Origin of the sequence: Hoeflea sp. YIM 152468 (assembly GCF_029210485.1) — a bacterium.
Lineage (GTDB): Bacteria > Pseudomonadota > Alphaproteobacteria > Rhizobiales > Rhizobiaceae > Hoeflea.
Genome location: NZ_JARGET010000006.1, coordinates 1 through 42,819 on the forward strand (window position 1 = coordinate 1; position 42,819 = coordinate 42,819).

The 42,819-nt window shown below is 62.3% G+C and carries 40 protein-coding genes and 1 pseudogene; 28 read left to right on the forward strand and 13 right to left on the reverse strand.

Annotated elements, in window-relative coordinates:
- Both PZ897_RS03920 and PZ897_RS03925 read left to right on the forward strand, forming a co-directional pair.
- Positions 1-198 (forward strand): annotated as a pseudogene (locus tag PZ897_RS03920) (hypothetical protein); the annotation flags it as partial.
- Positions 199-267: 69 nt separating this feature from the next.
- On the forward strand, positions 268-1,305 hold the full coding sequence (locus PZ897_RS03925; protein ID WP_275750138.1) for a hypothetical protein: 1,038 nt from the start codon (positions 268-270) through the stop codon (positions 1,303-1,305).
- A gap of 100 nt (positions 1,306-1,405) precedes the next feature.
- Here PZ897_RS03925 and PZ897_RS03930 read toward each other — a convergent pair whose 3' ends face one another.
- The 4 genes from PZ897_RS03930 to PZ897_RS03945 all read right to left on the reverse strand — a co-directional run bounded on the left by PZ897_RS03930 (position 1,406) and on the right by PZ897_RS03945 (position 4,443).
- On the reverse strand, positions 1,406-1,831 hold the full coding sequence (locus PZ897_RS03930) for an HIT family protein (protein WP_275750140.1): 426 nt from the start codon (positions 1,829-1,831) through the stop codon (positions 1,406-1,408).
- A gap of 96 nt (positions 1,832-1,927) precedes the next feature.
- The gene (locus PZ897_RS03935) at positions 1,928-3,142 is read right to left on the reverse strand and encodes a GNAT family N-acetyltransferase (RefSeq protein WP_275750142.1); all 1,215 of its coding nucleotides are present in this window, start codon (positions 3,140-3,142) and stop codon (positions 1,928-1,930) included.
- A gap of 88 nt (positions 3,143-3,230) precedes the next feature.
- A complete protein-coding gene (locus PZ897_RS03940) occupies positions 3,231-3,968 on the reverse strand; it encodes a glycerophosphodiester phosphodiesterase family protein (RefSeq protein ID WP_275750144.1) in 738 nt (245 codons plus the stop codon).
- 7 nt (positions 3,969-3,975) lie between these two features.
- Positions 3,976-4,443 (reverse strand): RidA family protein, encoded by a 468-nt coding sequence (locus tag PZ897_RS03945; protein WP_275750146.1) that lies wholly within the window; start codon positions 4,441-4,443, stop codon positions 3,976-3,978.
- Between the two features lie 127 nt (positions 4,444-4,570).
- Here PZ897_RS03945 and PZ897_RS03950 point away from each other — a divergent pair, with 127 nt between their 5' ends.
- The 18 genes from PZ897_RS03950 to lpxB all read left to right on the forward strand — a co-directional run bounded on the left by PZ897_RS03950 (position 4,571) and on the right by lpxB (position 22,232).
- On the forward strand, positions 4,571-5,392 hold the full coding sequence (locus PZ897_RS03950) for a cell envelope integrity EipB family protein (protein WP_275750148.1): 822 nt from the start codon (positions 4,571-4,573) through the stop codon (positions 5,390-5,392).
- Between the two features lie 193 nt (positions 5,393-5,585).
- Entirely contained in the window at positions 5,586-6,884 is a 1,299-nt protein-coding gene (locus tag PZ897_RS03955) for an Hsp70 family protein (RefSeq protein WP_275750150.1), read from the forward strand.
- Positions 6,885-7,032: 148 nt separating this feature from the next.
- A complete protein-coding gene (locus tag PZ897_RS03960; RefSeq protein ID WP_275750151.1) occupies positions 7,033-8,040 on the forward strand; it encodes an HEXXH motif-containing putative peptide modification protein in 1,008 nt (335 codons plus the stop codon).
- A gap of 143 nt (positions 8,041-8,183) precedes the next feature.
- Positions 8,184-8,561, forward strand: coding sequence for a hypothetical protein (locus PZ897_RS03965; RefSeq protein WP_275750153.1), 378 nt, complete (start codon positions 8,184-8,186; stop codon positions 8,559-8,561).
- Positions 8,562-8,574: 13 nt separating this feature from the next.
- Positions 8,575-8,805: a hypothetical protein gene (locus PZ897_RS03970; RefSeq protein ID WP_275750154.1), complete on the forward strand. Its 231-nt coding sequence runs from the start codon at positions 8,575-8,577 to the stop codon at positions 8,803-8,805.
- Positions 8,806-9,020: 215 nt separating this feature from the next.
- Positions 9,021-9,851, forward strand: a complete 831-nt coding sequence (rpsB, locus tag PZ897_RS03975; protein ID WP_275750157.1) for a 30S ribosomal protein S2 — start codon at positions 9,021-9,023, stop codon at positions 9,849-9,851.
- A 148-nt stretch (positions 9,852-9,999) separates the two neighbouring features.
- On the forward strand, positions 10,000-10,923 hold the full coding sequence (tsf, locus tag PZ897_RS03980) for a translation elongation factor Ts (RefSeq protein ID WP_275750159.1): 924 nt from the start codon (positions 10,000-10,002) through the stop codon (positions 10,921-10,923).
- A 107-nt stretch (positions 10,924-11,030) separates the two neighbouring features.
- On the forward strand, positions 11,031-11,753 hold the full coding sequence (pyrH, locus tag PZ897_RS03985; RefSeq protein WP_275750161.1) for a UMP kinase: 723 nt from the start codon (positions 11,031-11,033) through the stop codon (positions 11,751-11,753).
- Between the two features lie 62 nt (positions 11,754-11,815).
- Positions 11,816-12,376 (forward strand): ribosome recycling factor, encoded by a 561-nt coding sequence (gene frr, locus PZ897_RS03990; RefSeq protein ID WP_275750163.1) that lies wholly within the window; start codon positions 11,816-11,818, stop codon positions 12,374-12,376.
- A gap of 38 nt (positions 12,377-12,414) precedes the next feature.
- Entirely contained in the window at positions 12,415-13,158 is a 744-nt protein-coding gene (locus PZ897_RS03995) for an isoprenyl transferase (RefSeq protein ID WP_275750164.1), read from the forward strand.
- Positions 13,158-13,991 carry a phosphatidate cytidylyltransferase gene (locus tag PZ897_RS04000; RefSeq protein ID WP_275750166.1) on the forward strand — a complete coding sequence of 278 codons (834 nt, stop codon included), beginning with the start codon at positions 13,158-13,160 and terminating at the stop codon, positions 13,989-13,991. Before PZ897_RS03995 ends, PZ897_RS04000 begins: the two co-directional genes overlap by 1 nt.
- A gap of 75 nt (positions 13,992-14,066) precedes the next feature.
- Complete coding sequence (gene rseP / locus PZ897_RS04005; protein ID WP_275750168.1) at positions 14,067-15,197, forward strand: RIP metalloprotease RseP; 1,131 nt, start codon at positions 14,067-14,069, stop codon at positions 15,195-15,197.
- 207 nt (positions 15,198-15,404) lie between these two features.
- Positions 15,405-17,777: an outer membrane protein assembly factor BamA gene (gene bamA, locus PZ897_RS04010; protein WP_275750170.1), complete on the forward strand. Its 2,373-nt coding sequence runs from the start codon at positions 15,405-15,407 to the stop codon at positions 17,775-17,777.
- A gap of 50 nt (positions 17,778-17,827) precedes the next feature.
- Complete coding sequence (lpxD, locus tag PZ897_RS04015) at positions 17,828-18,892, forward strand: UDP-3-O-(3-hydroxymyristoyl)glucosamine N-acyltransferase (protein ID WP_275750172.1); 1,065 nt, start codon at positions 17,828-17,830, stop codon at positions 18,890-18,892.
- Entirely contained in the window at positions 18,892-19,359 is a 468-nt protein-coding gene (gene fabZ, locus PZ897_RS04020) for a 3-hydroxyacyl-ACP dehydratase FabZ (protein WP_275750173.1), read from the forward strand. Before lpxD ends, fabZ begins: the two co-directional genes overlap by 1 nt.
- Complete coding sequence (gene lpxA / locus PZ897_RS04025; RefSeq protein ID WP_275750175.1) at positions 19,359-20,189, forward strand: acyl-ACP--UDP-N-acetylglucosamine O-acyltransferase; 831 nt, start codon at positions 19,359-19,361, stop codon at positions 20,187-20,189. Before fabZ ends, lpxA begins: the two co-directional genes overlap by 1 nt.
- A 22-nt stretch (positions 20,190-20,211) precedes the next feature.
- A complete protein-coding gene (gene lpxI, locus PZ897_RS04030) occupies positions 20,212-21,084 on the forward strand; it encodes a UDP-2,3-diacylglucosamine diphosphatase LpxI (protein ID WP_275750177.1) in 873 nt (290 codons plus the stop codon).
- Entirely contained in the window at positions 21,072-22,232 is a 1,161-nt protein-coding gene (gene lpxB / locus PZ897_RS04035) for a lipid-A-disaccharide synthase (RefSeq protein ID WP_275750179.1), read from the forward strand. Before lpxI ends, lpxB begins: the two co-directional genes overlap by 13 nt.
- 222 nt (positions 22,233-22,454) lie before the next feature.
- On the opposite strand, the gene gltA is transcribed toward lpxB, so the two are convergent.
- Positions 22,455-23,744: a citrate synthase gene (gene gltA / locus PZ897_RS04040; RefSeq protein ID WP_275750180.1), complete on the reverse strand. Its 1,290-nt coding sequence runs from the start codon at positions 23,742-23,744 to the stop codon at positions 22,455-22,457.
- A 315-nt stretch (positions 23,745-24,059) separates the two neighbouring features.
- Between gltA and PZ897_RS04045 the strand changes: the two genes are divergently transcribed.
- Positions 24,060-26,564 (forward strand): ComEC/Rec2 family competence protein, encoded by a 2,505-nt coding sequence (locus PZ897_RS04045; RefSeq protein ID WP_275750182.1) that lies wholly within the window; start codon positions 24,060-24,062, stop codon positions 26,562-26,564.
- Positions 26,565-26,611: 47 nt separating this feature from the next.
- Here the strand turns inward: PZ897_RS04045 and lexA are convergent, their stop codons facing one another.
- From lexA to PZ897_RS04075, 6 genes are all read right to left on the reverse strand, one after another.
- A complete protein-coding gene (gene lexA / locus PZ897_RS04050) occupies positions 26,612-27,328 on the reverse strand; it encodes a transcriptional repressor LexA (RefSeq protein ID WP_275750184.1) in 717 nt (238 codons plus the stop codon).
- Between the two features lie 110 nt (positions 27,329-27,438).
- A complete protein-coding gene (glp, locus tag PZ897_RS04055; protein WP_275750186.1) occupies positions 27,439-28,650 on the reverse strand; it encodes a gephyrin-like molybdotransferase Glp in 1,212 nt (403 codons plus the stop codon).
- Positions 28,651-28,662: 12 nt separating this feature from the next.
- Positions 28,663-29,157 (reverse strand): cyclic pyranopterin monophosphate synthase MoaC, encoded by a 495-nt coding sequence (gene moaC, locus PZ897_RS04060; protein ID WP_275750188.1) that lies wholly within the window; start codon positions 29,155-29,157, stop codon positions 28,663-28,665.
- A gap of 1 nt (position 29,158) precedes the next feature.
- A complete protein-coding gene (gene trpC, locus PZ897_RS04065; RefSeq protein WP_275750189.1) occupies positions 29,159-29,974 on the reverse strand; it encodes an indole-3-glycerol phosphate synthase TrpC in 816 nt (271 codons plus the stop codon).
- A gap of 4 nt (positions 29,975-29,978) precedes the next feature.
- Entirely contained in the window at positions 29,979-31,013 is a 1,035-nt protein-coding gene (trpD, locus tag PZ897_RS04070) for an anthranilate phosphoribosyltransferase (RefSeq protein WP_275750190.1), read from the reverse strand.
- A gap of 30 nt (positions 31,014-31,043) precedes the next feature.
- Positions 31,044-32,933 carry a peptidylprolyl isomerase gene (locus tag PZ897_RS04075; RefSeq protein ID WP_275750192.1) on the reverse strand — a complete coding sequence of 630 codons (1,890 nt, stop codon included), beginning with the start codon at positions 32,931-32,933 and terminating at the stop codon, positions 31,044-31,046.
- Between the two features lie 297 nt (positions 32,934-33,230).
- On the opposite strand from PZ897_RS04075, the gene PZ897_RS04080 reads away from it, so the two are divergent.
- From PZ897_RS04080 to PZ897_RS04105, 6 genes are all read left to right on the forward strand, one after another.
- Entirely contained in the window at positions 33,231-33,590 is a 360-nt protein-coding gene (locus PZ897_RS04080) for a hypothetical protein (protein ID WP_275750194.1), read from the forward strand.
- A gap of 296 nt (positions 33,591-33,886) precedes the next feature.
- Positions 33,887-35,131: a cation:proton antiporter gene (locus PZ897_RS04085; RefSeq protein ID WP_275750195.1), complete on the forward strand. Its 1,245-nt coding sequence runs from the start codon at positions 33,887-33,889 to the stop codon at positions 35,129-35,131.
- Positions 35,132-35,371: 240 nt separating this feature from the next.
- Entirely contained in the window at positions 35,372-35,833 is a 462-nt protein-coding gene (locus tag PZ897_RS04090) for a hypothetical protein (protein WP_275750197.1), read from the forward strand.
- A gap of 239 nt (positions 35,834-36,072) precedes the next feature.
- Positions 36,073-36,843, forward strand: a complete 771-nt coding sequence (gene tpiA / locus PZ897_RS04095; RefSeq protein ID WP_275750199.1) for a triose-phosphate isomerase — start codon at positions 36,073-36,075, stop codon at positions 36,841-36,843.
- 130 nt (positions 36,844-36,973) lie between these two features.
- Complete coding sequence (secG, locus tag PZ897_RS04100; protein ID WP_275750200.1) at positions 36,974-37,348, forward strand: preprotein translocase subunit SecG; 375 nt, start codon at positions 36,974-36,976, stop codon at positions 37,346-37,348.
- A 156-nt stretch (positions 37,349-37,504) separates the two neighbouring features.
- Positions 37,505-39,142, forward strand: coding sequence for a CTP synthase (locus tag PZ897_RS04105; protein ID WP_275750201.1), 1,638 nt, complete (start codon positions 37,505-37,507; stop codon positions 39,140-39,142).
- A 176-nt stretch (positions 39,143-39,318) separates the two neighbouring features.
- On the opposite strand, the gene PZ897_RS04110 is transcribed toward PZ897_RS04105, so the two are convergent.
- On the reverse strand, positions 39,319-39,627 hold the full coding sequence (locus PZ897_RS04110) for a YdeI/OmpD-associated family protein (RefSeq protein ID WP_275750203.1): 309 nt from the start codon (positions 39,625-39,627) through the stop codon (positions 39,319-39,321).
- 300 nt (positions 39,628-39,927) lie between these two features.
- The gene (locus PZ897_RS04115) at positions 39,928-40,305 is read right to left on the reverse strand and encodes a hypothetical protein (RefSeq protein WP_275750205.1); all 378 of its coding nucleotides are present in this window, start codon (positions 40,303-40,305) and stop codon (positions 39,928-39,930) included.
- A gap of 361 nt (positions 40,306-40,666) precedes the next feature.
- Here PZ897_RS04115 and PZ897_RS04120 point away from each other — a divergent pair, with 361 nt between their 5' ends.
- Positions 40,667-42,160, forward strand: a complete 1,494-nt coding sequence (locus tag PZ897_RS04120) for a mechanosensitive ion channel domain-containing protein (protein WP_275750207.1) — start codon at positions 40,667-40,669, stop codon at positions 42,158-42,160.
- Positions 42,161-42,819: the final 659 nt, after the last annotated feature.

Here is a 42,819-nt window from a genome sequence, read left to right on the forward strand (position 1 = left end):
AAGGCGCAGTCGCATCTGAAAATCGGGTCGCCACACAAGAAGGCGCAGTCGCACCTGAAGATCGGTTCACCGCACAAGAAGGCGCAGTCGCATCAGAAGATCGGGTCACCGCACAACAAGCTCCAGTCCCATCGGAAGTCTGGTTCCTTGATCCTCAAGCAGCCTGTGCTCCAGCAGCCTGCAATCAAACGCCCGTAATTGCGGCAAGGGCGGCCATCGCATCGCGCTTGCCGCCCACTCCCACGACACGAAGCATCGGAGAGCCCCATGTCGCGCGCATTCTCGACGTCCCGCACTGTCGCCACCGCTTTGTGGGGCAGTGCCATGGTGGTCTTCATGGTGGGTTTCCTGTCGGCGGCCACGGCGCTCGCCAGCGAGATCAAGACCAACCAATCCTACATCAGGGATGTGCTTGCCCCGGCTTCATTCGACATCAACCGTATCGACGACGTGTTCGATCACATCTTTTCCAGCCTGGACGGCGAGGTAACCGTCTATCCGACGGAGAACTATTATTATTTCAAGTTCCTGCATGAGGGCGTGCCCTATGCCGGCAACTTCCGGCTCGATATTGCCGACCGGGACCAGGGCATCATCCATTTTGCCTATTTTTCGGAGAACAACCCGTTCACCGAGCAGGCGATTTCTCATCACCGGGCCTACAATTCCGAGTTCGGCGTCACCGTCGAGAAGAACGGCGAGCTCGTCTACGCAGTGACGCGCAACGGCCGCACCGTGGTGTTTGAGCTCAACGATCTGCGCGGTGTTGAGCCGGCAGAACAGCAGATCGGGCCGGGAGAGGTCTATCTCGGACCGGTGTTTGACGAGTCCGGTGTGCAGATGTTCTTGCTGTGGAACCCGGATTTGAAGATGTTCCTGTACATACTCGACGAGACCGTGGCCTCGGAACAGCATTTCCAGTCGGATGTCTCAAGCCAGATCAAGATCGGTTATCGGTCCAGCTTTGCCTATTACGCCGACCGCTATCTCGATCGCTGGATCCTGGTTGGGGTCCGGGCTGCCGAAACCATGCTCAACACCTATTTCGACGGCCCCTTCGACCAGCTTCCCGACAATTTCATCAAGGGCAACGCACTGGGTGAGGCGCTGGTGGCGCTCAGTCCCGAGGTCGAGGGACAGATCGACCGCCTTGGCAATTCCGAGGATTTGACGGGGCGGATGCTGGTTGACCCTTATGTGCTGTACGAGGAGGAGGCTGATCTTGCGCTGTTTGACGACTGTGCCGCAGCGGCGGTCGACACCGAGACCTACTATCCCTGTTTTGCAATCGGGCAGACCAAATAGGCTGCCCCATAGGCTGCCCTGAGCCGGGTCGGGCCATGCAGGCCGATGGCGACCGGCGACCGGGCGGAAAGCGCCCATCCCGTCAGACCGTCAGCGCCGCTCAGAGCGCAGCGCGAATCTTGTCCGCATTGGCTTTCAGCACCGCGCCGTCTTCCATGGTTCCGGTGTGCGGCTTCATCGCCACGCCGTCAAAGCGCGGGATCACGTGCACATGCAGGTGGAACACCACCTGACCGCCCGCGGACTCGTTGAACTGCTGAACCGTCACCCCGTCGGCGCCGAACGCCTTGATCACCGCCCGTGCCAGTCTTTGCGTGGTCTCCATCACCCGTGCCAGGCTGTCAGCCTCGACATCGAGAATATTGCGCGCCGGAGCCTTTGGGATCACCAGGCAGTGGCCGTCGCCACGCGGCATGATATCCATGATGGCCAGCGTGTGATCGTCCTCGTAAAGACGCTCTGCCGGCAGTTCGCCGCGCAGGATTTTCGCAAACACATTGCTGTCGTCATAATGGGGTGCGGACATCGACGGGCCTCCGGTTGTTTGTCTGCAGTCGTTGTATCGTGCACACCACGCGGGTCAAGCGTCCGGCGCAGGTCAGTCTGTGATTGCGTCCGGGCTTCAATCGCCCTTGCGAAACGGACCGTGTTCGCTCAGCACCTGGCCGATATGGGCCACGTCGCGCCGTTCCCGGTCGAGGTAGTCGGCCACCGCGCGCCGCAGTCCCGGGTGCTCGATATAATGGGCGGAATGGGTGGTGGCGGGCAGATAGCCGCGCGCCAGCTTGTGTTCGCCCTGTGCGCCGGCCTCGACCCGGGCCAGCCCCCTGGCGATGGCGAAATCGATCGCCTGATGATAGCAGACCTCGAAATGCAGGAACGGGTGGTCTTCGATGCACCCCCAATGCCGGCCATAGAGGCAGTCGCCGCCGATGAAATTGATCGCGCCGGCAATGAACCGGCCGTCGCGCTCTGCCATCACCAGAAGCACGTCGTCAGCCATGCGTTCGCCGATCAACGAGAAGAAGGCGCGGGTGAGGTAGGGCCGTCCCCATTTGCGCCCGCCGGTGTCGATGTAGAACTGATAAAAGATGTCCCAGACACTCTCGGTCAGCTCCGAGCCCGTCAGCCAGACGATCTCGATGCCGTTTTCCAGCGCGGTCCGGCGCTCCTTCTTGAGCTGCTTGCGCTTGCGCGACGCCAGCGTGACGAGAAAATCCTCATAGCTGCGATAGTTTTCGTTGCGGAAATGGAACTGCTGGTCGGTGCGGTGCAGATAGCCCTCCGCCTCAAAGGCGGGGATCTCGGCTTCGGGCACGAAGGTGGCGTGCACCGATGACAGGCCCAATTGCGTGCACAGGGCCCGCCCGCCTGCGGCCAGGGCGCGCTGGCGGCTTGCCGCCCCCGCACCCGGCCTGACCATCAGCCGCGGACCTGTCGCCGGTGTGAACGGCGCGGCGCATTGCAGTTTCGGATAATAGCGCCCGCCAGCCCGTTCATAGGCATCTGCCCAGGCATGGTCGAACACATACTCCCCCATCGAATGGCTCTTGATGTAGGCCGGCATCGCCCCTTCAAGCGCGCCGTCCGGCGCCCGCAACACGATATGCCGTGGCAGCCAGCCGGTCTGTGCCGAGACCGAACCTGACTCCTCAAGCGAGGACAGAAAAGCGTGGCTTACAAAGGGGTTGTAGACAGGTGCGGATTCGGCTTCCGAACCCCTTGATTCCGCCTGGCAAGCGCGGGAAGCCCCGCCTAGTCCGCCCCATTCGCGTTCTGTAACCGCCGATAGGCCGTCGATCGTCGACAGCGTGTGATCTGTAGTTTCAAACGTCATGAAGCTCCGTTTCCGACAGCCCGCGGCCGGTCTGTCTTCCAACGTATGATCGCCCCGCCGATTGGCAAGGGCAGGTCTGCGTGGGTGGTCACTCGTCGGTGATTGCGTCCGGATCAAATCCCTCGAAGGTCATCTGGTCGGCATGGGCGCGCGTCTGGGCGCGGGCCTGGCCATCCCGCACGGTCCAGGTGAGCACCGGAACGCCCTGCGCCCGCTGCGCCTCGATGAAGGCATTGGGCAGGTGATGCACGCAGTAGGAGATGAAATTCAATCCCAGCTGCATGGCTTCCTCATGCACGAAGAAGGATTCCGGCTTGACCCCTTCGGCGGTCAGGCCCAGCGGGCAGGTGGCGCCGCAGGCCTTCAGGTCGCGCAACAGGGCGTGATCGAAACTCATCAGCGCAACCTCGCCGTCATAGTCTTCCAGGCATTCGACCACGGCGTCGGCGAAACCGGCATCGTCGCCGGGTCTGGCCTTGAGCTCGATGACCAGCGGCACTTGGCCCGCAATCTGCTTCAACAGCGCCGGCAGCGAGGGAACCCCATCTTTGGTTCCGCCGACCCTAAGTTGCGCCAGCTCCTGCGAGGTCCGTGCCCGCACATCGCCGGGCAGGCCGCACAGCCGTTCCAGATCATCATCGTGAAACACCACCGGAACGCTGTCGGTGGCGATATGAAGGTCGCATTCAATGCCATAACCGGCCTCGACCGCCCGGGCGAAGGCGCTGGCGGTGTTTTCCCAGATGCTCTGGTTCATGTCGTGATAGCCGCGATGGGCGATGGGACGGGCTGAGAGCCAGCTCAGATCTGCGGGTTCCTTGGTCATTTGAAGATCACCGGATTTCGATCACGGCGTCGATCTCGACCGCCGCGTTGAGAGGCAGACAGGCCATGCCGACAGCGGCGCGGGCATGCTTGCCGGCATCGCCAAGCATGTCGGCGATCAGGTTGGACGCGCCGTTGATGACCAGATGCTGCTCGGTGAAGGAGGGCTCGGAGGCGACAAACCCGCTGAGCTTGACCACCCGGACAATGCGCTCGAGATCGCCGCCCAGCGCGGCCTTGGCCTGGGCCAGGATGTTGATGGCACACAGCTCTGCGGCGCGCTGCCCTTCGGCGACATCGACATCGCGCCCGAGCAGCCCCTTGACCGCAAGAGCGCCGTCTTCCATCGGCAGCTGGCCCGAGATGAACAGCAGCGAACCGGTGATGACATAGGGCAGGTAATTTGCGGCCGGGGCGGCGGCTTGCGGAAGCACGATGTTGCGGGCGGCCAGGCGGGATTGGACAGTGTCGGTCATGAGAGGCTCCAAAATTCGTCTCTGTTAAGGCTGCGCAAGCGTTTTGCCAGATCCTGCAGATTCTGCCTCGCTTTTGCCTTCTCCGGTCATATAACATTGGCTTTGGATTCGACAGGAGAAAACCTTGATGCGCATGCTTGCTATCGCGTCGCTCGCCACATTGGCCCTTTCCACGGCAGCCACCCAGGCTCTGGCCGGACCGGCGACCCTGGCCTCGCACCGGGCGGTCTACGACCTGTCGCTCAAGGATGCGTCCGAACGCTCGGGCATTTCCGGCATGGTCGGGCGCATGGTCTACGAGTTCGGCGGCTCGGCCTGCGACGGCTACACGGTGAGCTTCCGCTTTGTCACCGAAATCGCTTCAGGGGAGGTTTCGCGGGTCACCGATCAGCAGACCACCACATTCGAGGACATCCGCAACAAGACCTTTCGCTTTGTGACCCGCTCCTTTGTCGATCAGAAGCTTGACCATGAGGTGCGCGGCTCGGCGCAAAAACACGGCGACGAGCTTGCGCTCGACATCGAGCAGCCGGAGAAAGTGACGCTCGACATCGCACCGGCCTATTTCCCCACCGAACATATGATCGAATTGATCGGCAAGGCGCTTGAAGGCGAGCGGTTTTACCAGTCGCGCATCTATGACGGGTCGGATGCAGGCGACAAGGCGATGCTCACCACCACCATCGTGGGTGACAAGCAGCCGGTCGAAACCGGCGACGCGGAAGCCGGAAACGCCGGTGAGCTGGCCGATGACGCCTTCTGGCCGGTGTCGATGTCCTATTTCGAGGAAGCCGCCGAAGGCGACGGTCTGCCGGTCTACTCCATTGCCTTCAAGCTCTACGAGAATGGCGTCACCCGCGACCTGACCATGGATTATGGGGACTTCGTGCTCGAAGGCCGGCTGGCGCAGCTCGACATCTACGAACCGGCCCCGTGCGACGGGCCATGAAGCCGGTCGCCTCCGGTTTGCGGCGCGGGTTCAGGGGCGGTTTCGGGCCGCCGCTGCGGTAACCGGAAACGCTGCAACGCTGCGGCAATGGATGGACTGGGACGCCGGGGTGTGGCATCAGGCCCGCTTCCTGGCCGTCGGCGCCTATCGGCGAGCCTCATATTTCACCAGCAAACATAGTGGAGCAAACGCCATGGCGGATGCGCTCGGGCTTGATTTCGGCACGACAAACACGGTGCTGGCGCAAGTGGCGCACGGCTCGGAGACCACGTCGATCGCCTTCGATTCTGCCGCAGGCCGCAGCGACAGCATGCGCACGGCGCTGTCCTTCATCAAGGACCCGCAGCTCGGCGCCAGTGCGCTGCAGGTGGAAGCCGGAGCGGCTGCCATCGGCGCCTTCATCGACAATCCCGGCGAGTGCCGGTTTCTCCAATCGATCAAGACCTTCGCTGCCTCTTCGCTGTTCCAGGGCACGCTGGTGCATGCACGCCGGTTCCAGTTCGAGGATCTGATGGAGGTCTTCCTCAAGCGGCTTGAGGCCTATGCGGGCGCTAACTGGCCGGCGTCGGTCAAGCGCATCGTCACCGGGCGGCCGGTGCATTTCGCCGGCGCCAACCCGGATCCGGCGCTGGCCATGCGGCGCTACAACGAAGCCTTGAGCCGCTTCGGCTTTCCGGAATTGCATTATGTCTATGAACCTGTGGCCGCGGCCTTCTACTTTGCCTGCAATCTTGACCGCGATGCGACCGTGCTGGTGGCCGATTTCGGCGGCGGCACCAGCGACTTTTCGCTGATCCGCTTCGCGCGCCAGGCTGGCCGCATCAGCGCCATTCCTGTCGGCCAGTCCGGCGTCGGTGTCGCCGGCGACCAGTTTGACGCGCGTCTGATCGATCATCTGGTCGCGCCGGAAATCGGCAAGGGCAGCCAGTTCAGGAGCTTCGGCAAGCGGCTTGATGTTCCGGCAAGCTACTACCGCAATTTCGCGCGCTGGAACCAGCTTTCAATTTTCAAGACCACCAGGGAATATGCCGACCTGAAGGCTTTGGTGCGGCAGGCGGTGGAGCCGGACAAGCTCGAACTGTTCATCGACCTGATCGAGCATGATGAAGGCTATCAGCTGCACCAGGCCGTCTCGGCAACGAAAATGGCGCTCTCCGGGCAGGACGAGGCGGAGTTCCGGTTTGCCCCGCTCGGCGCGGCCGGGGAGAAAACCGTCAGGCGGCAGGATTTCGAAAGCTGGATCCAGGCCGATCTCGCCCGCATCACCGGCGCACTCGACGACGTGCTCGACGAGGCCGGAACCAGCGCCGGTTCGGTGGACAAGGTCTTTCTCACCGGCGGCACCTCATTTGTGCCGGCAGTGCGCCGCATCTTCACCGAGCGCTTTGCCGCAGATCGCATCGAAACCGGCGGCGAACTGATCTCGATTGCCCATGGCCTGGCGCTGATTGGCGAGCGCGACGACATCGGCCAGTGGACTGTTCCGGAATGAGGGTGTCATCAACAAAGGCATAAAACAGCGCGAAATCAAAATGCTACTGTACCCAAGGTAGAATTGCTGGACGTCAGTCATGAAGTATTGTACTATATTAGCATCTTCGAAATAGAAATTGCATGAATAGGCTCGCCTGGAGTGTGTCGTGTTTTTGCCATTTACTACATTGCACGAAGTCATCGCGCTGGTTGATCGCACCATCGACAAGCGCCGGACACGTGCGGAGATGCTGCTCACCGAAATGTCATTCCGCGCTCACCCGGCTCTCCCCGCGCACGGCTATCTCGATCAGCTCGAAAGACTGCTCTTCTACCCAGCGGAGCTGGGCGACGGTCTGATCGGCTCGACATGGTTCGGCATCTGGCTCGATACGCTGGGACGCTGGCACCAGACCCTGTCCGCGGCGCAAGGCGGGGCGTCGATGCTTCCGCCGCCGCTCGATCTTGATGCGCTGGAAGATCTGGCCGGCCGTTTCACCTTGCGTGAGGAGGCGGTGCCGGATTTCATCCGTGCGGTGGTTCCGCCCTCCCACAGCTTCCGCTGCCCAGTGAGGACCGGCGCGCCCCAAAGGCCCGGCGACAGGGGATGGGAAACCGCTTTGCATACCGCGATCGCCAGTGCCGATAACAAGGTGCCGGGGCTTGCCCGGGTCATCAACCGCTGCATCACCCATTTTCTCATCCTTGATGATGTCGCGTTCCGCTCCTGCTCAGCCGACCGCTACCTTGGTCTGGTTCTCTTGTCGACCAGTGACCAGAGCCTGATCGACATTGAGGAGTCGATCATCCACGAGTTGGGCCATCAGGTGCTCTACCGGATTGAGTCCGATACCCCCTTGTTCAAGAGCAAGGACGGTGAGGAGACCTTGGTTCTGCCATGGTCCGGCAGCAAGAGAAACTATTTCGGCTTCCTTCATGCCTGCTATATCTATCTGATTTTGATGGAATATTATGAGAAGGCCGTGCAAATGCATCCGTTTGATCGGGACTTTTGCCGCGAACGGCTTGCTTTCATCAAGAGCGGATTGGCGGGCGCCAGACCGATCTTGCTGGAGAGCGCGGATGTGCTGACCAGAGACGGTGTCGCGTTGCGCGACGCCATGGCCGGGCAGATGTCCGATGCGCTCGTTCGCGGGGAGGTCGAAACCGCCTGAGGCATGTCGCGCTGAAATCGCTTCATTGGAACGGCGACGGACAGGCATTGGGTCAAACAGATGCAGCGGGGTTTGCGCCGGTCGTTGGATGCGTGGCGCTGCAATCGCCGGCCTGCATCACTAACCAGGCAGGGAGTTGATTCATGAACCCACCAAATCCTCCTTCACCGCCCCGTTCACCCGGGGCCGAGCTTGGCGGTCATCCCGCGGCTCCCGACGTGCCGGTTCCCGGCGCATCGGAAGATCCGCTTGATCCAGGCAATTTCCGGCATGCCAAAATCCGGCGACAAGCGGCAATTTATACCAAGAAGATTGGCGATCACTACATTCTCTATGATCCGCTGGAAAATCACTATCTGCGCTTGAATGAGAGCGCGCACGCTCTTTGGACCACCGTTGCTGACCACGAACGCATTGCGGTGTCTGAAGTCATTGGCCAGGTTGGCTGCGATCCCGACGAAGGATTGGCGGCGCTCATTGCCATGGCCGAAAGAAACTTCCTTGTCATCGTCTCACTCTAGGAAAGGAATGAACATGGCCGATAAGAAAATCGAAACCCCTGTCGTCACCGACCTTGGCGAAATGACAGGTTTTCTCAATCCTGAACTTGCCCACCAGCAACAGCAGCAACAGCAGCAGCAGCAGGCACAATCGCGCCGGCGGGTGATGAATTTGGAAACCATGCTTCCGGAAGAAGAAATCTCCACCAAGCTGGCGTCAGAGATCAAGACATTCAACCAGTTGGTGCCTCGCGGCAAGAAGTGACGGGTCAGGCCGGCTTTGCGGCGGTCGGGCTGGCCTGCATCGAAATTGGCCAGCCTTTCCGTCCTTCGCCCTTGCATAATCGCTTTTTTGTCTGTAAGCGACGCCTATTCCACACGTGGGGCATGGGGTGATCCGGGAGAAATCCGGATTGGTCCGCCGGTGGCGCTTTGCGCTCACGCCCTGCGGAGGTTCAACCGGAAACAGGAGTACCAGGCATGGCATTGCCGGAATTTTCCATGCGCCAGCTGCTTGAAGCAGGCGTACACTTCGGACACCAGACACACCGCTGGAACCCGAAAATGAAGCCGTACATCTTTGGTGCGCGCAGCAATCTTCACATTCTCGATCTCGGCCAGACCGTGCCGATGATGAACCAGGCTCTCAAGCTTGTGTCAGACACCGTGTCCAAGGGCGGTCGCGTGCTGTTCGTCGGCACCAAGCGTCAGGCTTCCGAGATCGTTGCCGATGCGGCGTCGCGGTCGGCTCAGTACTATGTCAACGCCCGTTGGCTCGGCGGCATGCTGACCAACTGGAAGACCATCTCGCATTCGATCCAGCGTCTGCGCAAGCTTGACCAGATCCTTTCGGCTGAAGCCTCGGGCTTCACCAAGAAGGAACGCCTCAACCTTGAGCGCGAGCGTGAAAAGCTCAACCGTGCGCTGGGCGGTATCCGTGACATGGGCGGCACGCCTGACCTGATGTTTGTCATCGACACCAACAAGGAATCCATTGCCATCCAGGAAGCCAAGCGTCTTGGCATTCCTGTCGTTGCGATCATCGATTCCAATTGTGATCCGGACGTTGTCGATTACCCGATCCCGGGCAATGACGATGCCAGCCGCGCCATTGCGCTCTATTGCGATCTGATCAGCCGCGCCTGCATCGACGGCATCGCCCGTCAGCAGGGGTCTTCTGGCGTTGATCTTGGCGCCATGGAAGCCCCCGTCGAGCCTGCGCTTGAAGCGGCACCTGCCGAAGCCGAAGCTGCTGCCGAAGCCGCGCCTGCAGCTGAAGCTGCGCCGGCAGAAGAAGCCGCAAAGGCTTAAATCCGGGTTTCGGACAAAACCGGCCCGGCCAAGCCATCGCGCTTTGCCGGGCTGTCACATTTCAATGGCATGGTTGATGTGCCGAATGCGATTCCGGGTCTGTTGGCCGAAATGGCCGGACCGGACGCCAAAGTATGAAGAGGCTGTTATGAGCATTACCGCTGCAATGGTGAAAGAGCTGCGCGACAAGACCGGCGCCGGCATGATGGACTGCAAGAAGGCGCTCGCCGAAAACAATGGCGACATGGAAGCTGCGGTCGATTGGCTGCGCGCCAAGGGCATCGCCAAGGCCGACAAGAAGTCGGGCCGTACCGCCGCCGAAGGCCTGGTTGCTGTTGCCTCGGAAGGCAAGTCGGCCATCGTCGTTGAAGTCAATTCCGAGACCGACTTCGTCGCCCGCAATGACGGCTTCCAGGATCTGGCCCGCTCGGTCGCCGCCGTTGCGCTGTCCACGGACGGGTCCGCCGACGCCGTCAGCGCCGCCACAGTACCTTCCACCGGCAAGTCGGTCACTGACACGATCAAGGATGCGATCGCCCATATCGGCGAGAACATGAGCTTCCGCCGGTCCGCCAAGCTGTCTGTCGACGACGGCGTGGTCGCCACCTATGTGCACAATGCGGTCGCCGATGGCCTCGGCAAGCTGGGCGTGCTCGTCGCTGTCAAGTCGACCGGCAAGACGGATGCCTTGAATGCAATCGGCCGTCAGGTCGCCATGCACATCGCCGCCACAAATCCGCTGGCGCTGACGTCTGACGATGTGGATGCCGCAATCGCCGACCGCGAGCGCCATGTGTTCACCGAACAGGCGCGCGAATCGGGCAAGCCGGAAGCGATCATCGAAAAGATGGTCGAAGGCCGCATGCGCAAGTTCTACGAGGAAGTAGCCCTTCTCTCGCAGGCTTTCGTCATCAATCCGGACCAGACTGTCGGAGAGGCCGTCGAGGCTGCTGCGGCCGATGCCGGTGCGCCGGTCGAGATTGCCGGCTTTGTCCGCTTCCAGCTTGGCGAAGGCATCGAGAAGGAAGAGAGCGACTTCGCAGCAGAAGTCGCCGCTGCCGTCAAAGGCTGAGATGCTGCGCCTTTGACGGCGCATCGCTGCAAAAACCGCAAGGGCATCGCGTGACAACGTGGTGCCCTTCGTGTATCCGGGCCTGAGATAGAAATGCGGACCATTCCATGACAACCAAACCCCTCTTCAAGCGTGTTCTCCTCAAAGCATCCGGCGAAGCCCTGATGGGCAGCCAGGGATTTGGCATTGACGTTGCCGTGGTTGACCGCATTGCTGAAGATATTGCCGAGGTTCGCGGCATGGGAGTCGAGGTCGGCGTCGTGGTTGGCGGCGGCAATATTTTCCGCGGTGTCGCGGTTGCGTCCAAGGGCGGCGATCGTGTCACCGGCGACCACATGGGCATGCTGGCAACCGTGATCAACGCGCTGGCGCTTGCCACGTCGCTGCGCAAGCTTGGTATCGATACCGAAGTGCTCTCGGCGATTTCCATGCCTGAAATCTGCCAGAGCTTTTCCCAGCGCGCCGCCCTGCATCACCTTCAAAAGGGCCGGGTGGTGATCTTCGCCGGCGGCACCGGAAATCCCTTCTTCACCACCGATTCCGCTGCCGCGTTGCGGGCGGCGGAAATGGGCGCGGAAGCCATTCTCAAGGGCACCCAGGTCGACGGCATCTATTCTGCCGATCCGAAGAAGCATCCCGATGCCATCCGGTTCGAGACCATCACCCATGATGAAGTGCTCAACAAGGGGCTGGCGGTCATGGATGTCGCTGCCGTCGCTTTGGCGCGGGAGAATTTAATTCCGATTGTAGTCTTTTCGATCCACGAAAAGGGTGCTTTCGCAAAGATCATGGTCGGCGAAGGCCGGGCAACCATCGTTCGCGATCATTAGGTGTGGCCGGCGCGTGCCGGTCTGGTATACGACAACAGGGTCACCTGCAGGAGGAATTGGCGATGAGTGAAGGCGCTGACTTGAAAGAACTCAAACGTCGCATGGAGGGCGCCATTGCGGCCTTCAAGAGCGATATCTCATCCTTGCGCACCGGCCGTGCGTCTCCCAATGTGCTCGACCCGGTGATGGTCGAAGCTTACGGCTCCCGCGTGCCGCTCAACCAGGTCGCCAACGTCACCGTGCCGGAATCGCGCATGCTGGGCGTGTCGGTCTGGGACAAGCAGATGGTCGGCGCCGTCGATCGCGGCATTCGCGAGGCCAATCTCGGGCTCAACCCGATCATTGACGGCCAGAACCTGCGAATTCCGCTGCCCGATCTCAACGAGGAGCGTCGCAAGCAATTGGTCAAGGTCTCCCATACCTACGCCGAGAATGCCCGGGTCGCTATCCGTAACGTCCGCCGCGACGGCATGGATACGCTCAAGAAGGCGGAAAAGGACGGTGACATCAGTCAGGACGACAGCCGTCGCGAGGCCGATGTGGTGCAAAAGCTGACGGACGAGACCATCGCCGAAGTCGACCACTTGCTGGCCGAGAAGGAAAAGGAAATCATGCAGGTATAGGCGCGAGTCGCGTTACACCTCGGGAAATGATCAATACCATGCGCTCCGAAGAACCAGTCTCAATGCCACGGCATGTCGCCATCATCATGGATGGAAATGGCCGCTGGGCCAATGCGCGCGGACTGCCGCGGACTGCTGGCCATCGGGCCGGTGTGGAGCGGGTGCGCGAGACCGTGCGTACCGCCGCCGAGGCGGGCGTCAAATACCTGACGCTGTTTGCGTTTTCCTCGGAAAACTGGAACCGCCCGAAGGAAGAGGTGTCCGACCTCATGGGTCTGCTGCGCTACTTCATCCGCAGGGATCTGGCCGAACTGCACCGCGAAAACGTCCGCGTACGGGTCATCGGCTGCCGCGCGTCGGTACAGCCCGATATCCGGGCCCTGCTCACCGAGGCCGAGGATCGAACCCGTGACAATACCGGCCTGTCCCTTGTGATCGCGTTCAATTACGGCTCCCGCAATGAATTGGCGCGCGCGGCGAGATCGATCGCCGAGCAAGTCAAGTCCGGTGCGCTCGATCCCGCATCTATCGATGAAACCACACTGGCGAGCTATGTCGATACCGTCGGTATCCCGGATCCGGATCTGGTGATCCGCACCAGCGGTGAACAGCGGCTGTCGAATTTTCTGCTCTGGCAGACCGCCTATTCGGAGTTTGTGTTCATGCCCTGCCTGTGGCCGGATTTCGACCGTCAAGCCTTCCATGAGGCGCTGGCGGAATACTGCCGGCGCGACCGCCGCTTCGGCGCGGTGTCCGCGCCCGAACTCGCGGTCGGCTCCTGATGTCGCGCGAACTGCGGTTGAGGATCGTTTCCGGGGTTGTCCTGGGAATTGTTGTCTTGGTCTTGACCTGGGCCGGCGGCGTCTGGTTCCGGGCGCTGGCGGTGAGCATCATGGTGCTGATGCATTATGAGTTTTCCTCGATGATCAACGCGCCGGCCAAGGCGCCGCTTGCCAACGCCATCGGCTGGCTGGCGATCCTGGCCACATCAGCTTTCATTCTGACCTCTCAGCCGTCCATGGCGCTGGCCGCCATTGTCATCGGCAGCTGTGGCGCCGTGCTGGCCGGCCTGGCGCGCGGCGGGGTGTGGTCGGCCACGGCGGTGCTCTATGCCGGCATGGCCGGCCTGGCGCTGGCGGAAATTCGCGGCGAGGGCGTTTTCGGTCTGTTTGCCATGATGTTTCTTATCGCCATTGTCTGGGCAACCGACATTCTGGCCTATTTTTGCGGCCGGGCATTGGGCGGCCCCAAGCTTGCGCCGCGCATTTCGCCGGGCAAGACCTGGTCGGGCGCCATTTTTGGCACCGCTGCAGGCGTGGGGGCGGGCCTTGGCGTTGCTCTGGCTGTGCGCCATGGCGGTGGCTGGATGATTCCGGCAGTCGCTCTGGTGCTGTCGGTTGCCTCTCAAATCGGCGATCTGTTCGAGTCCTGGGTCAAGCGCCGTTTTGGCGCCAAGGATTCAAGCCAGCTGATTCCCGGCCATGGCGGCGTCATGGATCGGGTCGATGGTCTTGTCTTTGCCGCATTTGCAGCTTTTCTGTTGGGCAGCCTGCTGCCGCTTGCCGACCATGCGGGCGTGGCTGACGAGCTTGCCGCAAGGTTGCTTGGACTATAATTCGCACAGGCGATTCTGATCGCCGCAAAGGCAATGGACACCTGCACCCATGCGTCACGATAAGGAAACGACCTCATGGAATTTCTGACTTCGTCGGCGGGAAGCATCCTCAGCGCCCTGCCGCCGTTCCTGCTGGTGCTGACGATTGTGGTATTCTTTCACGAGCTGGGACATTACCTGGTCGGCCGCTGGTGCGGTATCCGGGCGGATGCCTTCTCGGTCGGCTTCGGCCCCGAACTCATCGGCCGCACCGACAGGCACGGCACCAGGTGGAAGCTGTCGCTCATTCCACTGGGCGGATATGTCAAGTTTCGCGGTGACGAGAACGCCGCCAGCCTGCCCACCGGTGGAGAGGCTGCGCTGAGCGGGGCCGACCGCGCCGGTTCTTTTGCCGCTGCCGCCTTGTGGCGCCGCGCCGCAACCGTGGCTGCCGGTCCGATCGCCAATTTCATCCTGGCAATCGCCATTTTTGCGGTCATGTTCGGCCTCAATGGCCGTATGATTGCCGATCCGGTGGTTGCCCAGGTGCAGCCGGCCAGCGCCGCTGAAGCCGCAGGCATTCTGCCGGGTGACCGCTTCGTTGCCATCGACGGCGTCCAGATCGAGATCTTCGACGACGTGCAGCGCTATGTCAGCGTCCGCCCCGAGACCGTCATCACCATAACCATGGAGCGTCAGGGCAAGCTGGTTGATCTGAGCGTCACACCGACGCGAACGGAAATCTCCGACAATTTCGGCAACAGGATGGAGGTCGGCCGGATTGGCGTGGTCACCAACAATGATGCCGGCAATTTCCGGGTTCGGGAATACGGCCCGCTCGAGGCTGTGGGCGAGGGGGCGGCGCAGAGCTGGTACATTGTCACCCGCACCATCGGCTATATCGGCAATATCGTCACCGGACGCGAAAAGGCCGACCAGCTGGGTGGCCCGATCCGCGTGGCCAAATACTCCAAGGACATGTCGACACTGGGTCTTGCCGCGCTGATCCAGCTCGCAGCCGTGCTCTCGGTGTCGATCGGACTGCTCAATCTGATGCCGGTCCCGATGCTCGATGGTGGTCATCTGGTGTTTTATGCCATTGAGGCGGTGCGCGGACGCCCGCCGGGTGAGGCGGTGCAGGAATGGGCCTACCGGTTTGGTTTGACCATCGTTCTGGCGCTGATGGTGTTTGCCACCTGGAACGATGTCTCCATGCTGATCGGTTGATAAGCGGTGCTTGGGCGTGCTAACGATTTGTTAATCTTGAATTTGCACAGACGTGGCCAATTCGTCACGCTTGAGAAGGAAGTAAACAGATTTTAACTCCGTCCCTTGCTTGTATGGTAAAAGCGGGTAAAACGGGCACAAGTCATGACTCACGACGCGTGCCTCCGTATCGGGGCATTCGAAAGTAAGAAAAAGGTAATAAGTTCAATGAAGGCCGGTTCAAACCTTTTGAACGCTGTGTCAGCTGTAGCGCTGACGGCGGGTATCGTGGTGACAGGCGCGGGGGCAGTGACCCTTGCCGGAGTTGCAATTGCAGAGGCAGCGGTGATCAGTCGTGTGGATGTGCGGGGCAATTCCCGCGTTGACGCATCGACAGTGCGTGGCAATCTGACGATTTCGCCGGGTGCAAGCTTCAACAACAACGACATTGATGAATCGGTGAAGCGGCTGTTTGCCACCGGCTTGTTTTCCGATGTCCAGATCAGCGTTTCCGGCTCGACCCTGATTGTGACCGTCGCAGAGAACCAGATCATCAACCAGGTCGTCTTCAACGGCAACAAGAAGATCAAGGACGCCAATCTCAAGCAGGTCGTCCAGAGCCGCCAGCTTGGCGCTTACAATGATCTCATTCTTCAGGCCGACGTTCAGGCCATTCGCGATGCCTATGCGGCCATCGGGCGCAGCGATGCGACCGTGACCACGCGTCTGGTCCCGGTTGACGGCGGTCGCGTCAATCTGGCGTTTGAAATCAACGAAGGTGACCGCACCAAGATTTCCACCATCAATTTTGTCGGCAACCAGGCGTTTGGCGACGGTCGTCTGGCAGATGTCATCACCACCAAACGGTCTGGCTTGCTGTCGTTCCTGTCCCGCAAGGACGTGTTCGACGAAGACAAGTTGCGCGCCGACGAGGAGCTGTTGCGCCGGTTTTACTACAACCGCGGATACGCCGACTTCCGGGTGATTTCTTCCTTTGCCGAACTGGATGAGACCAACAACGAATATGTGGTCACCATCACCGTGGAAGAGGGCGAGCGCTATGTCTTCGGCGATGTCAGCATCGAAAGCACCGTTCCCGGTATTGATGGCGAATCCCTCAAGGGCCTGATCGAAACCCGCAGCGGCTCGGTCTACAGCGCCAAGGATGTCGAGGACACGATCCTCGCGATTTCTGATCGCGTTGCCACCCAGGGCTATCCCTTTGCCGAAATCACGCCGCGTGGCGATCGGGACTACACCAACCGCACCATCTCGGTGGTCTATCTGGTTGACGAGGGCACCCGCGCCTATGTCGAGCGGATCGAAATCCGCGGCAATACCCGCACACGCGATTATGTCATCCGTCGCGAATTTGACCTGTCCGAAGGCGACGCCTTCAACCAGGTTCTGGTGCGCCGTGCCAAGAAGCGTCTCGAAGACCTCAAGTTCTTCTCCTCTGTCGATATCTCCACCCAGCCGGGCTCGCAGCCTGATCGGGTCGTGCTGATTGTCGACGTGAAGGACCAGTCAACCGGTGAATTCGGCGTTGGCGGCGGCTATTCCAACTCGGATGGTTTCACCGCGACAGTGGATATCAGCGAGCGCAACTTCCTCGGTCGCGGCCAGTACATCCGCGCCTCGGTCGGCGGCGGCACCGACTCGCGCGAATATTCGGTCTCCTTCACCGAGCCCTATTTCCTCGGCTACCGTCTTGCCGCAGGGTTTGATCTCTTCAAGACCACCGACTCGAGCTACAACGGCTTTGAGGAAGACGTTCAGGGGATCAATTTGCGCATTGGTGCGCCGATCACCGAGAACCTTTATCTGACCACTGCTTTCAAGTATTCTGAGACCAAGTACACCGGCATCTCGACCGTCACGTCCTATCCGGAACTGAATGCGATCACGCGCACCATCGCCAATGGCGGCCATGATACCGGGGCCTTGTCCTATACGCTGTCCTACAGCACGCTCGACGACCGGATGCTGCCGCGCGAAGGTATTTCCGCACGGATCACCCAGGAATATGCAGGGCTCGGGTTCGACTCGGACTATTTCAAGACCACCGCCAAGGCCAGCTATTTCCATATGCTGTCCGAATCGGGTGATCTGATCGGTCAGCTGTCGGCGGGTGCCGGCCATGTCACATCGACCGGCGGCGGCAATCTGCGTGTGTTCGACCATCTGTTTGTCGGGCAGGAAACCATTCGTGGTTTCGACACCCGCGGCATCGGCCCGCGCGTCTTCGACAGCACCGGCACCACCAACATCGGATCCGCAGGCGGCACAACCTATTTCAACGGTTCGGTGGAAGTCTCTGCGCCGATGCCATTGATCTCGCGTGATCTCGGCCTTCGGCTCAACGTCTTCGCCGATGCGGCAACGCTTTATGGCAATGACATTGCTACTGGCGACTTCACGTCCGGCGGCGTTACCCAGACACTGGTTGGCAACAGCATGGACTGGCGCGCTTCGGTCGGTGCCGGCATCACCTGGGCTTCGCCGTTTGGTCCGCTCCGCATTTACTACGCAGAGCCGGTCGCCAAAGAGAGCTACGACGACATCAAGAAGTTCGGCTTCGGCGCTTCCACACGCTTCTGATTTTGATACGGGTGGCGGTTTGCCACCCGGTCCTTCCTTCCGGTTTCCTTATGGATAAACATCGCTTTTTTCCTCCGCATGAAGGCATTTCGCTTTCGGACCTTTCCAGTCTTTGCGGAGCGGAACTGGCCGATTCGGGTTTTGCCGGACGCATGGTGTCGGGCATCGCGCCATTGTCGCGCGCCGATGCGTCAGAAGTTGCTTTCGCACAGTCTCGAATGGCATTGCCGGATCTGGCAAAGTCCACCGCCGCGGCTGTTTTCGTTTCCAGAGCCATGGCCGCCCATGTGCCCCAGGGCGTGGCGGCGCTGATCGTCGGATCGCCGCAACTGGCATTTGCGCTCGCCGGCGCCGCGCTGGTGCCATCCATGGTCCGGCCGCAGCGTTTGACAACAGAAGCCGGCGTGGCATCAACCGCCAGCGTGGATGCCTCTGCCCGTCTGGAAGACGGTGTTGTAGTTGAATCTGGCGCCGTCATCGGCGCAGGCGTTGAGATTGGTTCCGGCACGGTGATTGGGGCCGGGGCCGCCATTGGCGCCGGCAGCCGCATCGGCCGTCACTGCCATGTTGGCCATGCGGCAACCGTCCAGCACGCGCTTGTCGGCAACCATGTCATCATCCACCCAGGTGCGCGCATCGGCCAGGACGGGTTTGGCTATACGCCCGGCCCGCGCGGGTTGGAAAAAACGCCGCAGATTGGCCGGGTGATCATTCAGGATCATGTCGAAATCGGTGCCAACAGCGCAATCGACCGCGGCGCGCTCGACGACACGGTCATCGGCGAGGGAACAAAGATCGACAATCTGGTGCAGATTGCCCACAATGTCCGCATCGGCCGGCATTGTGTCATTGTCTCCCAGGTTGGCATCGCCGGCAGCACGACCATTGGCGACCGGGTCATGATCGGCGGGGCGAGCGGAATCAACAGCCACGTGACGATCGGCGATGGTGTGCAACTAGCGGCGATGAGCGGTGTCGCCGGGGATGTTCCGGCAGGCGCACTGTGGGGCGGACAACCGGCGCGCCCGATGCGCGGATTCCTTCGCGATGCGGCCGCGGCCAATGAACGTGCTTTTGCCAGAAAAGGCAAAAAGGAAGTTGAAGAGGACAAATAATGGAAACTGCGGCAAATAGCCTGGAAACGGCTGATATCCGGGATATAATGGCTTTGTTGCCCCATCGGTACCCGTTCCTGCTGGTGGACCGGATCGTCTCCATCGATGGCGACACCTCTGCCATCGGCATCAAGAACGTGACCGCCAACGAGCCGCATTTCACCGGCCATTTCCCGGAAAATCCGATCATGCCGGGCGTCTTGATCGTCGAGGGCATGGCGCAGACCGCAGGCGCAATCTGCGCCAAGGCTGCCGGTGGCGGCAAGAACCTGGTCTATTTCATGACCATCGACAACGCCAAGTTCCGCAAGCCGGTCGTCCCCGGCGACAGGCTTGAATACCACGTCGAAAAGATCAAGCAGCGCGGCAACATCTGGCGGTTCCATTGCGAGGCAATGGTCGACGGCGTCAAGGTGGCCGAAGCTGATATAGGAGCCATGCTGGCTTCGCAAGAAAGCGAGAGCTGATGACAATTACCGCGCCTGCCGCCCTGAATTTGGCCCGCATTCACCCCTCCGCGGTTGTCGAGGATGGCGCCATCCTTGGCTACAATGTTGAAATCGGTCCGTTCTGCCACGTCGGGGCGAAAGTCCGGCTTGGCGATCATGTGCAGCTGATGAGCCATGTGGTTGTGCAGGGGTCCACCACGATTGGTGAAAAGACGGTCGTGTTTCCGCAGGCGGTTCTTGGCTGTGCCCCGCAGAACATTCACTACAAGGGCGAAGACACCGAACTGATCATAGGCCGGTCCTGCACCATCCGCGAAGGCGTGACCATGCATCCCGGCATGCCCGCATCCGGCGGCAAGACCACCGTCGGCGACCATTCGATGTTTCTGGCCTACTCGCACGTGGCGCATGATTGCCATGTCGGCGACCATGTCATCCTGTCCAACAATGTCATGCTGGCGGGACATGTCAGCATCGGTGACCGGGTGATCATGGGCGGTGGGGCTGCGGTCCACCAGTTCGCCCGTATTGGCCATCACGCCTTCATCGGCGGGTTGGCGGCGGTCAACAATGACGTCATTCCCTACGGCATGCTCAACGGCAATCCGGGTGTGCTGATGGGGCTCAACATCATCGGCATGCAACGCGCAGGCTTTGACAAACCGGCCATCCATGCCGTGCGGCGCGCCTTCAAGGCGATCTTCGACAACAGCACGCCGATCCGGGACAACATCGCCCGGGTCCGCGACCAGGCCGACAAGAACGCCGCCGTGGACGACATCATTGCCTTCATTGATGCCGAAAGCGAGCGCGCCCTGTCGTCGCCGGCCCGGGGGCAGCGGGGCTGATCCGGTGACCGCGGCAACCGCCATGCCTGACCTCAGCGGTCGTCTGGCAATTCTCGCCGGCAAGGGCCGGTTTCCGGTCCTGGTAGCCCGGGCCGCGCGGGACATGGGGCACAATCCTTTCATCGTCGCGATCCGGGGCGAAGCCGATCAGGACTGGTCGGGGTTTGACCATTGCCAGATCAGCATCGCCGACCTGGCGCAACTTGCCAGGACCATTCGCCGGGAGGCGATCGGATCGGTGGTGTTCGCCGGCGGCATTGACCGGCGTCCGGACCTCGCGAATCTGCGGCCGACCTGGCGCTCGCTGATGGCGCTGCCGGCATTTCTACGGGTGTTTGCCGCCGGCGGCGATGACAAGATCCTGCGGTTTGCCATCAGGGTGCTGGAGAAGGAAGGCGTGAAGGTCCTGGCCGCGCAGCAGATAGCGCCTGATCTGCTTGGCACGCCGGGGCCGCTGGCACAGATGCGCCCCGGCAAGTCGGATTGGCGCGATATCGAAGCCGCCGGCGCCGTGGCGCTTGCGCTCGGTCGCCTCGATGTCGGGCAGGGCTCGGTCTCTGTGGGCGGTCGCGTCATCGCGCTTGAGGGTCTCGAAGGCACCGACGCCATGCTTGCGCGTGTCAAGGAGTTGCGCGCCAGCAAGCGATTGACCGTCCCGGGTGGGGTTCTGGTCAAGATGTGCAAGCCGGATCAGGATGAGCGTGCCGACCTGCCGTCGATCGGCCCGTTGACGGTGATCAATGCGCATGCGGCGGGTCTGGCCGGCATCGCGGTGGAGGCCGGCCGTGCGCTGGTGCTCGAGCGCGAGCAGGTGATTGACGAGGCCAACCGGCTGGGTCTGTTTGTGATTGGCATAAAGCCAGCCAACCCGGAGGCGGTGCAATGTCAGCCCTAAAACTCGCGGTCGTTGCCGGCGAACCTTCGGGCGACATTCTGGGGGCCGAACTGGTGCGTGCGCTCGCCGTTGAAACCGGCCGGCAGCCCACATTGATCGGGGTTGGAGGCGACCGCCTCATCGCCGAGGGCCTGACCTCTTTGTTTGACTACAGCGAATTGTCGATCATGGGCTTTTCCGCCGTCATCGCCAATTTGCCCAAGCTGATCCTCCGCATCCGCCAGACCGCGGACGCCATCATTGCCGCCCGGCCTGATTGCCTGCTGATCATCGACAGTCCGGATTTCACCCACCGCGTCGCGCGCAAGGTCCGCCAGGCGCTGCCCGGCCTCAAGATCATCAATTATGTCTGTCCCACGGTGTGGGCCTGGAAGCCCGAACGGGCGCAAGCCATGCGCGGCTGGGTGGATCACGTGCTGTCCGTTTTTCCGTTTGAACCGGCTATTGTCGAAAGCCTTGGCGGACCGCCGCTGACCTATGTCGGACACCGGCTGATCGACGATCCCGGTTTGAATGCCGCACATCGGGCCCAGCAGGCCCGCAGGCAGGCGCCCGCGCCCAAAGGGCCGCCCATGTGTCTGATCCTGCCGGGATCGCGTCGTGGCGAGGTTGCGCGCCTGAGCGCTGATTTCGGCGCCGCCGCCGAATGTCTGACACAGATCAATCCGGACATGACCTTCGTGCTGCCCGCCGCCGCCCATGTCGAGCGCCAGGTCCGCGACCAGGTTCTGGGCTGGGACGTCAGTTGCAGGGTTGTGACCGGGGATGCCGCCAAGTGGCAGGCTTTTGCGCAGGCCGATGTGGCGATTGCCGCGTCCGGCACGGTGCTTCTCGAACTGGCTCTGGCCGGTGTTCCGCACATGTCGTGCTACAAGCTCGACCCGATTGCCCGGCTGTTGTTCAACATGGTCACCACATGGACCGGGGCTCTGCCCAATCTGATTGCCGGTCATGTTGTCATCACCGAGTATTACGACAACCAGGTCAGGCCCGAGCGGCTGGCAATTGTTGCCGACCAGCTGGCCGGCAATACCCTGCACCGGGCCGCCATGCTGGCTGATTTCGATCTGGTCCGCGAGCGCATGCAGATCGGCCAGCCAGCCTCACAACTTGCCGCCAAAACCCTGCTCTCAGTTATCGGACGCTGATCAGCGCCGACAGACCGGCGGGCGGTAAGCAGGGTGGTGTTGGGCCGGTGCGCCCCCGAAAGACAGCGCCACGTCCGGTTGCCAATCTGTGGTTCTGGCAGACTGCCAGGCTGCAACGCCAGCTTCCCGTCAAGCCAGGCCTGACACAGGCCAGCAATAAAAAGGCGCCCGAAGGCGCCTGTTTATCGGGGTGTCCGGTGGCCGCGATGGCGGCCATCTGGGTCAGCGCTTGGAAGTCGGCACGTAATCGCGTGTCGGTTCGCCGATATAGAGCTGGCGCGGGCGTCCGATCCGCTGGTCCGGGTCCTCGATCATTTCGCTCCACTGGGCGATCCAGCCGACCGTGCGGGCCAGCGCAAACAGGACGGTGAACATGGTGGTCGGGAAGCCGAGCGCCTTGAGCGTGATGCCGGAATAAAAGTCGATGTTGGGGTACAGTTTCTTCTCGATGAAGTAGCTGTCGGTGAGCGCGATCCGTTCGAGCTCCATGGCCACTTCGAGCATCGGATCGTCCTTGATGCCGAGTTCATTGAGCACTTCATGCGTGGTCTTCTGCATGATCTTGGCGCGCGGGTCGTAGTTCTTGTAGACACGATGACCAAAGCCCATCAGCCGGAAAGGGTCATCCTTGTCCTTAGCGCGCGCGATGAACTCGGGTATCTTGTCGACAGAACCGATTTCGGACAGCATGTTGAGTGCCGCCTCGTTGGCGCCGCCATGGGCCGGACCCCAGAGGCAGGCGATACCCGCTGCAATGCAGGCAAACGGATTGGCGCCCGACGAGCCGGCAAGACGCACGGTCGATGTCGAGGCGTTCTGCTCATGATCGGCATGCAAGATGAAAATGCGGTCCATGGCGCGGGCCAGCACCGGATTGACCTCATAATCTTCACACGGCACGGCAAAGCACATGCGCAGGAAGTTCGAGGCGTAGTCGAGATTGTTGGTCGGGTAAATGAAGGGCTGGCCGATATGGTATTTGTAGGCCATTGCCGCCAGGGTCGGCATCTTGGCAATCATCCGCATCGAGGCAACCATCCGCTGATGCGGGTCGGTGATGTCGGTTGAATCGTGATAAAACGCCGACAGCGCGCCGACACAACCGCACATCACCGCCATCGGGTGGGCGTCACGGCGGAACCCGGTGAAGAACCGGCTCATCTGCTCGTGCACCATGGTGTGGCGGGTGACGCGATAATCGAAATCGGCCTTTTGCGTGGCGGTCGGCAGTTCGCCGTAAAGCAGCAGGTAGCAAACCTCCAGGAAATCGCCCTGTTCAGCCAGCTGATCAATCGGATACCCGCGATGCAGCAGAATGCCGGCGTCGCCGTCGATGAAGGTGATCTTGGATTCGCAGGAGGCCGTGGAGGTGAAGCCGGGATCGTAGGTGAAGGCCCCGGTGTGCTTGTAAAGTGCGGCGATGTCGACAACGTCGGGGCCCAGTGTTCCGGACTTGACTGTAAGGTCGAGTTCCTTGTCCTCGATAGTGATTTTTGCGTTCTTGTCTGCCATGGCATGTCCTTCCACAAATGCAGGCGTCGGGCCCATGGCCGACGTCTTGGATGACCGTCACGCGTTTAGCTATATGATTTGCCGCAGCCTGCCAAGCTATGCGGAAGGCTAATTGCATGCTGCGCCACGCCCAATCCAGCGGCCACGGCGCCATTCTGGGCAAAAGATAACGTCTTGGAATTGTGCCCAAAACAGCCTGAAATCGGCAGCGGATTGGTTGCGCGCGCCGGCGCGGGGTGGGCGCAGGATCTGCAGGTCAGGGTGGCGCAACAGGCCATTTGGGGTGTAGTCTGGCTGGCTTCTAGCGAGGCGTGTATGGCCCAGGCAGATCGCACAGACCCTGAACAGGCAACAGCCGCTCCCGGCGGCAGCCGCACTCGCCAGCCGCTGACAGTGCATGCCCCGGAAATGCTGCCTTTGGCGCGCCATCCGCAGCGGTTGACCATGCCGGCGCGCAACCGGCGTTATCTCGATCAGCTATGGCGGGCGCTGGCAGAGGGACGGCGCCAGGAATCTGGTCACGGAGTGGCCTTCCTGTTTGTGCCGGTGGCGATGGGCGCAGGAGCGGGGCTGTATTATGCTGCCCCGGCAGATCCGCCGCCGCTTGCCATCGCTGCCGTCCTGGCTGTCGCCGTGTGTGTGTATCTGCTTTCCAGACAAAACCATCGCACCGCCGCGCGTGCCGCATCGTTTGCCGGCGCGCTGTGTGCAGGCGCGCTTGCCGCCGTGATTGAGGCGCGGGATGTTCCGGTTTTGCTCGATTCAGATGTGACGACCCACATCACCGGGACCGTCGAGGCCCGCGAATTCGATCCCGATGGCCGGGTGCGGTATCTGCTCGGGCTGTCTGCCACCTCAGATCCGCGCCTGAGACGGCCGCCACAGCGGGTGCGGGTCACAGCGCGCAGCGCGCATGATCCGGCGCCGATTGGCGCCGTCATCGCCGGACGGGCGCGGTTGTCCTCTCCCTCCGGCCCGGTGCTGCCGGGAGGCTATGACTATGCCTTTCGGGCCTATATCGATCGCATTGGAGCGCATGGCTATTTCTATCAGGCGCCGGCAAGACTTGATCCTTCGGGTGCACCGGATGGACGGGCTGCCGGTGCGGCCGATTCCTTCCGGCTTGCGCTGCGCACGGTCCGGGAGCAGATATCCGCCCGGATCCGTCATGTGCTGCCCGGTGATCGCGGCGGGATTGCCGCGGCCCTCGCCGTATCGGACCGGCGCGGCATTTCCAGAGCAACCGTGGATGCGCTGCGCGCCACCGGGCTTGCGCATATCCTGGCGATTTCGGGCCTGCACATGGCGCTTGCCGCCGGCACGCTCTACATCGTCATCCGCAAGGGGCTGGCCCTGTTTCCTGTGCTGGTGGAAGCCTTTGCGGTCAAGAAGCTGGCCGCCGTCGGCGCCATGCTCACCGCCACCGCCTATCTTCTGATCTCCGGCGGCAGCGTGTCCACCCAGCGGGCCTGGATCATGCTCACCGTCATGCTGTTCGCCGTTATTGCCGACCGGCCGGCGCTGACCATGCGCAATGTGGCGCTCGCGGCAATCGTCATCATAGTGATCTCGCCGTCGGCCGTGACGGGCCCGGGGTTTCAGATGTCCTTTGCCGCCACCGCAGCGCTGATCTCGGCCTATGCGGCGATCGCCGGCTTTCTCGGCCGCCAGGCCGGTTCACCCAAAATCCCGCACGCGCGGTCAGCCCTGCTGCGCTGGAGCGGCGTCATGATCAAGGGGCTGATTGGCCTTGGCCTCACATCGCTGGTCGCGGGGCTGGCAACCGGACTGTTCTCGGCCCATCATTTCCACCGGGTGGCGGGATACGGACTTCTGGCCAATCTCATGGCCATGCCGCTGGTGACCTTCGTGGTGATGCCTGCCGGGTTGCTGGCTCTTCTATTGATGCCGTTCGGGCTTGACCAATGGCCGCTGCGCCTGATGGGGCAGGGGCTCGAGGGGGTCATTGCCGTCGCCCGCCATGTCGATGCTCTGGGCGGCGACATCCATGTCGGACAGGTGCCAGTGCAGGCCACGCTGATCGCCGGTGCCGGGTTTGTGGTTCTGGTGTTGTTGCGCAGCTGGTTGCGGTTTGGCGGCGTCGTGCTGCTGGGTCTCGGTGCTGTGCTGGCCCGGCCCCCCTTTGCTGCGCCCGGGCCCGACATGCTGGTCAGCGAAGACGCAGATCTTGTCGCCCTTGCCGGGCCGGCGACCCTGGCCAGCAACTCGGTCCGGCCCTCGGCATTCGTGTTCGGGCAATGGCAGACAGCCCTGCACGGCAGGCCGCACGCCGCGCCGGTCGTTCACAAACGGCCCGAGACCTCCCGGGAGGGCGCGGTGGATGGGGCCGAAGCCAGGGCGCACTCTCCACCCCCAGCTGCCATCGCGGCAACGCTTGATCACCTGTTGGCCGCCGCGGCACAGCAGCCCTCGCGCTTTCAGTGTGCCGGCCGCGGTCTGTGCGCGGCGGTGCACAAGCAGGCAAAGATCCTGGCGATTGACCAGGCCGCTTACATCGGTGCGGCCTGCGACCGGGCCGATCTGGTGATTGTGGCGATCCCGGTGCATATGCGCATCTGCCGTTCGGGCGCCACGCTGGTCACATCGCGCAGCTTGCGGCGCACCGGTGCGCTGGCAATCCGGATTGATCCGAACACAACAGCCCCGCAAGCCGCGTCCACGGATGCGGCCGGAAGCGCGGCGAGACCGGAATTTCAGATCCGCACCGCACTTGCGGGTGTCCTCCGCCCCTGGACCATTCAGCGCTACTACAACTGGCGCACCGGCGCCTACGACCTGCCGGATAGGCAAAATCGCTAAGCCGCACAGGCGGGACTGCCAAAGGTCCGGCAGAAAGCCGGAGACGCTTAGTGGTAGCGACGGATCAGACCGACCAGCTTGCCCTGAACCTTGACCCGGTCGGGGCCGAAAATGCGGGTTTCGTAGTTGGGATTGGCGGCCTCGAGCGCGATCGACGCGCCCTTGCGGCGAAACCGCTTCAGCGTGGCTTCCTCGTCGTCGACCAGGGCCACGATGATGTCGCCAGGGCTGGCGGTCGAGATGTTGCGGATCAGCACGGTGTCACCGTCGAAGATGCCGGCGTCGATCATCGAATCGCCTTTGACCTCCAGCGCATAATGCTCGCCGGTGCCGAGCATCTCGGCCGGCACGGTGATGTTGTGGGTGATGTTCTGGATCGCCGAGATCGGCACACCGGCGGCGATGCGGCCCATCATCGGCACTTCCGTCATCTGCGCCGCCTCGTCATTGGCCGGTTCGGCGCGGCGCACCGGTTCGGGCTGTTTGCCCTGACCGCCTTCGATCACGCTTGGCGAGAATCCGCGCCGCGGCTGCAGATTGGCCTGGTAGCTGTCGGGCAGCTTGATGACTTCCAGAGCCCGTGCCCGGTTGGGCAGCCTGCGGATGAAGCCACGCTCCTCAAGCGCCGTGATCAACCGGTGAATACCGGATTTCGAGGCCAGATTGAGCGCATCCTTCATCTCGTCGAAGGATGGCGGAATGCCGCTTTCCTTCATCCGTTCGGTGATGAAAAGAAGCAGTTCGTGCTGTTTGCGCGTCAACATGATTGCGGTACCCCGGTTGCCGGCCCGGTAGCCGGATTGAAACAAAACCAGAACTCAGCTAGCATGTTCCATATGTGTTCCGCAAGTCGTAAAGAAACAATGAAGGAACATCAGGGGCGCAAAACAAGCACATCGCAAACACTGCCTGCCGGTGCCGGTGGCGCGAAAGGCGGCCGGATGATCAGGCAATGGGCATCGGCAAACACCTTCATCAGCGAGGAATCCTGTTGCCCGGAAGGGGTGGCGGTCATTTGCCCGTCGCGGCCCGTTGCCAGGCTGCCGCGGAGATAGTCCTGACGCAGGTCGTTTTCTGGCAAGTCTTTGGAAAGAATGGCACTTTTAATGCGATCCGGGTCCGGACGCCCACCCAGACGCGTGAGCAGCGGCTCTAAAAACAAATGCCCGCACACCAGGCTCGATGCAGGGTTTCCGGGCAGTCCCAGCACGCGCATCCTGCCGAGTTTTCCCGACATCAGCGGCTTGCCCGGGCGCATCGCGATCTTCCAGAAATCGAGCGCCATGCCGCGCCCCGTCATCGCCTCTTGCACCAGGTCATGATCGCCGACCGAGGCGCCACCGATCGTCACCAGCACGTCTGCCTCGTGGGCAATGGCCGAATCAAGTGCTTCGTCCAGCGCTTCCATCCGGTCGGCGGCAATGCCGAGATCGAGCACCACCGCGCCGGCGCCGCGTGCCAGTGCGGCCACGCCGAAGCTGTTGGAGGCGATGATCTGTCCCGGCCCGAGCGTCTGGCCGGGCAGCCGCAATTCGTCGCCGGTGGCCAGAATCGCCACCTTGGGTCTGCGCACAACCGGGAGCGTCGCATGGTTCATGGCGGCAGCGAAGGTGATGGCGCCGGCGTCGAGCAGCCGCCCGGCAGCCAGCCCGGTCCTGCCTTCGGTGAAGTCGATTCCGGCGTCACGGATATGGCGGCCCGGAACCGGCGTCTCGTTGATCCGCACGGTTCCGCCTGCGAGCGGGTCGACGACTTCCTGGATGACGATCGCATCGGCGCCTTGGGGCAGCGGCGCGCCGGTGAAGATGCGGATTGCCGCGCCGGCGTCGAGCGCTCCGTCAAAGCCGTGCCCGGCAGCCGATTCGCCTTGCAGCCGCAGGATGGCGCCCGCCTGCGCCTCTTCGGCCCGCACCGCATAGCCATCCATGGCGGAGGCGGCAAACGGCGGGTGGGTGCGACGCGCCATCAGGTCACGTGCCAGCACCCGGTCAAAGGTTTCGGCCAGCGGCAGCATCTCCGGCTCGCCCGATGCCGCTGCGCCCTCAAGGATGCGCTCCAGCGCTTCGTTTACCGGAATCAGTGCCATCAGTCGTGTCCTTCAGGTGGTGGCGGTCCAGTCGCCCGATTTGCCGCCGGATTTGGCCCGCACCCGGATGCCGCTGATCTCCATGCCGCGGTCCACCGCCTTGGCCATGTCGTAAATGGTCAGGCAAGCCACTGACGCCGCCGTCAGCGCTTCCATCTCGACGCCGGTCTTGCCGGTCAGCTTGGCCAGGGCGCGCACGCGCAGGCCGGGCAGGGCCTCGTCAGCTTCGATGTCGACGCTGACCTTGGTCAATGCCAGCGGATGGCACAGCGGAATGAGATTGGCCGTCTGCTTGGCCGCCATGATCCCGGCAATGCGCGCCGCGCCGATCACATCGCCTTTTTTCACATTGCCGGCGAGGATCAGCGTCAGGGTCTCGGGCAGCATTCGCACATGCGCTTCGGCCTCGGCAATACGCACCGTGTCGGCCTTGTCGCCGACATCGACCATCGCCGCCGAACCGTCTTCGGCAAGATGCGTCAACCGGGGTTCAGGGGTGTCAGCCATGTCAACGGGCCTCGGCGATTGCGGTTTCGCCCGTCAGCAGTTGCCTGGTCGCCGCCGTCACATCGGTCTGGCGCATCAGGCTTTCGCCAACCAGGAATGTCGAAATTCCGCACTTGGCCAGCCGGGTGCAGTCAGCATGCGAACCGATGCCGCTTTCACCGACCAGAAGACGGCCTTCGGGCACCATGTCCGCCAGCCTCTCGGAATTGCTCAGCGACACCTCGAACGTTCGCAGATTGCGGTTGTTGACGCCAATCAACCGGCTGTCGAGTTTCAGCGCCCGTTCCATCTCGGCTTCGTCATGCACTTCGATCAGCGCCGCCATACCCAGCCCGTGGGCTTCGTCCTCGAGCCGTTTGGCGTCCTCATCGTCCAGTGACGCCATGATGATCAGGATCGCGTCAGCGCCCCAGGCGCGGGCTTCGTGCACCTGGTAGGTGTCGAACATGAAATCCTTGCGCAGGGCGGGCAGCGCGCAGGCGGCCTTTGCCGCGGTCAGAAATTCCGGCGCGCCCTGAAACGACGGCGCATCGGTGAGCACCGACAGACAGGCAGCTCCGCCCGCCGCATAGGCTTTGGCCAGCGAGGGCGGATCAAAATCGCCCCGAATCAGCCCTTTCGACGGGCTTGCCTTCTTGATTTCGGCAATCAGCGCATAGCCGCCGGCTGCGTGCCTGGCCTCGATCGCGCCGATGAAATCGCGCGGGCTTTCCATGTCCCGGGCCTTGGCCCGGATGTCGGCCAACGGGATGGCTGCCTTAGCGGCGGTGATCTCGTCGCGCTTGTAGGCCTCGATTCGTGTCAGAATGTCGCTCATGGTGTCAGCCTGCCTTCGGTGCCGGGGCATGGGCTTGCGACACGCTGATCAGCGTGTCGAGCGCCGCCAGCGCTGCGCCACTGTCGAGCGATTGCGCCGCCAGCCCGATCGCCTCCATAAGGGTGCCCGCCCTGCCGGCCACCACCAGCCCGCCGGCGGCATTGAGCAGCGCAATGTCGCGGTAGGCGTTCTTCTCGCCTTCGAGCACACGCTTGAGGGCTGCGGCATTATATAGGCCGTCGCCACCTTTGAGCAGATCAATCGGCACCCGTTGCAGCCCCAGCTCTTCCGGCGTCGTGTCAAAGCGGGTGAACTTGCCGTCCGCAAGCGCCACCACCTGGGTCAGGCCGGTGGTGGTCATCTCGTCCAGACCGTCGCCATGCACCACCCAGACCGTTTCCGAACCCAGATCACGCAGCACCTGGGCCAGCGGGTCGAGCCAATGCGGCGAGAACACGCCGAGAAGCTGCCGTTTCACCCCGGCCGGATTGGACAGCGGGCCGAGCAGGTTGAAGATCGTGCGGGTGCCGAGTTCCACCCGGCTGGGGCCGACATGGCGCATCGCCGAATGATGCGCCGGGGCGAACATGAAGCCGACGCCGGCTTCGGCGATGCAGGCCGAGATCCCCTTGGGGTCGAGTTCCAGCGACACACCGAGTGCTGCAAGCGAATCCGCGGCACCGGATTTTGACGACAGGGCCCGGTTGCCATGCTTGGCCACCTTGACCCCGGCGCCGGCGATGATGAAGGCGGCAGCCGTGGAGACGTTGTAGGTGCCCGAGGCATCGCCACCGGTGCCGACAATGTCGATCGCATCGGACGGGGCCGAGACCGGCAGCATCTTCTCGCGCATCACGCTGACGGCGCCATAGAGCTCGTCGACGCTTTCGCCGCGCACCCTGAGCGCCATCAGGAAGCCGCCGATCTGCGACGGGGTGGCATCGCCCGACATCATCACGCCGAAGGCCGAACGCGCGTCATCGCGGTCGAGCGCCTCGCCAGCAGCCACCTTGGCAATGAATGACTTCAGATCAGCCATGTTGGTTCGGCTCCCCGTCTCCGTTGGGCATCAAAACGCCAGGGCCCGCTCGGCCAGAGCCCGGTTGACCGAAACTCCGTAATCTGACTGCAGGCGGCCCACCATCTGGTCCAGTATATCATCGGCGATCCGCTGCGAGACCTGGGCCCGCTGTTCAGGCGAAACCGAACCGGCCGTCACCGTCGACGCCTCATCCACCGCCTTGACCTTGAGCAGGATCTTGTTGTCGCCCGATGCGTCATTGGCGACTTCCACCAGTCCCGAAGGGCCCGAGAAGGCAGAGGCAACCGCCGCCTCGCCAAACACCGCGTCGGCATCCTGGCGCGACAACCCGTATTTGGTTTCAACCGCGACCGACAGTTCCTCGGCGATGGTCGCCATGTCCGCACCCTTGCTCAGCCGGTCCTTCATCTCCGTGGCCTTGGCGCCCAGTGCCTCGATGGTCTTTTCCGCTGTCCAGTCGGCAATCGCCTGATCGCGGACTTCATCGAGCGTCCGGTCGCGGGCAGGGGTGATGCCGGCCACCTCGAACCAGATAAAGCCGTCGGTCCCCAGGTTGAGCGGTGGCGTCTCGACTTCGATCTCGGCCTCGAAGGCTTCGCGCAGCAGGGTCTGGCTTTCGGGGATGTCGCGCACGATCGTGCCGTCGGGAGCACTGCCGCTGCGGTCGATCGCCTCGATCGTGACCGGCGTCAGCTTCTGTTGTGCCGCAGCTTCCTCCAGTGTCATGCCGCCGGCGCGGGCGTCTTCATAGGCATCATGCACGTCAAGCAGCACCTGTGCGGCTTCCGCCAGCGCCAGTTGCTCACGGATTTCAGGCTCGGCTTCGGCAAAGCTTTTCGACGATTCGGGCGTGATCTCGGCCACGCGCAGGATCACCGGGCCAAACTGTCCGTCGACCACCGGCGTGGTGCCGCCGGCCTCGGAGACCGCAAACACGGCGTCGGCCAGCGATTGGTCCGGCACGGCGCTTTTGCCAAAACTGCCGATCCGCACATCGGCCGGCTTGCGGCCCTGTTCGGCGATCAAATCGTCAAAGCTCTTGCCGCTGGCAAGCGCGGCTGCAGCCGCATCGGCGGCCGCGCGGTCGGCGAAGACCAACTGGTCGATGGTGCGGGTTTCCGGCGTGGTGTAACGGTCCTTGCGCGCCTCGTAATCGGCCCGCGCCGCTTCCGCGGTGATCGCGGCAGGATCGGCAATGTCCTCGCCCTCCAGCTTGACATAGGTGATCTTGCGGTATTCGGGAGCGGCGTATCTGGTCTTGTTGTCCTCAAACCAGTTCGCAAGCTCGCTGTCGCTGGGGGCTGCAACCGGGTCGATGCTGGACTTGGTCAGAAGCAGATAATCGACATCGCGGGTTTCGGCCTCGTATTGCGCCATCGCCTTGATCAGCGCATCGGGCGCGGAAAAACCGTCCGAGACCGCTTCGACGATCTGGGTCCGGATCGCGACCTGTCCTCGGCTCTTGAGGTAATCTTCCTCGCTCATCCCGACCGAACTCAGCACCCGGCGGAAATTGCTGCGGTCGAAGCGGCCGTTGAAATCGTGGAAGGCCGGATCTTCGGCAATCAGCGCTGCGAGCCGGTCGTCCGACAGCCCCAGATTCATCGCGCGCGCCTGTTCATCGAGCAATGCGCCGGCAATAAGCTGCGAATAGACCTGGTTTTCGACACCGAAGGCGCGGGCCTGTTCGGTGGTCAGCCGCTGGCCGATCTGCCGTCCCACCACCGCGACCTGCCGGTCATAGGCAAGGCGGAACTCGTTGGGGCCGACAACGGTTTCGCCCACGGTGATCACCGCGGTGCTGCCGTCGTTGAGGATCGATCCGGAAATGCCCCACACGCCGAACGACGCCACCAGCACGATCAGAAGAAGTTTGGCGACCCAGCTCTTGGCGCCCCTACGCAAAATATCAAGCATCAAAGCTCCTGCGGCATGTTCAGTCTTGGCTGCGATCGGGCATCTGGCCGGACCCGCAGACCTCTCAACGCCTCCTTTAGACCAAAGCTTGGACGAAATGAAGAGTGAGCCGGGCGATTACATCACCCTGGCGGGTTGCCGGTTCGGCCGGACCAGGGCCGCAGGCGTGCGCGATGCGCCTGAGCGATAAAAATATCACGCGCGGGCCTGGCTGGCCAATTGACACTTGCTGCGGGCAGGCGGATCGTTCTTGCTCCGACGGATTTCCCGGCCGGCGTCATACACGGGGTAAATCGCATGAAAAACATGATTTTGATTTGTCTTGCAGCAATATTGGGCATGGGCGGCGCTGCGCAGGCGGATGTCGTCACCGGCACCTACACGGTTGAGGGGACCAATCTCGACGGCAGCCGTTATGGCGGCACCGCCAGAATTGAACTCAGTTCGGAGACGACCTGCCACATTCACTGGAGCACGGGAAGCGAATCCGACGGGATCTGCATGCTTTATGACAACGCCTTTGCCGCAGGCTACGTGTTTGAAACCGGCGGCGTCGGGCTGGTGGTCTACCAGGTGATGGAGGACGGCACGCTTGAGGGGGCATGGACCATTGACGGCCAGTCCGGTTCGGGCACGGAGACATTGACCCCGCAATGATAAAGGGCTGAACGGCCGGTTTGGCGCCGGTTGTTCCTGTCTCAAGGCCGATGGCCAGACCCCGGTGGTTCGTCGGGTTGGGCAATGTGGAGCCGTCGGGTTCCCATGCGCAACTTGCGCGGCACTGGTTCAGGCGCCCATGCCCGGCCGCGGGTCCTTGTTCGCGAGCATCATCGATCCAAGATCGCAGCTCAACGCGCAGCGGCACCGGCCGGGCAGTCACCGCGATGACAACTTTTTCCTGACGGCTTTTTATTCTAAGACACTCGCTGCCGCATCCGGCACGGGATCCAGATATGCAGCACGAACCCTTTTTCGGCCTCAATTCCTATCACGTGGCGCTGGCTGTGATCGGCGTGATCGTCATCGCTGCGCGGTGGTTGCCACGGCTGATCTCCAAGCGCGAACCGGCGGCAGCGCCCTTGATGATCCTGTTCGGGGCTGGCGCCGCCATGCTGATGCCGGGCCTGCCGACATTGCCCGACCCGCGCGAGGCGCCCTTGCCCTGGGAGCTTGTAAGCGAGCTGACCGTGATCGTGGCCTTGTTCGGCGCCGGAATGCGCATCGACAATCTGCGGCCGTGGAAACGCTGGAAGCCGACGGTGCGCATGCTCTCGATTGCCATGCCTTTGACCATTCTCGCCGTTGCCCTGCTGGGGAATGGCCTTGTCGGGCTGACTGCCGCCGGCGCACTGTTGCTCGGCGCGGTGCTGGCGCCGACCGATCCGGTGCTTGCGGCAGATGTTCAGGTCGGGCCGCCGCAGGAGGGCGCCGAACACCCGGTCCGCTTCACCCTGACCACGGAAGCCGGCCTGAACGACGGGCTGGCGTTTCCGTTTGTGTATCTCGGGTTGATCGTTGCTGCCGAAGGCCTGAATCCCGGCGCCTGGGCGCTGGACTGGGTTCTGCGCGATATCGTCTACCGCATCGCTTTGGGGGCGGGCATGGGCTGGGTCGGCGGCCGGGCATTGGGCTACGTCCTTTTCAAGGTTCCCAGGGGAGCCGTTCTCGCCGAAACCGGGTCCGGGGTCATCGCGCTGGCAGGCGTGCTCTTGTGTTACGGCTCGACCGAGCTGATCGAAGGGTATGGCTTCATAGCCGTGGCGGTGCTCGGCCTGACCTTGCGGCGGGTCAAGGCCGAGCACCGATTCCACCGGCGGCTGCATGATTTTTCCGAATCCATCGAGCATGCGCTGACGGCATTGCTGCTGATCGCGCTGGGCAGCGTCCTGCCAGTCCTGTTTGCCGATCTGACCTGGACCCATGTTGTCGTGGCGCTCGTCCTGATCGTGCTGATCCGCCCGCTTTCGGGGTGGATCGCCCTGTCAGGGACCGGTCTCGCGTACCGGGACAGGGCGGTGATTTCGGTTTATGGCGTCCGCGGCATCGGCTCGATTTACTATCTGTGCTATGCCGGCAGCCATATCGAGTTCATCAATGAATCCCAGCTCTGGTCGCTCATCGGCCTGGTCATTTTGATGTCGACAATCCTGCACGGGTTCACCGTCGGCTGGGCCATGGACCGGCTTAAGGAAGCGTAGGCCAGGGGCATCGTGCCGCCTGCCATCACAGCCATCGCGCGGCGGCTGCGGGAACGTTTTCTCCGTCTGCCCGCGCAGAATCACGGGCCTGTGCTGCCGTCGACCACCGCCCGGGATAGGGCGCGCAATTCTGTGCAGTGAAAGATCTATCCATTAGAATTCCCTGAATCAGTTCATGCTTTATTCATGTCGGCGCATTAAGGCTCTAAACCCCTTGCGTGAAATGGCGGGCGACGTCGAATGGATACCAAAACCGAGGACTTGGCCGACACGGCCGAGCAAACCTATTACCGCAAATCCGATGTCCGCTATGGCGCCCATTGTCCCGGCATCATCGAGTTGACCTTCAAGGACGGAAAACACTACATCGCGCTGACTGGAGTGATGGTGAATTTGTCCGTCACCGGCTGCCTTTTCTCCAATGACAAGATGCCCTGGGCCAACATGGATTCGGAGAAATCCCTCGACTCGATATTTGACGTTGTCCATGAAACCTGCCGGGTCTATATTCCCTGGATCAACACCCATTCGACCGGCAAGATCCGGCGTCTGGGGTCTTTCATCATTGGCGTCGAGTTTCAAAAACCGCTCGATGAAAAACTGGTCAAATCGGTTGCCAGCCTGGAACCCAATCGTGAGCGGCGGTTCAAGCCGAGACTGCCCGCCAAATACAATCGCATTCTGCCCATCGCCCGCCGCTGATGCATACCGCGCAAAAATGTGCAGCGGTTTTGCGACAACGACATGCATCAGCAAAGAGCCCAACGCGTCACCCGGAACCGGTTTGATGCGACGCGCGGTAGGCTAGGACCGACGCCCAAAGCGCCTGCAAGGATCTCGGCTGTCGTCATCCCGATGGTGTGGGCCAGACGCCCTGGCGTTTGCAAATCACCTGTCGTCTGCTAAGTCCGGGCTTGGCAAAATCCGAATGGGGACATCTGATGACACCTGACATTCGCCCGCTTGTTGCAGGCAACTGGAAGATGAACGGCACCCGCGAAAATCTCGCCGAGATCAAGGCGATGATCGACGGGCTGGACGAAGGTCTCAGCGACGGTATCGATGCACTGATCTGCCCGCCGGCGACGCTGCTGTATGTGGCCACCGCCCTGGCCGAATCCGGCGCGCTGCTGATCGGCGCCCAGGATTGCCACGAGCAGCAAAGCGGCGCCTTTACCGGCGATGTTTCGGCTCGGATGATTGCCGACTGTCTGGCCAGCCACGTGCTGGTTGGTCATTCCGAGCGCCGCACCCTGCATGGCGAGAGCAACGAGACGGTTCGCGCCAAGGCCGAAGCCGCCCGGGCTGCCGGTCTGGTTCGCATCATCTGCATCGGCGAGACCGAAGCCGAGCGCAAATCCGGCGACACGTTGAAAGTTCTGGGCAGCCAGCTTTCAGGCTCCGTGCCCGATGCCGCCACGGCTCAAGACACCGTCATTGCCTATGAGCCGGTCTGGGCCATCGGCACCGGCCTGACCCCCACTGTTGCCGACGTCACCGAGGCGCATGGCTTCATCCGCGCCGAGATGGAAGCCCGGTTTGCGGGCGAGGGCGCGTCGATGCGGTTGCTCTATGGCGGTTCGGTCAAGCCGGACAACGCGGCCGAGTTGTTGGCCGTGCCGCATGTCGACGGCGCGCTGATCGGTGGCGCCAGCTTGAAAGCGGCTGACTTTCTCGCCATCTGTAAGGCCTGCCGCGGCCTTCTTGGCTGATGCAGGCCCGGATTTGACGGCCCCGTGGCCGCCGTTCCACTGAGACAGGACTTGGAAAGCTGGCCGTGCTCGTGTAAAGAGCCGCAAAACCGGACCAAGATTGCGCCCTTTGAGGGCAGGAAAGAACCCGATGCAAACCGTTTTGATTGTCATTCATCTCATGATCGTGCTGGCGCTTGTCGGCATCGTGCTGATCCAGCGCTCGGAAGGCGGCGGCCTTGGCATCGGCGGCGGCTCGGGCTTCATGTCAGCGCGTGGGGCCGCCAACGCGCTCACCCGCACCACCGGCATTCTTGCCGCGGCCTTTTTCGTCACCTCGCTGGCACTGGGCATTCTCGCCCGATACGGCGACAGCCCGACCGACATTCTCGATCGCATCCCGGCCCAGACCGATGGGTCCGGCTCCGGCGTTCTCGATCAGCTTGGCGGCGCCGCAGCGCCGGCGGAGACGCCCGCCAGCGACATTCCGTCTGCACCGGCCTCGGACGTTCCGTCCGGCCAGTAAGATCGGGGCATCCCTTGACCGGCGGATGGCGACCAATGCCACCGCCGGTTTTTTCGTGTGGTTTTCATGACATTTTGAATGTTATGCACCGCTAAAACGCGCCATCGGATTTTTGGGGTGGCGCAATCAACGTTCTAGAGGTATCGGTTCGACCCCATGGCGCGATATGTTTTCATCACCGGCGGCGTGGTCTCCTCGCTTGGAAAAGGCATTGCCTCGGCCGCTCTTGGTGCGTTGCTGCAGGCCCGTGGTTACCGGGTGCGGCTGCGCAAACTCGACCCCTATCTCAATGTCGATCCGGGCACGATGAGTCCGACTCAGCACGGCGAGGTGTTCGTCACCGACGACGGCGCCGAGACCGATCTCGATCTGGGCCATTACGAGCGCTTTACCGGGCGCTCGGCGGTGAAATCCGACAACATCACCACCGGCCGCATCTACAAGGACATCATCGACAAGGAACGGCGCGGCGACTATCTCGGCGCCACGGTCCAGGTGATTCCGCATGTTACCAATGAAATCAAGAACTTCGTCCTCGACGGCAACGAGAATTACGACTTCGTGCTGTGCGAGATCGGCGGCACCGTCGGCGACATCGAGGCGATGCCGTTCATCGAGGCGATCCGCCAGCTCGGCAACGACCTGCCGCGCGGCAATGCCGTCTATGTCCATCTCACGCTGATGCCCTGGATCGCCGCTGCCGGCGAGCTCAAGACCAAACCGACCCAGCATTCGGTCAAGGAATTGCAGGCCATGGGCATCGCGCCCGACCTTTTGCTGGTCCGCGCCGATCGCGCCATCCCGGCCGAGGAGCGCCGCAAGCTGTCGCAGTTTTGCAATGTGCGTCCTTCCGCCGTCATCCAGGCGCTCGACGTGCCCTCGATCTACGATGTGCCGATTGCCTACCACAAGGAAGGGCTCGACACCGAGGTGCTGGCTGCCTTCGGCATCGACCCGGCGCCCAAACCGCGCATGAAGGCCTGGGAAGAGGTTTCCGAGCGGATTCACAATCCCGAAGGCGAGGTCACCATCGCCATCGTCGGCAAATACACCGGGCTGAAGGACGCCTACAAATCCCTGATCGAGGCGCTCAATCACGGCGGCATCGCCAACAGGGTCAAGATCAACCTCGAATGGATCGAGAGCGAGATCTTCGAGAAGGAAGACCCGTCGCCCTGGCTCGAGAAGGTCAACGGCATTCTGGTGCCCGGCGGCTTTGGCGAGCGCGGTGCCGAAGGCAAGATTTCCGCCGCCCGCTTTGCCCGCGAGCGCAAGGTTCCCTATTTCGGCATCTGCTACGGCATGCAGATGGCGGTGCTCGATGCGGCGCGCAATCTGGCCGGCATCGAGGATGCGGTCTCCTCCGAGTTCAATCGCAACAGCGGCACCCATGTCGTCGGCATCATGACCGAATGGCTCAAGGGCAACCAGCTTGAAACCCGTGCCGCCAATGGCGACCTGGGCGGCACCATGCGGCTCGGCGCCTATCCGCACCCGCTCAAGGCCGGAAGCCTGATCTCGGAAATCTACGGCTCGACCGAAGTCTCCGAGCGCCACCGCCACCGCTACGAGGTCAACATCGCCTACAAGGACCAGCTCGAAGCCGCCGGTCTGGTGTTCTCCGGTCTCTCGCCCGATGGCCTGCTGCCCGAAACCATCGAGTACCCGCGCGAGCACCATCCCTGGTTCATCGGCGTGCAGTACCATCCCGAGCTCAAGTCGCGTCCGCTCGAACCGCACCCGCTGTTTGCCAGCTTCATCGAGGCCGCGCTCGAGCAATCGCGGCTGGTGTGAGGATAGGGCGGGTTCATATACATGAATTTGGCCGATAACGGACCTGCGTTGAACCAAACACAGACTGCCTCCCTGGCAAATCCGATAGGATGTGCGGCGACGCGGGGACACCGGAGCCTGACCCTTGGTGTGAGCGGGCTGTCCGCCGAACCAGGCGGGGGAAGGCGCCGGGTTGGTTACCTGTTGGATTTCTTGTCGATCAACACGGCTTGCTGCCATTTGCTGGGCTTCTTGTCGGTGCGATGAATGCAGCCTGCCCAGCAGCATGGACGTTTCTGACCTTCGAGAAGCTCCTCCACCGTTCGCTCGATCCGCCTCATCCTGGTCTTGGCCTGTTTGGCATCTTCGACCCAGCAGATAAATTCGTTGCGGGCTATGGGCGTCAATGTCTCCCACAGATCGGTGACGTCTGAGGTTTTGGTCAGCGCCTCAACCAGGTCGGCGGGCAAATCGTGGACGAGGCCACCTGATAGTTTCCTCTTCATGCCTTCTGCCTGTCAATTGTTCTTGATGCTCTGATGCCGACCGGGTCTGAGAGCCAGAATAGCAGGCACAGTCGCGGAAATGAATGCTTGAATGGTGGAAAAGCTCGCATCTGCGGCGACCGGCGTCGGCGGCGAAAAATGGCGCACAGCCGAACTCCGCTGCCGTGGGCGACATCTGGTCTCGTCCCGGCCCAATGCACCAGGGCGGGGTCCTCCAGGCGCAACGATTTTGTTGCCCTGCCAATTTTGCGGTTTGACGGGCGCGCACCGGGATTGACCGATCACGGCGCGCGCCATCACTCAGGCTGTCCTGCCGAGTCCGTTCTTGAAGACGGTGTAGAGGAACACCAGCATCGACGCGGCGGTCAGCAAGGACCCCGCCGCCACCATCTGGTCACCGCCGTTCTGCACCGCGATGGCAATTCCGGGAACCATGACCACGAGACCCGCCACCGCCAGCGCCAGATGGAGTTTGGCCAGCCGGGTTGCTGCGGCCGCCGGCGTCAGGGTGTAATAGATCCCGAACAGTCCCATCGTGACCCAGCCGACGAGGTTGAGGTGGGCGTGGGCGCCGTGGAGCGTGTGGTCGCCTGAAATCGCCATCTGTATGCCCCAGAGCATTCCAAGCGTTACGCTGATCACGCCCGCAGCAAAGAAGTAAAATCCAATTCCCCGCATGTTAATCCCCTCCGGTGTTAAGTTGCCATCTGGCGCAAGACAGGCATCTCAGTGTGCCCCCACGCACAGAAATCAGAGTTTGCGCCTGTTTTTGCCCTTTGCACAGTAACCGCTGAAAATAATCACCGGCCACGCGCGGCGTCATGCGGACCGCGGATCGTAACGGGACTGCACCCGATCTGCATCTTTGGCGCTGTCGCGGCGAGGGGGGTACCTTTCAGCTGCTCTGCCCCTGTGCGAGGCAACTTATCCCGCGCCGGGCCGTTGGCTGATGCGCGCTGGTCGGGTTAAGATGCACAGGATTGCCCTGCCTGAAGCACAGTAAAGCCCCTATTCAGCGGTCCCGAAGTCAGGAACCCCCATGCGTCCCATCAGTCTTGCCGCCGGTCTTCTGCGCTTCACCGTGCTTCTCCTGATCTTCAGCCCCACGGCGCAGGCCCAGGAATCAGTCGAGCCGGCCGGGCCGACCATCGAGATCGGCGAGGGCGTCACCGCCGACGCCGAGATCCGCAGTCGCATCCAGACGATTTTCCGCGAGATCGTCGGGCTGAACCGGATTTTTGTCTCGGTCACCTCCGGCGTCGTCACGCTGAGCGGTCAGGTCGAGGATGCCGCTGCCGTCAGGAAGGCGGAGGATCTTGTCAGCCGCGTCACGGGCGTCGTCGCCATCGAGAACCGGCTCACCGAGCAGACCGCCGTCAGCGAACGCCTCAAGCCGGTCATCGGCCGGTTTGAAAAGCGAGCGCAACAGACGCTGGATTATTTGCCGCTGATGCTGGTGGCGGCCCTGGTCTGGCTGCTGATCGGCTTTTTCGGCTGGGTCGTCACCAGCCGCAAGCAGCCCTGGAGCTGGCTCACCCCTAACGCCTTCATCGCCGATCTGGTGCGCCAGACCGTCTGGCTCGGCTTCCTCATCGCCGGTGCGCTGATGGCGCTCGACATTCTCGGCGCCACCGCTGTGCTCGGCACCATTTTGGGCGCCGTCGGCATCATCGGACTGGCCATCGGTTTTGCCGTCAAGGACACGGTGGAAAACTACATCGCCTCGATCCTGCTGTCGATCCGCCAGCCGTTTCGCCCACGTGATTTCATCGCGCTTGAGGGCATGCAGGGCTATGTCATCCGGCTCACCTCGCGCGCCACCATTCTGATGGACATCGACGGCAACCACATCCGCATCCCCAACGCCACGGTGTTCAAGGCCACCATCGTCAATTACAGCCGCAACCCCGAGCGCCGCTTTGCCTTCGAACTCGGCATCGACGCCGACAGCGTGCTGCACGAGGCGCTCGGCATCTGCCACACCACGCTTGAGGGGCTGGGTTTTGTGCTCAACCATCCCGAGCCTGCCGCCTGGATCGAACAGGTGGGCGATTCCAATGTGCTGATCGGCGTTTCCGGCTGGATCAACCAGACCGAGACCGATTTCATCAAGGCCCGCTCCGAGGCGATCCGCACCGTCAAGACCGCCCTGGAACAGGCCGGTTTCGCGCTGCCCGAACCGATCTACCGCCTGCGCTTTGACAGCGGCGTCCCGGCTCCCGTGGAAGCGCTGCCGGAGCACAAACCCGGCACCAGACCCGCATCCGGTCCGGGCAAGACGCCGCCCCGGGTTCCGACACCCGATCCGGGCCCGCTCCCGCCGGCCAGATCTGCGTCCGGTGATAAATCAGCTGACAAGGCCGTTGACCAGGCTGTTGGCACCGCCAGCGGCAACGTCAGCGAGCAGGTCACCGACACCGGCGTCGACGAGGCGGTGCTGAAGAAGGTCGATGACGAACGCCAGGCCGAACCCGGCGGCGACCTGCTTTCCACCAACGGCGAGGACGAACTCGGCGCCCGGCCGGTGGTGTGAGGTGACGTGCGGTGAGGGCAGGCGGCGTGCGGCCATATGGGGGTAAAAAGTGGAACGGCCGGCGTGTCCTCGCGGCAGCTGCGTGACGTCAATCTACAGCCCGACCCCGTTCTAAAGTTAACGGCGGTCGCGTCCCGGATGGCTTTTGGCAGATGCTGCCGGCTTCGTCCAGTGGCGTGGTCACACTGCCGGGGCTCGGATGCAGAGGGAAACCTTGGTCCGTGGCGGAAACATCGCCCATCGTCATTCCGCGGGCATGCCTCTCTCTTCGGGCTTGACCAGGACAAAGCCCTGCCTGAAGGAAAAACCACCGGTTTTACTAAGCCCGCCCAGCAAAACCGGGGACGGAAAAAATGCCTGAGGCACAAAAATTCCCGCCCTTTTATCCCCACTTTCCAAGCCGGTGCGACACTGATTGCACTTCCGCTGCCCGATGGTTCGAGCCGGGGTCCAGCCACCGCGCGTCGCGCGGTGAGAGACTCCTTTGACACAGCACAAAGGTGTCTTCCGGCTCGCCGACGCGCGCCCGCTGGATGCCGGATCGGGGTCCGGCATGACGGAATTCGAGGGAACCCCAGTCCAATCCAGCCGCCACCTCCAAGATTACTTTCGGTTCCACCTCGTGGGACATCCGATCCTATGGCCGCAGCGGCCACCAA

What these genes read in the sequence shown, in the direction of transcription:
- lpxB (WP_275750179.1), top strand. Translation starts at nt 21,072, where the DNA reads ATGTCAGCCCTAAAACTCGCGGTCGTTGCCGGCGAACCTTCGGGCGAC.
- PZ897_RS04115 (WP_275750205.1), bottom strand. Translation starts at nt 40,305, where the DNA reads ATGCGGGGAATTGGATTTTACTTCTTTGCTGCGGGCGTGATCAGCGTA.
- PZ897_RS03955 (WP_275750150.1), top strand. Translation starts at nt 5,586, where the DNA reads ATGGCGGATGCGCTCGGGCTTGATTTCGGCACGACAAACACGGTGCTG.
- PZ897_RS03925 (WP_275750138.1), top strand. Translation starts at nt 268, where the DNA reads ATGTCGCGCGCATTCTCGACGTCCCGCACTGTCGCCACCGCTTTGTGG.
- frr (WP_275750163.1), top strand. Translation starts at nt 11,816, where the DNA reads ATGAGTGAAGGCGCTGACTTGAAAGAACTCAAACGTCGCATGGAGGGC.
- PZ897_RS03935 (WP_275750142.1), bottom strand. Translation starts at nt 3,142, where the DNA reads ATGACGTTTGAAACTACAGATCACACGCTGTCGACGATCGACGGCCTA.
- PZ897_RS03940 (WP_275750144.1), bottom strand. Translation starts at nt 3,968, where the DNA reads ATGACCAAGGAACCCGCAGATCTGAGCTGGCTCTCAGCCCGTCCCATC.
- PZ897_RS03930 (WP_275750140.1), bottom strand. Translation starts at nt 1,831, where the DNA reads ATGTCCGCACCCCATTATGACGACAGCAATGTGTTTGCGAAAATCCTG.
- PZ897_RS03950 (WP_275750148.1), top strand. Translation starts at nt 4,571, where the DNA reads ATGCGCATGCTTGCTATCGCGTCGCTCGCCACATTGGCCCTTTCCACG.
- PZ897_RS03965 (WP_275750153.1), top strand. Translation starts at nt 8,184, where the DNA reads ATGAACCCACCAAATCCTCCTTCACCGCCCCGTTCACCCGGGGCCGAG.
- PZ897_RS04045 (WP_275750182.1), top strand. Translation starts at nt 24,060, where the DNA reads ATGGCCCAGGCAGATCGCACAGACCCTGAACAGGCAACAGCCGCTCCC.
- lexA (WP_275750184.1), bottom strand. Translation starts at nt 27,328, where the DNA reads ATGTTGACGCGCAAACAGCACGAACTGCTTCTTTTCATCACCGAACGG.
- rpsB (WP_275750157.1), top strand. Translation starts at nt 9,021, where the DNA reads ATGGCATTGCCGGAATTTTCCATGCGCCAGCTGCTTGAAGCAGGCGTA.
- tpiA (WP_275750199.1), top strand. Translation starts at nt 36,073, where the DNA reads ATGACACCTGACATTCGCCCGCTTGTTGCAGGCAACTGGAAGATGAAC.
- PZ897_RS04120 (WP_275750207.1), top strand. Translation starts at nt 40,667, where the DNA reads ATGCGTCCCATCAGTCTTGCCGCCGGTCTTCTGCGCTTCACCGTGCTT.
- bamA (WP_275750170.1), top strand. Translation starts at nt 15,405, where the DNA reads ATGAAGGCCGGTTCAAACCTTTTGAACGCTGTGTCAGCTGTAGCGCTG.
- lpxA (WP_275750175.1), top strand. Translation starts at nt 19,359, where the DNA reads ATGACAATTACCGCGCCTGCCGCCCTGAATTTGGCCCGCATTCACCCC.
- pyrH (WP_275750161.1), top strand. Translation starts at nt 11,031, where the DNA reads ATGACAACCAAACCCCTCTTCAAGCGTGTTCTCCTCAAAGCATCCGGC.
- PZ897_RS04110 (WP_275750203.1), bottom strand. Translation starts at nt 39,627, where the DNA reads ATGAAGAGGAAACTATCAGGTGGCCTCGTCCACGATTTGCCCGCCGAC.
- trpD (WP_275750190.1), bottom strand. Translation starts at nt 31,013, where the DNA reads ATGGCTGATCTGAAGTCATTCATTGCCAAGGTGGCTGCTGGCGAGGCG.
- trpC (WP_275750189.1), bottom strand. Translation starts at nt 29,974, where the DNA reads ATGAGCGACATTCTGACACGAATCGAGGCCTACAAGCGCGACGAGATC.
- gltA (WP_275750180.1), bottom strand. Translation starts at nt 23,744, where the DNA reads ATGGCAGACAAGAACGCAAAAATCACTATCGAGGACAAGGAACTCGAC.
- secG (WP_275750200.1), top strand. Translation starts at nt 36,974, where the DNA reads ATGCAAACCGTTTTGATTGTCATTCATCTCATGATCGTGCTGGCGCTT.
- PZ897_RS04090 (WP_275750197.1), top strand. Translation starts at nt 35,372, where the DNA reads ATGGATACCAAAACCGAGGACTTGGCCGACACGGCCGAGCAAACCTAT.
- glp (WP_275750186.1), bottom strand. Translation starts at nt 28,650, where the DNA reads ATGGCACTGATTCCGGTAAACGAAGCGCTGGAGCGCATCCTTGAGGGC.
- PZ897_RS04105 (WP_275750201.1), top strand. Translation starts at nt 37,505, where the DNA reads ATGGCGCGATATGTTTTCATCACCGGCGGCGTGGTCTCCTCGCTTGGA.
- PZ897_RS04000 (WP_275750166.1), top strand. Translation starts at nt 13,158, where the DNA reads ATGTCGCGCGAACTGCGGTTGAGGATCGTTTCCGGGGTTGTCCTGGGA.
- PZ897_RS04085 (WP_275750195.1), top strand. Translation starts at nt 33,887, where the DNA reads ATGCAGCACGAACCCTTTTTCGGCCTCAATTCCTATCACGTGGCGCTG.
- fabZ (WP_275750173.1), top strand. Translation starts at nt 18,892, where the DNA reads ATGGAAACTGCGGCAAATAGCCTGGAAACGGCTGATATCCGGGATATA.
- lpxI (WP_275750177.1), top strand. Translation starts at nt 20,212, where the DNA reads ATGCCTGACCTCAGCGGTCGTCTGGCAATTCTCGCCGGCAAGGGCCGG.
- lpxD (WP_275750172.1), top strand. Translation starts at nt 17,828, where the DNA reads ATGGATAAACATCGCTTTTTTCCTCCGCATGAAGGCATTTCGCTTTCG.
- moaC (WP_275750188.1), bottom strand. Translation starts at nt 29,157, where the DNA reads ATGGCTGACACCCCTGAACCCCGGTTGACGCATCTTGCCGAAGACGGT.
- PZ897_RS03970 (WP_275750154.1), top strand. Translation starts at nt 8,575, where the DNA reads ATGGCCGATAAGAAAATCGAAACCCCTGTCGTCACCGACCTTGGCGAA.
- rseP (WP_275750168.1), top strand. Translation starts at nt 14,067, where the DNA reads ATGGAATTTCTGACTTCGTCGGCGGGAAGCATCCTCAGCGCCCTGCCG.
- tsf (WP_275750159.1), top strand. Translation starts at nt 10,000, where the DNA reads ATGAGCATTACCGCTGCAATGGTGAAAGAGCTGCGCGACAAGACCGGC.
- PZ897_RS04075 (WP_275750192.1), bottom strand. Translation starts at nt 32,933, where the DNA reads ATGCTTGATATTTTGCGTAGGGGCGCCAAGAGCTGGGTCGCCAAACTT.
- PZ897_RS03995 (WP_275750164.1), top strand. Translation starts at nt 12,415, where the DNA reads ATGCGCTCCGAAGAACCAGTCTCAATGCCACGGCATGTCGCCATCATC.
- PZ897_RS03945 (WP_275750146.1), bottom strand. Translation starts at nt 4,443, where the DNA reads ATGACCGACACTGTCCAATCCCGCCTGGCCGCCCGCAACATCGTGCTT.
- PZ897_RS04080 (WP_275750194.1), top strand. Translation starts at nt 33,231, where the DNA reads ATGAAAAACATGATTTTGATTTGTCTTGCAGCAATATTGGGCATGGGC.